At 43.4% G+C, this 57,671-nt stretch carries 43 protein-coding genes and 1 tRNA gene (1 of these 44 running past the window's edge); 17 read left to right on the top strand and 27 right to left on the bottom strand.

The features are described from left to right. The 3 genes in view from ACFQZS_RS12365 to ACFQZS_RS12355 are tightly spaced (at most 3 nt apart) and all read left to right on the top strand, a layout consistent with a single transcriptional unit that may run on beyond the window. Positions 1-2,767, top strand: the 3' portion of a protein-coding gene (locus tag ACFQZS_RS12365) for a carboxypeptidase-like regulatory domain-containing protein (protein WP_377100650.1). 104 nt of this gene lie to the left of the window's left edge; 2,767 of the gene's 2,871 nt are visible here — the last part of the coding sequence; its start codon lies off the left edge, out of view; it ends in the stop codon at positions 2,765-2,767. Between the two features lie 2 nt (positions 2,768-2,769). After that, the gene (locus ACFQZS_RS12360) at positions 2,770-5,538 is read left to right on the top strand and encodes a carboxypeptidase-like regulatory domain-containing protein (RefSeq protein WP_377100648.1); all 2,769 of its coding nucleotides are present in this window, start codon (positions 2,770-2,772) and stop codon (positions 5,536-5,538) included. Positions 5,539-5,541: 3 nt separating this feature from the next. Beyond that, complete coding sequence (locus tag ACFQZS_RS12355; RefSeq protein WP_377100646.1) at positions 5,542-8,310, top strand: hypothetical protein; 2,769 nt, start codon at positions 5,542-5,544, stop codon at positions 8,308-8,310. 41 nt (positions 8,311-8,351) lie between these two features. Here the strand turns inward: ACFQZS_RS12355 and ACFQZS_RS12350 are convergent, their stop codons facing one another. From ACFQZS_RS12350 to ACFQZS_RS12300, 11 genes are all read right to left on the bottom strand, one after another. Beyond that, positions 8,352-9,920 (bottom strand): M28 family peptidase, encoded by a 1,569-nt coding sequence (locus tag ACFQZS_RS12350; RefSeq protein WP_377100644.1) that lies wholly within the window; start codon positions 9,918-9,920, stop codon positions 8,352-8,354. A 100-nt stretch (positions 9,921-10,020) separates the two neighbouring features. Continuing rightward, positions 10,021-10,884 carry a twin-arginine translocase subunit TatC gene (tatC, locus tag ACFQZS_RS12345; RefSeq protein WP_377100643.1) on the bottom strand — a complete coding sequence of 288 codons (864 nt, stop codon included), beginning with the start codon at positions 10,882-10,884 and terminating at the stop codon, positions 10,021-10,023. Positions 10,885-10,960: 76 nt separating this feature from the next. Continuing rightward, entirely contained in the window at positions 10,961-12,295 is a 1,335-nt protein-coding gene (accC, locus tag ACFQZS_RS12340) for an acetyl-CoA carboxylase biotin carboxylase subunit (RefSeq protein WP_377100641.1), read from the bottom strand. Between the two features lie 92 nt (positions 12,296-12,387). Beyond that, the gene (gene accB, locus ACFQZS_RS12335; protein ID WP_377100639.1) at positions 12,388-12,858 is read right to left on the bottom strand and encodes an acetyl-CoA carboxylase biotin carboxyl carrier protein; all 471 of its coding nucleotides are present in this window, start codon (positions 12,856-12,858) and stop codon (positions 12,388-12,390) included. Positions 12,859-13,016: 158 nt separating this feature from the next. Beyond that, positions 13,017-14,006 (bottom strand): beta-ketoacyl-ACP synthase III, encoded by a 990-nt coding sequence (locus ACFQZS_RS12330; RefSeq protein WP_377100637.1) that lies wholly within the window; start codon positions 14,004-14,006, stop codon positions 13,017-13,019. A gap of 8 nt (positions 14,007-14,014) precedes the next feature. Continuing rightward, a complete protein-coding gene (gene plsX / locus ACFQZS_RS12325; RefSeq protein WP_377100636.1) occupies positions 14,015-14,950 on the bottom strand; it encodes a phosphate acyltransferase PlsX in 936 nt (311 codons plus the stop codon). A 16-nt stretch (positions 14,951-14,966) separates the two neighbouring features. Beyond that, positions 14,967-15,158, bottom strand: a complete 192-nt coding sequence (rpmF, locus tag ACFQZS_RS12320) for a 50S ribosomal protein L32 (protein WP_294796132.1) — start codon at positions 15,156-15,158, stop codon at positions 14,967-14,969. Positions 15,159-15,168: 10 nt separating this feature from the next. Continuing rightward, on the bottom strand, positions 15,169-15,693 hold the full coding sequence (locus ACFQZS_RS12315) for a YceD family protein (RefSeq protein ID WP_377100633.1): 525 nt from the start codon (positions 15,691-15,693) through the stop codon (positions 15,169-15,171). Between the two features lie 223 nt (positions 15,694-15,916). Beyond that, positions 15,917-17,098 (bottom strand): DUF5009 domain-containing protein, encoded by a 1,182-nt coding sequence (locus tag ACFQZS_RS12310; RefSeq protein ID WP_377100632.1) that lies wholly within the window; start codon positions 17,096-17,098, stop codon positions 15,917-15,919. An 85-nt stretch (positions 17,099-17,183) separates the two neighbouring features. After that, on the bottom strand, positions 17,184-18,368 hold the full coding sequence (locus ACFQZS_RS12305) for a heparan-alpha-glucosaminide N-acetyltransferase domain-containing protein (protein ID WP_377100630.1): 1,185 nt from the start codon (positions 18,366-18,368) through the stop codon (positions 17,184-17,186). 160 nt (positions 18,369-18,528) lie between these two features. After that, a complete protein-coding gene (locus ACFQZS_RS12300) occupies positions 18,529-19,278 on the bottom strand; it encodes a YdcF family protein (protein WP_377100628.1) in 750 nt (249 codons plus the stop codon). Positions 19,279-19,447: 169 nt separating this feature from the next. Here ACFQZS_RS12300 and ACFQZS_RS12295 point away from each other — a divergent pair, with 169 nt between their 5' ends. Beyond that, positions 19,448-20,041, top strand: a complete 594-nt coding sequence (locus ACFQZS_RS12295) for a cupin domain-containing protein (RefSeq protein ID WP_377100626.1) — start codon at positions 19,448-19,450, stop codon at positions 20,039-20,041. 3 nt (positions 20,042-20,044) lie between these two features. On the opposite strand, the gene ACFQZS_RS12290 is transcribed toward ACFQZS_RS12295, so the two are convergent. The 4 genes from ACFQZS_RS12290 to bla form a co-directional block, all read right to left on the bottom strand. Next, positions 20,045-21,247, bottom strand: coding sequence for a hypothetical protein (locus tag ACFQZS_RS12290; RefSeq protein WP_377100624.1), 1,203 nt, complete (start codon positions 21,245-21,247; stop codon positions 20,045-20,047). A gap of 270 nt (positions 21,248-21,517) precedes the next feature. Further along, positions 21,518-22,267 carry a hypothetical protein gene (locus ACFQZS_RS12285; protein WP_377100622.1) on the bottom strand — a complete coding sequence of 250 codons (750 nt, stop codon included), beginning with the start codon at positions 22,265-22,267 and terminating at the stop codon, positions 21,518-21,520. A gap of 97 nt (positions 22,268-22,364) precedes the next feature. Continuing rightward, the gene (locus ACFQZS_RS12280; protein WP_377100620.1) at positions 22,365-23,459 is read right to left on the bottom strand and encodes a beta-propeller domain-containing protein; all 1,095 of its coding nucleotides are present in this window, start codon (positions 23,457-23,459) and stop codon (positions 22,365-22,367) included. A gap of 16 nt (positions 23,460-23,475) precedes the next feature. Then, positions 23,476-24,354 carry a subclass B3 metallo-beta-lactamase gene (gene bla / locus ACFQZS_RS12275; protein ID WP_377100618.1) on the bottom strand — a complete coding sequence of 293 codons (879 nt, stop codon included), beginning with the start codon at positions 24,352-24,354 and terminating at the stop codon, positions 23,476-23,478. 114 nt (positions 24,355-24,468) lie between these two features. Here bla and ACFQZS_RS12270 point away from each other — a divergent pair, with 114 nt between their 5' ends. Beyond that, positions 24,469-25,230 (top strand): hypothetical protein, encoded by a 762-nt coding sequence (locus ACFQZS_RS12270; RefSeq protein ID WP_377100617.1) that lies wholly within the window; start codon positions 24,469-24,471, stop codon positions 25,228-25,230. Between the two features lie 26 nt (positions 25,231-25,256). Here the strand turns inward: ACFQZS_RS12270 and ACFQZS_RS12265 are convergent, their stop codons facing one another. Next, positions 25,257-26,270, bottom strand: a complete 1,014-nt coding sequence (locus tag ACFQZS_RS12265) for an SMP-30/gluconolactonase/LRE family protein (RefSeq protein ID WP_377100616.1) — start codon at positions 26,268-26,270, stop codon at positions 25,257-25,259. Positions 26,271-26,283: 13 nt separating this feature from the next. Further along, positions 26,284-27,288, bottom strand: a complete 1,005-nt coding sequence (locus ACFQZS_RS12260) for an SMP-30/gluconolactonase/LRE family protein (protein ID WP_377100614.1) — start codon at positions 27,286-27,288, stop codon at positions 26,284-26,286. Between the two features lie 140 nt (positions 27,289-27,428). Here ACFQZS_RS12260 and ACFQZS_RS12255 point away from each other — a divergent pair, with 140 nt between their 5' ends. From ACFQZS_RS12255 to ACFQZS_RS12235, 5 genes are all read left to right on the top strand, one after another. After that, positions 27,429-27,815, top strand: a complete 387-nt coding sequence (locus ACFQZS_RS12255) for a hypothetical protein (protein WP_377100612.1) — start codon at positions 27,429-27,431, stop codon at positions 27,813-27,815. Between the two features lie 103 nt (positions 27,816-27,918). Continuing rightward, on the top strand, positions 27,919-32,271 hold the full coding sequence (locus tag ACFQZS_RS12250) for a CusA/CzcA family heavy metal efflux RND transporter (RefSeq protein ID WP_377100611.1): 4,353 nt from the start codon (positions 27,919-27,921) through the stop codon (positions 32,269-32,271). A gap of 2 nt (positions 32,272-32,273) precedes the next feature. Continuing rightward, positions 32,274-33,407, top strand: a complete 1,134-nt coding sequence (locus tag ACFQZS_RS12245; RefSeq protein ID WP_377100609.1) for an efflux RND transporter periplasmic adaptor subunit — start codon at positions 32,274-32,276, stop codon at positions 33,405-33,407. A 207-nt stretch (positions 33,408-33,614) separates the two neighbouring features. Then, complete coding sequence (locus ACFQZS_RS12240; RefSeq protein WP_377100607.1) at positions 33,615-33,995, top strand: hypothetical protein; 381 nt, start codon at positions 33,615-33,617, stop codon at positions 33,993-33,995. A 288-nt stretch (positions 33,996-34,283) separates the two neighbouring features. After that, complete coding sequence (locus tag ACFQZS_RS12235; RefSeq protein WP_377100606.1) at positions 34,284-34,880, top strand: YceI family protein; 597 nt, start codon at positions 34,284-34,286, stop codon at positions 34,878-34,880. Between the two features lie 66 nt (positions 34,881-34,946). Here ACFQZS_RS12235 and ACFQZS_RS12230 read toward each other — a convergent pair whose 3' ends face one another. The 3 genes from ACFQZS_RS12230 to ACFQZS_RS12220 all read right to left on the bottom strand — a co-directional run bounded on the left by ACFQZS_RS12230 (position 34,947) and on the right by ACFQZS_RS12220 (position 39,043). Further along, positions 34,947-35,750 carry an AraC family transcriptional regulator gene (locus tag ACFQZS_RS12230; protein ID WP_377100604.1) on the bottom strand — a complete coding sequence of 268 codons (804 nt, stop codon included), beginning with the start codon at positions 35,748-35,750 and terminating at the stop codon, positions 34,947-34,949. A gap of 54 nt (positions 35,751-35,804) precedes the next feature. Further along, entirely contained in the window at positions 35,805-36,614 is an 810-nt protein-coding gene (locus ACFQZS_RS12225) for an SDR family oxidoreductase (protein ID WP_377100602.1), read from the bottom strand. 119 nt (positions 36,615-36,733) lie between these two features. Beyond that, entirely contained in the window at positions 36,734-39,043 is a 2,310-nt protein-coding gene (locus ACFQZS_RS12220) for a glycoside hydrolase family 31 protein (protein ID WP_377100601.1), read from the bottom strand. 200 nt (positions 39,044-39,243) lie between these two features. On the opposite strand from ACFQZS_RS12220, the gene ACFQZS_RS12215 reads away from it, so the two are divergent. Continuing rightward, entirely contained in the window at positions 39,244-39,543 is a 300-nt protein-coding gene (locus tag ACFQZS_RS12215) for a putative quinol monooxygenase (protein ID WP_377100599.1), read from the top strand. A gap of 2 nt (positions 39,544-39,545) precedes the next feature. Here the strand turns inward: ACFQZS_RS12215 and ACFQZS_RS12210 are convergent, their stop codons facing one another. From ACFQZS_RS12210 to metG, 4 genes are all read right to left on the bottom strand, one after another. Next, positions 39,546-39,953: a VOC family protein gene (locus ACFQZS_RS12210; protein WP_377100597.1), complete on the bottom strand. Its 408-nt coding sequence runs from the start codon at positions 39,951-39,953 to the stop codon at positions 39,546-39,548. A gap of 15 nt (positions 39,954-39,968) precedes the next feature. Then, positions 39,969-40,508, bottom strand: coding sequence for a DUF4199 domain-containing protein (locus ACFQZS_RS12205; RefSeq protein WP_377100595.1), 540 nt, complete (start codon positions 40,506-40,508; stop codon positions 39,969-39,971). 184 nt (positions 40,509-40,692) lie between these two features. Further along, positions 40,693-40,764, bottom strand: a tRNA-Arg gene (locus ACFQZS_RS12200). Positions 40,765-40,871: 107 nt separating this feature from the next. Then, on the bottom strand, positions 40,872-42,932 hold the full coding sequence (gene metG, locus ACFQZS_RS12195; protein ID WP_377100593.1) for a methionine--tRNA ligase: 2,061 nt from the start codon (positions 42,930-42,932) through the stop codon (positions 40,872-40,874). A 333-nt stretch (positions 42,933-43,265) separates the two neighbouring features. Between metG and ACFQZS_RS12190 the strand changes: the two genes are divergently transcribed. Beyond that, positions 43,266-44,189: a S66 peptidase family protein gene (locus ACFQZS_RS12190; protein WP_377100591.1), complete on the top strand. Its 924-nt coding sequence runs from the start codon at positions 43,266-43,268 to the stop codon at positions 44,187-44,189. Between the two features lie 110 nt (positions 44,190-44,299). Here the strand turns inward: ACFQZS_RS12190 and ACFQZS_RS12185 are convergent, their stop codons facing one another. Both ACFQZS_RS12185 and ACFQZS_RS12180 read right to left on the bottom strand, forming a co-directional pair. After that, on the bottom strand, positions 44,300-45,841 hold the full coding sequence (locus ACFQZS_RS12185; protein ID WP_377100589.1) for a SusD/RagB family nutrient-binding outer membrane lipoprotein: 1,542 nt from the start codon (positions 45,839-45,841) through the stop codon (positions 44,300-44,302). A gap of 10 nt (positions 45,842-45,851) precedes the next feature. Further along, positions 45,852-49,085: a SusC/RagA family TonB-linked outer membrane protein gene (locus ACFQZS_RS12180; RefSeq protein ID WP_377100587.1), complete on the bottom strand. Its 3,234-nt coding sequence runs from the start codon at positions 49,083-49,085 to the stop codon at positions 45,852-45,854. Positions 49,086-49,269: 184 nt separating this feature from the next. On the opposite strand from ACFQZS_RS12180, the gene ACFQZS_RS12175 reads away from it, so the two are divergent. The 4 genes from ACFQZS_RS12175 to ACFQZS_RS12160 all read left to right on the top strand — a co-directional run bounded on the left by ACFQZS_RS12175 (position 49,270) and on the right by ACFQZS_RS12160 (position 54,254). Further along, positions 49,270-49,602, top strand: coding sequence for a PadR family transcriptional regulator (locus ACFQZS_RS12175; RefSeq protein WP_377100585.1), 333 nt, complete (start codon positions 49,270-49,272; stop codon positions 49,600-49,602). Between the two features lie 19 nt (positions 49,603-49,621). Then, positions 49,622-51,250, top strand: coding sequence for a PspC domain-containing protein (locus tag ACFQZS_RS12170; RefSeq protein WP_377100583.1), 1,629 nt, complete (start codon positions 49,622-49,624; stop codon positions 51,248-51,250). 7 nt (positions 51,251-51,257) lie between these two features. Further along, positions 51,258-51,485: a hypothetical protein gene (locus tag ACFQZS_RS12165; RefSeq protein ID WP_377100582.1), complete on the top strand. Its 228-nt coding sequence runs from the start codon at positions 51,258-51,260 to the stop codon at positions 51,483-51,485. Positions 51,486-51,662: 177 nt separating this feature from the next. Further along, entirely contained in the window at positions 51,663-54,254 is a 2,592-nt protein-coding gene (locus ACFQZS_RS12160; protein ID WP_377100580.1) for a TonB-dependent receptor domain-containing protein, read from the top strand. An 84-nt stretch (positions 54,255-54,338) separates the two neighbouring features. Here ACFQZS_RS12160 and ACFQZS_RS12155 read toward each other — a convergent pair whose 3' ends face one another. Next, positions 54,339-56,831, bottom strand: a complete 2,493-nt coding sequence (locus ACFQZS_RS12155) for a M14 metallopeptidase family protein (protein ID WP_377100578.1) — start codon at positions 56,829-56,831, stop codon at positions 54,339-54,341. 310 nt (positions 56,832-57,141) lie between these two features. Here ACFQZS_RS12155 and ACFQZS_RS12150 point away from each other — a divergent pair, with 310 nt between their 5' ends. Beyond that, positions 57,142-57,513 carry a VOC family protein gene (locus ACFQZS_RS12150; protein ID WP_377100576.1) on the top strand — a complete coding sequence of 124 codons (372 nt, stop codon included), beginning with the start codon at positions 57,142-57,144 and terminating at the stop codon, positions 57,511-57,513. Positions 57,514-57,671: the final 158 nt, after the last annotated feature.

The raw sequence follows: 57,671 nt of genomic DNA, 5'->3' as shown, positions 1-57,671 counted from the left end.
CTATACCGATGCCTTAACCGCCATTCGTGAGCTTAAACCTATTGAAAAACTATACCTGCAAACTGATAAGCCTTACTACAGCGAAGGCGATACTTTGCGCTTTAAAGGCTATTTGCTCAATGCCGATTATTTTACGCCTTCAGCCACCAGCGGTTTACTTTATGTTGAATTAGATAATGAGCTGGGTAAAAACGTAAAACGGATAATGGTGCCGGTTGAAAGCGGGCTTACATGGGGAGACATAGCCCTGGATAGCGCCGATATACCCAACGGCACTTACACCTTGCGCGCCTACACCAACTGGATGCGCAATTTTGACGAGGACTATATTTTTAAGAAAAACATTGTTGTATCAAAAACCGCAGGTAACCCCTTGTTGGTTAACGCCAATTTTAAACAAACGGGCAGTAAAGTGGAAGCCCAATTAGTATTCAGCCTGCTTGAGGGCAGCATACAGGCGTTTAAGGATGTTGATCTGAAAGTGGTTAGCGGCAAACGCAATCTATCAAAAGACAAAGTGGTTACCGGTGCCGACGGATCCGCAATAGTAAATTTTACCCCGCCCGAAGGAACGGCGGCGCTGAGCATACAGGCTACAACAGCCGGGAGCAGTTTGTTAAGTATTCCGGTAAACATCAATCGCAAAGAGAATACGGATGTGCAATTTATGCCCGAAGGCGGTGCTTTGGTGGCGGGTCTGGCCGCAAAAGTTGGCTTTAAGGCCGTTGGGGAGGATGGCAAGGGCGTTGCCGTAACAGGTAACGTGCTGGATAGCAAAGGGAATAAAGTGGCTGCCTTCGCTTCGGCGTATGCAGGTATGGGTAGTTTTACATTTACCCCCACGGCAGGCGAAGTGTATTCGGCTACAATTGATGGTATTGCCAAAACGTATATTTTACCCACTGTTAAACCGGGCGGTACATCCTTATTGGTAAACACAACAAATACCGACTCTTTGCAGCTACTGATTACAGCAACTGCAGACATAAAGGGCCCTTACTACTTAATTGCGCATGCAAGGGGGGTGGTGTGTTATGCGCAGAGCGTTTACAATTTCCCGGTAAATAAAAAAATAGCTAAAAGTCTGTTTCCCAGCGGCATTATTCGTTTTAGCTTGATTAGCCCGGCCAATCTGCCTGTTAACGAACGTATTGTATTTATCAATCATCACGATGAGTTGCGCGTTTCAGCAATTCCTCATCAAGCCTCGTATGGTATTCGTGATAGCATCGCGTTAGCCATAAAAGTAACTGATAAGTATGGCGCGCCAATAACGGGAAGTTTTTCTGTGGCGGTTACAGATAACGACCAGGTTAAACCTGATAGTTTGGGCAGCAATATCCTAACCAGCCTGTTGCTTACTTCTGATCTAAAAGGCAATATTGAAGATCCGGGCTACTATTTTACAGGTAATAACGTAGATAACCTGGACAACCTGATGCTTACACAGGGCTGGGTAGGTTACAATTGGGAAGAGGCGTTTCAACCTAAACTGCCCTTTGCCTTTAAGCCCGAAAAAGAGTTTGTTGTTGCAGGCAGGGTTACCAACGCCTTCGGGAAGCCGATAGAAAAATCTAATGTGCTGCTATTGAGCGGACACCCTGTTATTATTAGAGACACGCTGACGGATAACACGGGGCGCTTTGCTTTTAAAGGTTTGTTCCCGGTTGATACGGCAATTTTTAAACTACAGGCCAGGAATAAAAAAGGCAAAGAGTTTAACGTGGGGATTGAGATGGATCTGATAAAACTGCCCACTTTTGCGCCTGCTCAAATGATTAGTCCCTGGTATTTAAACTCAGACAGCATTGTGTTAAATAACTCGCGTACCAGAACGGCGGGGTCAAAAGCGCTGTCAGAATACAAAGGTGAAGGCACAGTGCTGAATGAAGCAAATATTAAGGCAAAAAAATCTGTAAAGGAATCAAAAAACCTAAACGGAGCAGGAGAAGCGGATGAAATAATTGATGAGGAAGAGTTGAAAAAGGCGGATAAAATGACGCTTGCCGAACTGTTGCAACAAAGGTTTCCGGGCTTTGGCGTAACAGCTTTTACACCACCCAGACGGGAATATCCTGAATCATTCCAAAGAGCACAAAACATAGCACGAGACCTTGCACTGATACCGGATCAAAGAGAGCGGGACTTAATAACCAGCCTTATCTTAAAAAACCAGCATAAACCCTGGAGGCAAAGCTACACCCTGCGCAACCAGGAAGTACACTTTATAATAGATGGGATAGATCTGGATAGATTTTATCCTGATGAAATGATGGAAAAGCCACTGGATACTAAGCGGTACAACTATATAAAAACCTACCTGGATTATTTTACAACCGAAGACATTACGGGTATTGAGCTTATGGTAAACCCTAAATACACCAACGCTTACAACTCAGCATTTGAGCTGGACAGGGAACGCATGGGGAGGTTTGGCGCATTTGCTTACTTTGAAATAACCACACGAGCAAAAAAAGGCCCATTTTTGGAGATTACGCCGGGCACCTATTTACATAAAACGCTTCCGTTTACCTTACCTAAACAATTTTATAGCCCAAAGTATACCGTAAAGAATAAAACGGCGGGATTGGGTACAGACCTGCGCTCTACCATTTTTTGGGAACCCAACATAATCACAGACAAAGAAGGTAAAGCCTCGCTATCTTTTTACAGTGCAGACAAGGCAGCAAATTATACAGTTATTGTTGAAGGGACAAACCTTGATGGGGCTTTGGGTTTTGGCAAACAACAGATCAAAATAAAATAGCAATGAACAGATCGGTTTTCTTTAGCGTTCTGTTTATGGCTATCGCCGGGCTGCATGGGCAACACACGTATGCGCAGCAGAGTCCCGGCGTTAAACTCCGAAGTTTGTCATCAGCATTGAATGATTTGCGCGAGAAAAAGCCTGTTGAGAAACTGTACCTGCAAACAGATAAGCCTTATTACAATGCAGGCGATACGTTGAGGTTTAAAGGCTATTTGCTCAATGCCGATTATTTTACGCCATCAACCAACAGCGGTTTACTTTATGTTGAATTAGATAATGAGCTGGGTAAAAACGTAAAACGGATAATGGTGCCGGTTGAAAACGGGCTTACATGGGGAGACATAGCCCTGGATAGCGCCGATGTACCCAACGGCACTTATACATTGCGCGCCTACACCAACTGGATGCGCAATTTTGGTAACGATTATATTTTTGAAAAAATAATTACCGTATTGCAGCCATCTAACAATCCGTTACTTGCAAAGGCCAATTTTATACAGGCAGGAAACAAAGTAGAGGGGCGGCTACAGTTCAGTTTTCTCGATGGCGGAACGTTCAGTTTCAAAGACCTTGAAATAAAGGTGATGCGCGGTAAACGCAACCTGTCAAAAAACAAAATAATCACCGGCCCTGATGGCGGCGTTGGTTTTAATTTCACTGTTCCCGAGGGCGAGGATGCATTACTAATTCGTGCAGCCACAGCCACCAACGGTGTGCTAAGTATACCCGTTACCGTTAACAGAAAAGAGAACACCGATCTTCAGTTTATGCCCGAGGGCGGGCACCTGGTAGCTGGCTTAAGTTGTAAAGTTGGTTTTAAAGCCATAGGGGAAGACGGGAAAGGCGTAGCGGTAAGCGGCAATATTGTTGACAGCAAGGGGAACCAGGTAATTAATTTCAAGTCGGCCCATGCTGGTATGGGGAGCATTTCATTTACACCCGCACCCGGCGAAAAGTACACAGCCATAATTGATGGTGTTAATAAGCCTTACGTTTTGCCTGCAGTTAAACCGGCAGGAACAACGCTGGCTGTAAAAAACGCGGGGGCAGATTCTTTGCAGTTTATTATCAACTCAACGCCCGGCATAAAACACCCTTTTTATCTTATAGCACACGCCAGAGGTGTGGTGTGCTATGCGCAAACTATCAGCTCGGTAAATGTAAAAGCATCAGTAGCCAAGCGTTTATTTCCAACAGGCATAGTGCGTTTCAGCTTACTTAATGATGCGGGTGAGCCGGTTAACGAACGGCTGGCTTTTATTGATCATCATGATGATTTGCACATCTCTGTAACCCCGCATTTGCCCGCTTATGGCATTCGTGATAGTATAGGGCTCAATATTACCGTAACTGATAAGGACAATAAGCCCGCTACAGGGAGTTTTTCTATAGCGGTTACAGATGCCGGGCAGGTAAAACCGGATAGTTTAGGCAGTAATATATTAAACAACATGCTGTTCACTTCAGATTTGAAGGGCATTGTAGAAGAGCCGGGGTACTATTTTGCAGGCAACAATGATACTGACCTGGATAATTTACTCCTAACCCAGGGTTGGGTGGGATATGACTGGAAGGAAGCCATTGCTCCCGCATCTTCTTTTGAATATCAGCCAGAAAAGGAATTTATAGTCAGCGGCACTGTGGTTAGCGCCTTTGGTAAACCGATAGAAAAATCCAGCATTTTTTTGGCATCTAATCGCCCGATAATAGTTAGAGATACCATTACAGGAAAAGATGGCCGCTTTGTCTTTAAGGGCCTTTTCCCGGTTGATACCGCTATTTTTAAACTGCAGGCCCGAAATAAAAACAATAGGGAGTTTAATGTAGCTATAAAAGTAGATGAAAATGTTGCACCGGCCTTTAATAAGGCGTTGCCTGTTAAACCCTGGTATGTTGATACGGATAGCATCCTGCTCAATAACTCGCGAAGCAAAGTAATTGAATCAATTGCTTTATCAGGCCTGGGGGGCAATATGCTTAAGGAGGTAAACATCCGATCAAAAAAAACGATAAAAGACTCTAAAAACCTGAACGGACCAGGGGAGGCTGACTATATTATTGATGAGGACGAGTTAAAGCAAAAACCTTCAAAAACAACCCTTGAAGAAATGCTGATTGAGAAGTTTCCTAATTTCAAGCCAATTGGGGGCTTATGGGGTGGACGTATATTAGGCGGGGGATTCTTTACCAGGCCGTTACCTTACCTTATAGGAACAAAAAAAATACGACTTATTTTTGACGGTATCCCGCTTGACCGCCTGCATCCAACCCCGGAGCTTGGCGGTAAAGATCGCTACAATATTATTAGATCCGTCTTAAACTATTTTACAGCGGAGGATGTAAGTGGTATTGAAATAATGGAAAGCACTAAATACCTTAATGCTTACCATGGCAGCATAGAAGGGGGTAGTTATGAGTATTTGAATATTTCTGCAGACAGTTACGTTTACATAGAAATTACTACCCGTACCAAGCAAGGCCCCTGGATGAAAGTTACGCCCGGAACGTATCTGCACAGACCTGTGCCATTTACCCTCCCTAAACAATTTTATAGCCCAAAATACACTGCAAAAACCAAAACAACTGCTATTGGTACTGATCTGCGCTCTACTATTTTCTGGGAGCCTAATGTTATTACGGATAAGGACGGTAAAGCCAAGCTATCTTTTTACAGTGCAGACAAGGCGGCAAATTATACAGTTATTGTTGAAGGGGCAAATCTTGATGGGGCTTTGGGTTTTGGCAAACAACAGATCAAAATAAAATAGGTTATGAAACGGTTAGCTTTAAGTGTTTTAGTTTGGGCAGTACTGTCAGGCTGCCTCGCTCCGAACTGCTCTGCGCAGATTATCGCCGGCAAGATTAAAAACTTTTCTACCGCGTTAAATAACATCCGCCAACTTAAGCCAATTGAAAAGCTACACTTACAAACTGATAAGCCTTATTACAGTACCGGCGACACACTGCGCTTTAAAGCGTACCTGCTTAATGCAGATTATCTGACACCCGCGCTTCAGAGCGGCTTGCTTTACGTAGAACTGGATAACGCCCAGGGCATAAGCACCAAGCGTATTATGGTACCGGTAGCCAACGGCCTGGCATGGGGAGACATAGCCCTGGATAGCGCTGAGGTGCCCCACGGTAGTTATAGTTTGCGCGCCTACACTAACTGGATGCGCAATTTTGGCGACGACTATATCTTTAAAAAAACCCTTACCATAGCAAAAAGCGCAAATAACCCACTACTGGTAAAGGCAAACTTTAAACAGGTTGGCAATAAGGTAGAAGTCGAACTCCTGTTTACAGCGCTTGACGGTAGTATCCAGGCTTTTAAAGACGTGGAACTGAAGATAATGAATGGCAGGAAGAACTTGTCAAAAGACAAGGTTATGACAAGTGCCGACGGCTCTGTTAAAGCGAATTTTACTATGCCTGAGGGAACAGGAGCTTTAAGTATTCAGGCCACAACTGCGGGTAGCGGCGTACTAACCATCCCGGTTAGCATAAACCGTAAAGAAAATACGGATTTGCAGTTTATGCCCGAGGGGGGGCAATTAGTGGCGGGCCTTACCGCAAAAGTTGGTTTCAAGGCCATTGGCGAGGACGGCAAGGGTGTTGCTGTAAAAGGTAATATACTGGATAGCAAAGGGAATAAAGTGGCCACTTTTTCTTCGGCTTACGCGGGCATGGGTAATTTTACTTTTACTCCGGCCGCCGGCGAAACTTATTTGACCAAGGTTGATGGTATTGCAAAAACCTATCCATTACCATCTGTAAAACCCGGCGGAACAGCTTTGTCGGTTACGCAAACCGAAGGTGATTCCCTGCAGATCCAACTTTTGTGCACGCCCAACGCAAACGCCAGCTATACTATTGTTGGGCAGGCTAAGGGTGTGCTATGCTTCGCTAAAACAGTCAATCTAAACGGAGCCAGCCGTTTCAAGGTAGCCAAAGCGCTTTTTCCCAGCGGTATTACAAGGTTTACACTACTACAGGGTTATCAGCCCATTAATGAGCGTATTGTTTTTATTAATCAACATGATGGGCTGAAAGTTTCTGTTAAACCTCATAAGCTTTCCTATAACCTGCGCGACAGCGTTACTTTAGACATAACGGTAAAAGATAATGACGGCGAACCGGTGGAGGGGAATTTCTCTTTAGCAGTAACAGACAACAGCCAGATAAAACAGGACAGTCTTGGAAGTAATATACTCAACCGCTTTTTGCTTACTTCTGACCTTAAAGGAGACATTGAGGATCCCGCCTACTATTTTATGCCGAACAAAGAGGTCGATTTGGATAATTTAATGCTTACCCAGGGTTGGATAGGTTACGACTGGAAGGAGGTGTTTCATACCATGCTACCTTACGCGTTTAAACCCGAAAAAGAGTTTGTTGTTACAGGCAAGGTAAGTACCGCTTTTGGTAAACCTATTGAAAATTCAAACGTGGTATTGTTTGCTAATAACCCGCCCGCCATAAAAGACACTTTGACAGATAACACCGGGCAATTTATTTTTAAAGGTTTGTTCCCGGTTGATACAGTGGCTGTTTTTAAATTACAGGCACGAAACAAAAGAGGCAAAGAAATGAATGTAAAGATAGATATGGATGAGTTACATCCACCTGTATTTGCTCCGCTGCCGTTAATTGCACCATGGTATTTTAATGCAGATAGTACGCTGCTTAACAACACCAGAACAAAAATAGCCGAAGAAAATGCCTTATCGGCATTTAAGGGCGAGGGTAATGTGCTTAAGATGGTTAACATCAAATCAAAAAAAGTTATAAAAGGATCAAAAAACCTCAACGGACCAGGCGAAGCGGATTTTTTTATAGATGAAGAAGAGTTAAAAAAAATGCCGTCAAAAAAATCACTGGGAGACATGCTTAGCGAGAAATTTCCCTCTTTTATTGCTCAGGGCGGTTTTTGGCATTGGCGGTCTATGGTTGGTGGAGAGGGTTCAGATCCGCTATCGTATGTTTGGAACGGAAAAAAGGTGCGCTTTGTGTTTGATGGAATTGATCTGGACTTCTTTTTTACTCCAATGGCAAACGTTGTAGACCCCAGGTATCATAATATCAAGCCTATATTGGACTATTTTACTGCAGAAGACATTTCGGGAATTGAGATTATGCAACAGACAAAATACACCAGCGAATATCACGCTTCGCTGGGGTTAAATAAAAACAACACCATGACAGCCGACAGTTATGTTTTTATAGAAATAACAACGCGTGCCAAACAAGGCCCTTTTATGAAAGTAACGCCGGGCACCGCCCTATATAAGGCCATTCCCTACACGTTGGCTAAGCAATTTTACAGTCCTAAATACAATGTTTCCAATAAAGGCACCGCGTTAGGTACCGACCTGCGCTCTACCATTTTTTGGGAGCCAAATGTTATTACAGATGAGAATGGCAAAGCCACTGTATCTTTTTACAGCGCTGACAAGGCCGCCAATTATACGGTAATAGTTGAAGGTACAGATATGGACGGCGGTTTAGGTTTTGGCAAACAACAAATAACTGTTAAATAAGAAAGCCACCCTTTGCAAGGTGGCTTATGGTTGATTATTGCTTATCTATTGCTCTTACTGTCAACTACCGGTCGCTTATCGGCATTGGACAGCTCCCATGCTGTAAAATAAACCAGTTGGGCGCGTTTGGCTAATAAAGGGAAGTTGATCTTACTTACGTCGTCGCCAAGCCCATGGTAATCTTTATGCACCCCATTAAAATAGAATATAATAGGTACGTTATGCTTGGCAAAGTTATAGTGATCTGAACGGTAGTAGAATCTGTTAGGATCGTTCGGGTCATCATACTTATAGTCTAAGTTTAGTTTGGTGTAAGTGTTGTTAGCTTTCTCGCCTGCTTTGTGGAGATCAGAACTCAACATAGACGAGCCAATTACATAGACGGTATTGGCAGAATCGGGCTTGCCAATGTACTCTTCGCCCACACGGCCAATCATATCAATATTCAAATCGGCAATAGTATTGGCCATAGGCACAACGGGATGCTCTGAATAATATTCAGAACCCAGCAGTCCTTTTTCCTCGCCCACATTACCCAAAAACAAAATGCTTCTGCGCGGGCCCTTGCCTGCCTTTTTAGCCTGCGAAAAAGCCCTTGCTATCTCAAGCATAGCGGTGGTGCCAGAACCGTCATCGTCAGCTCCATTGTTTATACGGTCGCCCTTTGTACCCTCGGGCAACATGCCTATGTGGTCATAATGCGCCGATACTACCAAATATTCGTTCTTAAGTTTCGGATCACGGCCCGGCAGCACCCCTACTACGTCAACCGCTTTTACCGGTGTTTCTACACCTGCGAATGTGGTAGCAAAATCAGCCTTTATAGTTTGCGTTTGTGGCGTGCCGTTGGCATCAATTTCTTGCTTAAGCTGAGCTATGGTTTTGCCTGCAGGTTTAAGCAGATCATTAGCTATAGCAGGGGTTATAGTATAAACCGGGGCGGTAATAACGTTACTTTTAAGTGTCATTCTTGCCCCTGCAGCGCGTCTAACAGCAGCACCGGCCGGGTTTACCGCCAAAATTACAGCAGGCTTTTTACTTTGAATAAATTGAATACGACGGCTACGGTCTGTGCTCCAGTTAGAGGTTTTATCAGTACCGGTAACTTTAAATATTCCGTTGCTTACGGGCTCGCCGGTGTTAATGTACAGCACCACCTTGCCTGCTATGTCCGTGTTTTTCAAATCATCATAGGTGTCAGCGCCAATGCCATATCCAATAAATACAATATCTGTTGCGGCTACCGTTTTGGTACCGGTGCTTCCCGTTGCCGAAAAATCTGTGCCTATGGTATATGCTTTACCGTTAATGGTTAACGCGTTTACTGTAAAGGAGGGTTCCACTATTTCAACATCCAGAAAATAAGAGCCATTTACGGGAGCTTTTAATCCTAAAGCTTTAAATTCATCGGCTATGTATTTCGCGGCTTTTGCCGCGCCGGGTTTACCTGTTTCGCGGCCTTCAAACTCGTCAGACGCAATGATGGTAAGATGTTTCCTGGCTAATTCGGCACTTACAATTTTTGAATATTTTACGGCCGCTGCATTTTGCTGCGCGCACGCTACGGTAGTTAATCCGGCAAAGGCCAGTATTATGAGTGTTTTTTTCATAAGATCAGTTAATTAACGCTAAGGTAGATTTTTTGTTATAAAAAAGAAACAGCGATGGGTTTGATGACCGATCGCTGTTGCTTTGATAATGTATTTTATATTAAGAGCTCATTACCTCTTCATTTTTCTTATCTCTACGCTTTCCGACACCCGCCGCCACCCATATGCCTACCTCATAAAGAAACAGTAAAGGTACCGCTACTACGCTCATGGTCATCATATCGGGTGTAGGGGTTATAATAGCCGCTATTATTAAAATAATAAGTATGGCATAACGCCTTGTACGGCGCATTAAGCCCGCGTTCAATACGCCTAAACTGGCCAGCAGGTAAATCAATATAGGCAGCTCAAATACCAACCCCGAACCGAGTGTAAGCGTGGTTACTGTTGACATGTAGGATGAGGTATCGATCATTGTTTGAATGGTATCACTTACATCAAAACCTACTAAAAACTGAACAGATAAAGGTGTAATGACAAAATAACCGAATAAAACTCCTAAAAAAAACAAGCTTGAGGCATAAAAAACAAAACCCGAAGCAGCTTTCTTTTCTTTCTCGTGCAGAGCCGGACTAATAAATTTCCATACCTCATACAAAAAATACGGAATGCCCAATACCATACCGGCGGTTAAGCAGGCATTCATCATTAAATTGAACTGGCCCGCCATTTGGGTGTTTATCAGTTTAGTTGTACTACCCTGAAAGCACCATCCATCAAGATGGAGCGCGGTGCCCACTTTACACATTACGCCATAGGTCCAAAAATCCTTGTGCCATGGACCTAAAATGACGGTGTCTATCAGAAAATGTTGAAAATAAAAAGCCAGTAAGGTAAATATAACTATGGCTATGGCGGCCCGTATTAAATGCCAGCGCAAGGCCTCCAGGTGTTCGAAAAATGACATTTCGGACTCCAGGCTCTTGCCTTTATCTTTTATAGCACTAAATAGTTTGTTGGCCATTATTATCTGTCAATATTACGCATAAACGTTATACTGCTGTTTGTAGTTTTATTTTGTACGGTAATAATCCCTTTACTTAGTATTCAAAGGTTTCCATAAACTTGGTTGTAAAGTTACCCGCGCGGAAATTAGGGTCTTGTAACAACTTTAAATGGAATGGGATAGTAGTTTTAATACCTTCAATAACAAACTCGCTTAAAGCGCGCTCCATGGTACTAAGGGCTTCGTCGCGGGTTTGGGCCACGCAAATAACCTTAGCAATCATTGAATCGTAATTAGGCGGAATGCTATAGCCGGCATACACATGCGTATCTATACGTACACCATGGCCGCCCGGCGAATGGAAGTTAGTTATTTTACCCGGTGAAGGGCGGAAGTTGTTAAACGGATCCTCGGCATTAATGCGGCACTCTATGGCATGCATAGTTGGCTCGTAATTTTTACCGGAGATAGGTATACCTGATGCTACTTTTATCTGCTCCTTTATCAAATCAAAATTGATAACTTCTTCTGTTACCGGATGCTCTACCTGGATACGGGTGTTCATTTCCATAAAGTAGAAGTTGCGGTCCTTATCTACCAAAAATTCTACCGTACCGGCACCTTCGTATTTAACAGCTTTGGCACCTTTAATAGCAGCCTCGCCCATTTTACGGCGAAGCTTGTCTGTCATAAATGGTGACGGAGCCTCTTCAACTAATTTTTGATGACGGCGCTGAATAGAGCAATCGCGCTCTGATAAATGGCAAACTTTGCCGTATTGATCGCCTACTATCTGAATTTCAATGTGGCGCGGATCCTGCACATATTTTTCAAGATACATGCCATCGTTACCAAACGCAGCTCCCGATTCTGCACGGGCAGAATCCCAGGCCGCTTCAAACTCTTCATCTTTCCAAACCACACGCATACCACGGCCACCACCACCGGCAGTAGCTTTTAATATTACAGGGTAACCAATTTTTTTAGAGATAGCTATACCTTGCTTAACATCGGTCAACAAACCTTCAGAGCCTGGTATAGTGGGTACCCCCGCCTTTTTCATGGTTTCTTTAGCCGAGGCTTTATCGCCCATGGCGTTGATCTGATCTGCGGTGGCACCAATAAATTTAATACCATACTCTGCGCAGATGGCAGAGAACTTAGCGTTCTCTGATAAGAACCCATAGCCCGGATGAATAGCATCAGCATTGGTTAGTTCTGCTGCTGATATAAGGTTGGGTATATTAAGGTACGAATCTTTACTTGGCGGCGGGCCAATACAAACAGCCTCATCAGCAAAACGAACGTGAAGGCTGTCACGATCAGCAGTAGAATATACAGCTACGGTTTTAATACCCATTTCCTTACAGGTGCGGATAATTCGCAGGGCTATTTCGCCACGGTTAGCTATAAGTATTTTTTTAAACATGATTTTTTAATGTGCAAATGTGTGGATATGCAAATGTGCAGATGTATAAATATGCGTCATCTGCATATTTGCACATCTGCACATCAATAAATCTACACCGGTTCTACCAAAAACAATGGTTGGTCGTACTCAACAGGCGATGCATTATCAACCAGTATTTTAACTATACGGCCTGATACCTCTGATTCAATTTCATTAAACAGTTTCATCGCCTCTATAATGCAAACTACCGTTCCGGCTTTTATTTCGTCGCCAACGTTAACAAACAATGGTTTATCCGGAGATGAAGACCTATAGAACGTGCCAATCATAGGCGATTTGATAGTGATATAGTTTGAAGTGTCTTCAGCAGCTGCGGCTACAGGTTGTGCAACGGGTTGAGCTTGCGGTGCCGCAACTGCTGCAACCGGCGCTTGTTGTACCTGCGGCACAGTAGCGTTAACTATAGTTTGAACCTGGTTTGTTTTAATGGTGATCTTAAAGTCCTGCTGTTCTATAGCCACTTCGTTAACGCCCGATTTTGAAACGAAGCGTATAAGTTCTTGTATTTGTTTAATATCCATATTTTCAATTGATGTGCAGATATGCGGATGTGCAAATATGCAGATGAATTTTTTATTTTAGGTTATTGATAATTAACAACTTTTGTTTTATAAAGTTTAAGCGGCATCAGTATATTCAGGCATTTGCACATCTGCATATCCCCTCGTCTGCACATTTATTAATACGCCCACTTTAAATAAAGCGATCCCCAGGTAAAGCCACCACCAAAGGCAGCCATTATAATGTTATCGCCTTTTTTAAACTTATCCTCCCACTCCCAAAGGCAAAGCGGTATGGTAGCATTGGTAGTGTTACCGTAACGCTCTATGTTTATTACTACCTTATCCTCGCCAATATTCATACGCGAAGCAGTAGCATCAATAATACGTTTATTAGCCTGATGCGGCACCAGCCAGGCAATATCATCGCCTATAAGGTTATTGCGCTCCATAATTTCGGCAGAAACATCGGCCATATTAGTTACCGCAAATTTAAATACAGATTTACCTTCCTGATAAGCGTAATGCTCGCGCGCGTCAATTGTTTCGTGGCTGGCAGGCTTTACTGACCCGCCTGCTTTCATGTGCAGAAAAGGTATGCCTGCGCCGTCGCTTTTCATGATAGAATCAATCACACCTAAACCTTCGTAATTTGGCTCAAGTAAAGCCGCACCGCAGCCATCGCCAAAAATAATACAGGTAGCACGGTCCTGGTAGTCAACAATTGATGACATTTTATCAGAGCCAACAACCAATACTTTTTTGTGTTTACCGGTTTCAATAAACTGAGCCCCTGTAGCCAGGCCAAAAACAAAGCCGGAGCAAGCGGCCTGCAGGTCAAAACCCCAAGCATTGATGGCTCCAATTTTATGCGCGAAAAGATTTGCAGTTGCCGGGAAAGGCATATCGGGCGTAGTGGTACAAAAAATAATGAGATCTATCTCATCAGCTCCTATTCCACGTTTTTTTAACAAGGCATTAACAGCCGGAACAGCCAGATCAGATGATCCTAATCCTTCGCCTTTTAAAATGCGGCGTTCTTTAATGCCTGTACGGGTAGTTATCCACTCATCGTTGGTATCAACCATTTGAGATAACTCCTCGTTAGTGAGTACATAATCAGGCGCGTAGCCGTGCACAGCTGTAATTGCTGCAGTAATTTTACTCATAATATATTTTATTGGAAAGCTCCGGCTATTTTATTAACCAGATCACTCTCAACCATATCTTTTGATAACAGGATCATGTTTTTTATAGCCTCGTCATTTGAAATGCCGTGGCCCACAACTACCGGGGCGTTAACGCCCAAAATAGGGCTGCCACCGTATTGCTCATAATTAAACCGGTCAAAAAATTCATCTTGCACGCCCTTTTTGCGGGTTATGCCATAAAACGATTCGGCCAGTTTTAAAATAATGTTGCCCGTAAAGCCATCGCAAACATACACATCAGCATGGTCACCAAACAAATCGCGCCCTTCGGCATTGCCAACAAAATTAAACAGGTTGGTTTGTTTCATTAACGGATAGGTGGCCTGGCAAAGCAAATTGCCTTTTTCCTCCTCCTCGCCAATATTCATCAATGCAACTCTCGGGCTGTCTATCTTATAAACGTTTTGGGCCATCAGGCTTCCTAAAACACCAAATTGTACCAATACGTCGGGCTTGCAATCTGCATTGGCACCTACATCTAACAAAATACCCAAACCGTTTTTCAGTTTGGGTACAATAGTAGTTATAGCAGGCCTGATAACGCCCGGGATTGCCTTAACGCTAAACATAGCGCCAACCAACATTGCCCCGGTATTACCTGCTGATGAAAATGCGTGTATGGCCCCTTGCTTAAGCAAGTTAAAACCAACGCTTATGCTTGAATCGGGCTTTTGAACAATTGCCTTTGTAGGATGCTCGCCCATGCCTATCACTTCGGTAGTATGTACAAACTCGAAATGATCCGGACTAACGTCATTGTCGGCAAGGATGCTTAATGCGGCTTCCTTATCGCCAATAAGTACCAGCGTATGACCAGTTAAGACCTTATATGCTTTGATTGCTCCTAAAACCGCAGCCTTTGGAGCGAAATCACCGCCCATAATATCTAATCCAATTTTCATACGTGGAAAACGGGGATTAAGCTACTGCGGTTTTCTCTATCAGCAATTTGCCGTTGTAGTAAACATTACCATCAACAGTATAAGCTCTGTGCGATAAATGCACTGCACCTGTTGTTTTGCAAGTAGTTAATGTTGGAGCGACAGCTTTATCATGAGTTCTACGCTTGTCTCTTCTTGATTTGGATATTTTACGTTTTGGATGTGGCATAACTTCCTTGTTATTTATTTAATTTTTTGAGCGCGTCCCACCGTGGGTCCGGATTCTCATTTTGTTCATTACTTGCCGATAAGTTATTCAACTTATCCAGCATATCTTTATCACAGTATGAGGTGTTACCCTCATCGTCGCAAACCGTTACAAACGGCACAGCTACGGTAACATATTCATAGATCAGGCCCGCAAGCGCAATCTCGTGTTCGTTTTTTCCTAATGTGATGATGTCTTCATCATCTCCAAGCTCTTCGTCTGTGAACTTGGCAATTTGCTGTTCTTCCACATCAATAACCTGCGGATATTGAGACAGGCATCTATCACACGTCGCGCCAATGGTTCCTGCGATATGAAAATTCAGGATCAGCATTGTTTCCTGCTTATCCAGTTCCACCTCACATTTCAGATCGGCTGTTTTTACCAGCGAATACTCAAATTCGCTAAAAAAAGCGTCATCAACAGCATACTCAAAATTATGCTTTCCTAAAGCCAGACCGGTATACGGGATGGAATATTTTTTAAGCGATTTCAATGAGCAACAATTAGCCTGCAAATGTAGATAAAAATTATAATACAGGAAAAGGTTTTTTGAAAATGGCAAAAAGGCAGAAAAAGTACGCCCGAAGCAACACCGTTAAACCGGATCAAGCCCTACCAATGGCCATATAATTAGCCTGATGAAGTGATGCGGAAATAAAAATCAGACAGGCGCTACAAGCCAAAAAAGCAACCAAACTTTAGCAAACAGCCTGGTGCTATATTTTTAGCCGCACCCTTATTTTTAAAAGCAACGCTGTTGCCCAGACTATAAGAAAGGTGAAGATAACTCCTCTGATAACGCCGCCTGTGCCGTTTTTTACCAGATCAGGGTAATCAAGATCAGTTGTTTCAAACCATGAATAAAATACGTCAGGCAACATAAAGCACATAAGGGTAGCTAATCCGGCTGCTTCAATGGGTTTTACCCAATTGTATCGTTGTTTTATATCAACCATCCAGATAAAAAGCAGATAACTCAAAGCGCAGATGCCCGTACATACCGCAACCCATGCTGGTGTTTCAAATGCCTTTGATAAGCCTCCTGTGCTATCGCCTAAAATAAAACCAAACGTTATGGCCAATAATGAAGCAACGCTTATGGTTATCCAAAACGCGCGCATGTGGCCTCCGTTTATTGCATATCTGTAAAACCCTGCCATAACAAGTCCCGCCATGCTAAAGGCTTGCATTGATCCATTACCAGCCAACCATATATAGGGGTACGACGGCGAAAGAAAATCCATTAAACCCAAATGAGCGAAGAGGTTGCCTATCGCAAAAAGAACCCATGCAAATACCTGTATCCACAACTTTCCGCCCGAAAAATAAAATATCAATGCGCTATACAGGTAAGCCCAGCCTATTAAGCCTAAAATGCCCCACCAGGTAAAATGCAGCCACGGGTGGTCGGCATCATTGCTTTTGTATATGGCTAATAAAAACAACAGCAGGAGCACACCTATTCCTTGCAAAGCATATTTTAACCACACATGCTTCAAAAGACTGTAATCTGTAAAAATGAAAAACATGCTAAAAATGGCGAGGTATTGCCAGGTGCCTTGCTGAATTAGGGTATCCTCTGAATTATACGTTTCAATATTGGTAAAAAGGAAGCCCCAGAAAATTAAGATGGCGGACCGTTTAATAATATGCAGCGGTATACTGTAATTGTTGTGAGGGCGATTTTTAAACGCGGCGGGGATTGATAAGCCCACTATAAACAGAAAAGCAGGGAATATGGCATCGGCCAGGCCCATACCGTCAACATCATCGGCTACGTGGTGTATCCATTGTGGCGTATTGGGGATATCCTCAATGTCATTTACAAAGATCATCAGCCACATGGTAACCGCCCTGAATGCATCAATTGAACGTAAACGAGTCAAGGGTTTTATCATGGGGTAATTGGCTTTCTGATATGCCGGTTGGCGAAAATTAGATAAAAAGAACAGATTAGCGAAACCCTTGCCGGTAACAATAAGATTATATTTTTAGCCGGATATTGATTCGCTGCAACAGTCCGGTAAATCCTATCATGGCTAAAGCAAACAGAATACATTTTATTATGCCGCCTGTTCCCTGGCTTAACAGATCGGGGTATTCTATGTCCATCATTTCATATATGGGATAAAACAGACCGGGTACTATATAAGCAGTAAAGGTGGCAACGCCAGCCGGTTCAATGGGTTTAAACCAATGGTATTTCTTTTTAAAATCAACAATAAAAATAAACAGGGCATATACTACCAAACTTATGGCAGTGCATATTAAAACCCAGGCGGGGGTATCGCGTATTTTTGATATGCCGCCGCTCACAAACCTTACAATAAAACCCAGGTTAAACAGGATCACCGACATTAGCAGCATCCCTATCCAAAGCAGTTTAAGTTCGTTACGCTCGGCAAGCCGCATGTAAAGTACAGCCACAAATACCCCGGCCATGGTAAAGGCCTGCATGGCACCATTACCTGCTATCCAGACATAGTTTTGCAGCGGTGTTAAAAACTCAAACCAGCCAAAGTGAAAATCGATATTAAAGAACATAAAGAACAGCCACGCCGCGGCCTGGATCCACAACTGCCCGCCAGAATAATAGTAAATAAGCGCGCAAACCAGATACGCCCAGCCAATTAGCCCCAATATTCCCCACCAGGTAAAATGCAGCCAGGGATGCGCAGGATCTGTACTTTTGTAAGACCAGGATAATACTATCAATAATAATATCCCTAAACCCCGCAGCGTATATCTGCGCCATGCGGCCTTTGTGTGGTCGTAATCTAAAAAAATTAAAAATATACTTAAGGTGCCCATGCTTTCCCAAACGGGGCGCGGCAACAGCGCGGCCTCTTCATTGTAGGTTTCTACATTGGTAAAGAAAACGCCGATAAATATCATAGCGGCGGAACGCGTAACAATGCGCCATGGAATGCGGTAATTGCCTTGCCTTAACCGGTTTTGAAAAGCAAACGGTATAGACAGCCCCACTATGAATAAAAAAGCGGGAAATATTGTATCGGCTAACCCGAGCGCATCAGCGCTTTCTTTGGCGTGTTGTATCCATTGTGGGGTATTGGGCATTCCGTCAATATCATTAACAAATATCATCAGGAACATGGTAACGGCACGAAATGCATCAATTGACCGAACCCGGTGCAACGTTGTACTCATAAGCGTGATTAATGTTTTTCAGGGGCGAAATGTTTTATTGAAACGCCTTTTTTTAAAAAATCATATAAAAAAGTTGCTTTAGGTGGCAAACACACCTATGATTAAGCTAAAGAAAAGGTAAAATGGGGTTAGGCGCAGGGCGTTATAAGCGCCTAAAACATTATTTAGAAAAGTAGTTCACCACGTAGCCAACTACTTCTTTCAGGTAGATCTCCCAGCTTGAAAGCACGTCTGCCTGTGGCACAACATCAATCAAACCAAACCGGCGGTTATCAGTTAAATAATTGCAGGATTGCGGAATTACATCCATCCCTTGCTTTTTAAATATCATAACAGATCTGCGCATGTGAAAGGCGGATGTAACCAATAAGTAAGGAGGTTTTAAATTATTGGCCAACAATATCTTTTTTGAGAACCGGGCATTTTCTAACGTATTGCGCGAGTTTCCTTCAACAAGAATCAGACTATCTGCAATACCAAGTTTTTCTAATTGTTCTTTTACCCACGGGCCCTCTCTAAATGTACCAGGCACCAAATTACCATTGCCGCCTGTTATCAGTATTCTGCTTGCTTTTCCGGTTGTTAAAATCCGCGTGCCTGTTATAAATCTGTCTGAAGCACGGTTGAACTGGCCGCCGTCTACTGTGCCTACTCCGGCAAATCCACCTAAAACTATTACGCATGAATACTTTACACTGTCTGTTTTTTCCGGAGGTGATTTAACATCCCATATAAGGGTAAATCCTTTAAATAATAACGGGGTACTAAAAATATACAATACTATAAGCCCTGCTATTAAGTACCGCCGACGAACCTGGTTACGTTTAAAAACAGCAATTATAAGCAAAGCCAACGCCCAGTAAAAGGGAACCAGTAAGAACAACAGCACTTTTGATAAGATGAAATACATTTGTGTTAAATGCTATAAATTAAAATATTACGCTGATATGCCCGGGATAGCTAAAAGCCGTAAATATATTATATATTTGTTGCAACACGATTATTCCTTATCCCCGAAGGTATTTTTCTGCGCAGGTTTATAATGCTTTGTGCTTTAACTAATTGATTGCATCCTTTAAATGAATTTACAGGATTACATAGACAGCGGTATATTAGAACAATATTGTTTGGGCTTGTTAAACAGCGCCGAGGCTGAACAGGTTGCAAGCTATTGTTTGCAGTACCCTGAGCTGCGGGAGGAGTTAAAAAGCATTGAGGCAGCCATTGAGAAAATGTCTGCCGAAAAAGCGGTAGAGACTCCTGAAAAACTCAAAGACAAAATTTTAGCGCGACTTGGTTTTACAGGCAACCAAGTGTTGGATATTAACAACCTACCGCCAACCGATGCCTACTCTAACTATTTAAGCTGGCTGCAAGCCGTTGAGCACCTGTTACCAACAGAGCCGTTTGAAGGTTTAAACATTCAGGTGCTACAGCAAAATGATAAAATAGCTCAAATGCTGGTGGTAGCCAAGGTGGATGTTCCCGACGAATCGCACGATAATTATACTGAAAGCTTTTTTATACTCGAAGGCAAATGCTCTTGCGCTATTGACGGCGAAGAGGTTTTTTTAAATGCCGGCGACTTTTTGGAGATCCCCCTCTATGCTGAGCACAATATAACAATGCTTACCCCTACTGTAACTGCCATACTTCAATACAGGTTTGTATAGACCCTACTGGGCCGGTACGTATTGATAAACTACCTTATAAGGCTCATTCTTTAGCTTTGCTGATAGCTGCCCTATGTTCAGATCTTCCTTTTGGGGGGTAGGCTCGCAAATAGAATAAGCAACGCCCTTGTACATAACAGAGGTACCAACGGGCTTATCAAACTGCACACCAATAGTTATGTGGGTAGGATATAAAAGGGCTATCATAGGCAGGTTGTAGATCTCTTTTACCAGGTAGAAGAACAATGCGGCGCGGTCGTCACAATCGCTGTATTTTGCAAAAAGGGTTTCTTCGGGAGCCAGGCGCTTTTCTCTGCCAAAATTGTCCTCATCCTTTTCATACAAAAAGGCGTAGCGGGTAAAGCGCATCAGGTAGTCTATGCCCTTTTTCTGGCTCATTTTTTTGGTGTTATCCTTTAGCGCAGGTATCAGCGAGCCGTAGGTTTCTTTACTAAGCGGGATGTTAAAATAGCTCGAAAAATCAACTATGGGGTAGTTGGTAAAAATGGCATCTACCTCCTTACTCAACTTTATGTTAAAATAGTAAACCTTGTGCTTGTAGGTAAACTGCAGCTCCTTATCAAAATATTCAGAGCGGCGCAGATCGGGCATTTTATCTATTTTGTAGGAGAAGGCCTTATCCGCCTCAGGTATGGATACATTTACCGGTACGGGTGGGTCATCATTTAAATTTACGCGGGCATAATCATGCCAGTTAAGGCAAACGTATTTTTTACCATCCACCATAAAAAATGGTAGATCCTCTACATCCTCGCGGTTATACACGTAAAATATCACCTTATCGCGGGTAAGAGCCAGGCGGGCATCATAACCCGACTTAGTTAACAGGAACCATTTGTATAAAGTGTAACTGCTGTAGTTGTCGGCCTTGGCGCTTAGCTGCTGTGCTGTTTTACGGATAAGCTGGTAGTACAACCAGTCGTTAAGCTGGTAGCGTTTTTTAAAGGACAGCAATGAATCAACCAGCGGGTGGTAATTGCCGGCGTTCAAATCAGCATAAAATGACCTTACGGTTTGTTGCGTTAGCTGCTGCGGAACAGCAACCAAAAGCGAGGTGTTGATCTGGCTGTTAAATGTGCCTTCGTAAAACTCAAAGCATAGCCGCCTGTCATTACTTTGGCCAAATGCTGAGGGAAAAGTAATGATCAGCAACAACACCAAAAGCCTGCCTGCACGCCCGATCATCTTTGTTTAAAATTGATTGTAATATTAAACCTACGCATAAAACCGATAAGTTGTATATTATTATTTTAACACGTTGATAATATTGAGTTAACATTAAATTAACACAAAGTGTAGCCGTATAAAACGATATAAGCATGCCATAGGTATGCCACCTTAGTATCGTACCTACGGCGCGGCAATCAATACATCTTTCTTTTCTACCGACCTTTAACTCCTACGGAGTTCCTTAAGTTAATGGCATTTAGGAGACCCTGCGGAGACGGGAAGGGTTTATTCAAAAACTAATTCAATATAGGTATCATTTAACCATTTTGCCCTTTCCTTTACCTGTTCCGGAGACCGGGCTATATATCCGGTTATGCCGGCTTCTTGCCATTTTTTTAATAGTCGTTCAGATATATAGGTTCTCGGGCTTAAAAACTGAGTGCCAAAAACATCCAGTTCGCTATTAAACGTGGTGTTAAAAAAAAGTATTTTAGGTTGCGGTGCTTTGCCGGTTTTGTAAAATACATTCATATAGTCTTCATAGGAGCTAATAGAAAATGACCCCTGATATTCCGTTCCAAATGCTTCTAAAGCAAATTCACTTTTCTTAAAATTTACGGTCTGTGCTCCAGTATCCATATCAAAAGCAAACCAGTAATATCCATTAATCGATTGACCGGTTTTTTTTGACGTAATTGCTGTGGGATGAAATACATGAGGCGGTATACAAGCTTCTTCCAAAATTTTCTTTAGCTTATCACTTACGTAAAAACCGCGCAAATTAAATTCCATATAATCTGTTAGCTTGCCTTTTTTTTCAAGAACGATACCATCTATCGGTCTTTTTGCAAAGTCTTTATGGTGAACCCATTTTTCCCACCAAGATCTGTTGTTTCCTTTAAAACCAGCTTGAAATACCTCTCTGTACCACCCATTACTTTCAGTATATAATTCAGATCCATTCAACTGACCTGTACCATCGGTCACTCCTACTATCTTAGGTTCGGTTTCCCGGTGTATCGTGAAATAAGTCATATAAAAAATATTCAAAGCTATGCTAACTGTCTTTCCTTCCCTCAGGATTTTTGGTAGAGTACCCGTTGTGTTTACTGAGGGGCGTGACGTACCACAATCAATGTCCCGACTCCCCAGGCACTTCCGGCACACCCGGATCATCCAATATCTGCACAGCACTGGCATCGCCAACGTTTTTCCAATCGTTTAGCACCCAAACTATCTTTTTGTCTGGGCTCACCTCAATCAGTTGAGGCCCTTTACCCCGTTGCCCCCGTGATGTAAAAATGGTATTGCCGTTGGCTAACCTTGTGCTGGTTTGCGGGGCAGATAAAAACTGGTACTCGGCAGGCAGGTCTGTTTTAAAATTAAACTCCCAAACGGTTTCGCTTTTAGAATTCACCTCACGGGCAAGCCAATCTTTCTCGTCGTTAATAAGGGTATTGCCGTTCTTCAGCCTGATAGCCGCCCAGGGCGATGGAATATTGTATATCCATTTCTCATTAAAATCCTTATCGTACTCAATAACCAGGTTCAGATTAAGGAAAGACACCAGATAAGTGCCCTGCGCGGTAACCCGCGCGCGCCTAAACTGCGCGTGAATATCATTGGCGCTTGGCGGCATTTTGTTGGGCAGTTCGTGCTCCACCTCCACTTTTCCGGTTTTGGTGTTTACGATCATCAGTTTGGGCGGCAAACCGTTTATCACAAACATCACCTTATCCAGCCCAATGGGTTGACAGGTGTGTATTTCGGTCGTGGCTAAGCCAGTAGCGGGTTTACAATCATATCGCCACAATACTTTCTTATCGGGACTTATCAACGCAACGTACTGCATTCTGCTAAACAAAATGTTGCCGTTAGAGAGCATCCACACATCATCGTATTCAGGCCCCTTACCGGTTTGGTAGGTCCATATTACCTTTCCATTATTAATAACCGCCATTTTGTTATTGTTCTCGCCAATGTAAAGCATAGTGTGCTGCGCCAAACCTTTACCCGGCAAATTTTCCGGAGCCTCTCCCGGTGTCGTAATTGGGGATATTGCCTCTTCCTCGGGTGCCAAAGCAGGAACGCCGGCCGCGGTAAAAAGGTTAAGCACATCTAAACAGGGTGTTGCCTTTGAGGCGGTGGTGGCCTTTTTTTGCGCTACTATAACTCCTGATGATGCCGTTAAAAGCAACATCAGCAAAAGGCCCTTTATGGCGTTCATAATAATGAGGTTTAAATTATTGTTGTTTTAATTTCCTTTGATAAGCAGCATCAAACCCGGCTATAATAGCATCATACCCCGCCCTGTCTGCAAATGCTGATGGGTTATAAGGGTCATCGGGCTTGCGCTTGCTGTGCATTTTCATCTGGTCGGCGTGCGATGCCAGCCAAAGGTCAAAGGTTTGCGCTTTCAACGCGGCTAACGTATGCGCATAATCTGCGGATATATTGGCGTAGCCCGGCACCGCGTTAAAAGGCTGGTTGGCAATAATGGTAGGCATATTGGCAATAAACACTTTCCAGGTTTTGGTTTCGTCTTTAACATTCAATAAAAAGCTGTTTGCCCCCTTGCTGTGCCCGTAGGTATTTATAACTGTGATCTCCGTGCCGCCCAGTTTCACCTTGTCACCATCCTTTAACAAAACATCTGGCTTTACCGGTGCAAAGCTGGGGAACTCGCCGCCATAGGCATAGTCAGACACGCCGCCGTCTGCCAGCACACTTGCATCGGCTTCGTTGATCATCATTTTGGCGCCGGTTAGTTTTTTAATTTCGGCCATAGCACCCACATGGTCATAATGCGCGTGGGTGGTTAACAGTATTTTTGTATCTGAGAGCTTAAAGCCAAGTTCTTCAATATTGGCTTTTATAACCGGCGTTGAAGCTGCCAGCCCGGTATTGATCAGAATGTTCCCCTGTGGTGTTACTATCAGATAACAGGCCAGATCATACGTACCTACGTAATATAGATTACCTACAATACGGAAGGGCTTATACAATTTTACCCAGTTAGGCGTAAGCGTGGCTCGCTCTTTTACTACCTGAGCCGATGTAACAAGGCTTGCACAGCACAGGGTGATGAGCAGTATTGCTTTTTTAAGGAATTGCAAGGTCATAATGAGTAATTGGTTGATAAAGATAATAGTTATAATTTTATAGGCGGGTTACATCCACAGTAAATTTTCTTAACTTTATTACTAACCTAAGCATAAGCACATTAATAAAATTGCATGAAATATTTCTTAATAGGATTAGTGATTTGCTGTTTTACTGAAGCGCGCGCGCAATTGTTCCATCCAAAAGAGCTTTACCCGAATACACGAATAGTAAAGGGTAAATATTATAATGGATCAGGCACCGGATTTTGGAGCCTGTATAAAGTGGACGCGTTAGGGAGAGTGGTTACAGAAGAACGCTACAGAAAGAATAAGTTATTATCAAGAACGCACAATGTTTACAACGAGCATAATGACAAAATAAAGGTCTTATATGTGTTCGACAGCAATAATCCCGACAGGGTGGATTCAACCCGGTATATTTACAAATATTCCGGGGATGTAATTGCCTATGAAAATGAGATTTCCGCTAACGGCGACTCAACAGTGGCCCGGCTTATGGAAAGAAAAGCCGACTCCATCTTAGTTTATAATCAAAAATCTTATTACCGCAATCGTGAAAAAGGAAATACGCGGATAGTTGAGTACATATATAAACTCACTTACAGCAAGGGGCTAAATGTTGTATTTGAAATATTTGATCCAATAGAAAAATCAACAGAAACCAAAACCTTCCAGTATTTTACCAACGGCAGACTTAAACGGCAGATAATAACCAGAATACCTGAACCTACAGGAAAAATTGTTTACGCCGGTGCTCCCGGGAGTGATGACATGGCATTTAATTATACATTAGACGGTAAGGGAAGGTTAAAGAAAACCTTTGTTGTAGTTGAAGGTGTAACGTACAAAAGAGCACGTTACACTTATAAATAATAATGAAAATTACAGCCCTATTTTGGCTACCGCAACGCTATTTTAAGCACCCTGTTGGTGTTGGTTACATATAGCGTTTTCTGATCGGCAGAAAAAACACAGTTTGATGTAAGCATATCCAGCATTATGCGCCCCAACAGTTTTCCGGTTTTATTGAATATCCAGACACCGCCCGGGCCTGTTGCAAAAACATTACCCTGTTTATCTATCTTCAAACCATCCGGCGAACCAAACCCTTGCCCTGTAGGTTTGTAAAACACACGTTGGTTAGCCAGCAGGCCATCTTTATCCAGATCATAAATATACCAAAGCGGGTTGGCAGGATCAGAGTTGGCTATCAGTATTTGCTTTCCTCCGGGGAAAATGCCTATCCCGTTGGGGCGGGTAACCTCTGTGGTAAGCAAAGTAACCTTTCCGTCCTTTTTAGCTATACGGTAAACACCCTGGTACTTAGCCTCCTTAAGCGGATCACCAACATTTCCTTCCAAACCGTATGGGGGGTCTGTAAAATAAATATCGCCGTTGTCTAAAAACGTAACATCATTAGGGCTGTCAAATTTTAAGCCGTTATAGTTGTTGGCCAGTACCTTATACTTAGGCTGGGGTTTATCTAATGGGGCGTCCATTACCGCCATCTGCCTGTTACCATTCTGACAGATCACCAATTCGCCTGCCGGACTTAACCCTAAACCATTTGAACCCATTTCGCCACCACGGGGAATAGTACCTGTATAACCGGACGGCTCAAGATAAACCTCTTTGCCTTTCTCCTGCGTCCATTTGTAAATGATGTTTTTCCGTACGTCAGAAAAAACCAGCATTTTATGTTTTTCTATCCACACGGGGCCTTCGCACCACATAAAACCATCGGCCAAAACTTCGGCTTTGGCATCTTTGCTTACCAGGGCATCAAAAGCCGGATCACTTGATTGCAGCTTTATTAAGGGTCCTTGCTGGGGCTGAAATTGAAATTGTGCCTGAGCCGATAGCCCGGCAAGCGTTATAATTAAGGCAGTTACTGCCCATTTACGGAAACTCATAAGTATATTAATTCTACCGCAACGTTATTTTTATCACCCTGTGGTTATTGGTAACATACAGCGATTTCTGATCGGCAGAGAAACTGCAGTTTGATGCCAGGTCATCTACCGATATTTTGCCCAATAATTTACCTGCGCTGTTCAGCACAAATATGCCGCCCGGGCCGGTGGCAAAAACATTGCCCTGCTTGTCTATCTTTAAACCATCGGGCACACCATTATACTCTTTAGGCATTTTGGCGGTATAAAATGTTTTTTTGTTGATCAGTAAACCGTCTTTATCCAGATCATAAACATACCAATCAGGCTTAAGCGGGTCTGAATTGGCTATCAGCACTCTTTTCTGACCCGGGAAAAACGCGATACCGTTGGGCCGGGTAATCTCTGTGGTAAGCAAAGTAACTTTACCGTCCTTTTTTGCAATGCGATAAACGCCCTGGTATTTAGCCTCTTTAAGCGGATCATCAACATTTTTCTCCAACCCATAAGGCGGATCGGTAAAATAAATATCGCCGTTATCTAAAAAATCAAGATCATTAGGGCTATCAAATTTTAGCCCATTGTATTTAGACGCCAATATTTTATACTTTGGCTTATACTTGTCTAACGGCGCATCCATTGTAACCACGGCCCGGTTACCGTCCTGGCATATTATCAACTTTCCCTCCGGACTCAGGCCCAAGCCGTTAGAGCCCAGCTCGCCGCCACGGATTTTCTTTCCAGTATATCCTGAAGGGTACAAATAAACTTGTTTACCTTTTTCTCTGGTCCATTTGTAAATCTTATTCTTTTTAACGTCAGAGAACAATAGCATTTGGTCGCTTTCTATCCATAGCGGCCCCTCGCTCCAAACAAAGCCTTCGGCCAAAATTTCGGCTTTAGCGTTTTTACTTACCAGTTTATTAAACGCCGGGTCAATTGCCTTTACGGTTATTAAAGGCTTTTTAGGCTGCGCCTGGATTGAAAAGCCACCAAGTGTTAAAATGAGTGCAGCAAGTGCGGTCCTGCGGTAATTCATAAGATTGATTGATAAATGGTTTACAGCACTAAGGTAATGATTTGTTTAAATATTTTGGCGCTGTAACTATTTAGTGGCGGTTGAATAAATCTTACATTTATTTAGCGTTATTCATCAACGTTATTTAACTTTAGGGTCAATTGAAAAAATTTACCGTCATATTAATTCTAACAGCCTACCTGTTTTCAACAACGGAGTTACATCAGTTGCTGAAATTGCCGGTCGTTTTTGAGCATTATTATGAGCACAAACAGTTAAACAGAGACATTTCCTTTCTTGGTTTTCTGGATATGCATTACCTGCACGGCAGCCCCCTTTCTAACGACTATGCGGAGGATATGCAGCTCCCGTTTAAAACAATTGATAAATGTGTTAGCACCACTATACCGGTAATTGTTCCGCAGCACATCAATATACCTTTACATCTGCCGGTTCAGATAAAAAAAGTCCAGCGTTTTATTATGAAGGACGAATTTATCCCTTCGTCTTACCTTTCCACTATCTGGCAGCCGCCTAAATTCTGTTAATAATTTTCTTGTTCAAATTTTCTTAAACCATTGCTTTGGCTTGGCTTACGCTGTGCCGCGCTCCGGCTTTTTTGAATTGCAAATTATTCAACATTAAATTTTTATGCTAGATCATATAATAGCTTTTTCTGTAAAGAACAAGCTTATTGTAGGGCTTTTTACTATTGCCCTTATAAGCTACGGCCTTTACCAGTTTACGCGGCTCCCCATTGATGCCGTACCCGATATCACTAACAACCAGGTGCAGGTAATAACTGTGGCCCCCTCGTTTGGTGCTACTGATATTGAACGCCTGGTTACTTACCCCATTGAGCAAGTCAATAACAATATTCCGGGCCTCAAAGAGATCAGGAGCTTTTCAAGGTTCGGCCTGTCATTAGTTACCATTGTGTTTGATGACGCTACAGACGTTTACTGGGCCCGCCAGCAGGTGGCCGAACGTTTGCAGCAGGTGCAAACGCAAATACCCGCAGGCATTGGCACACCCGAACTGGGCCCGGTTAGCACCGGCTTGGGCGAAATTTACCAGTACGTGGTTAAACCCAAAAAAGGATTTGAGGATAAGTACGATGAAACCGAGCTGCGCACCATACAGGATTGGATCGTTCGGCGGCAGTTGCTGGGCGTTAAGGGCGTTGCCGAGGTAAGCAGCTTTGGCGGTAAACTTAAACAGTATTCCATAGAGGTTGATCCCGGTAAACTGCTGTCGCATAATATTACCATCAACGATGTTTTTAACGCGCTGCAGAATAATAACCAAAACACCGGAGGTGCCTATATTGAAAAAGGACCCACCGTGCTGTATATCCGCAGCGAAGGTTTGATAGGTAACATAAGCGACATTAACAATACGTTGATCCGTAATAACGGCGATGGCTCGCCCCTTTTTATAAAAGATGTGGCCGATGTTAAAACCGGTTACGCCACACGCTACGGTGCCATGTGCTACAATGATGAAGGCGAGGTTGCAGGGGCCGTTGTAATGATGTTGAAAGGCGCCAACAGCAGCGAGGTGATAAAAAATGTGAAGGAGCGCATCGCCCAGATCCAAAAAACGCTTCCACAGGGGGTGGTTGTTGAGCCATTTTTAGACCGCACCAAGATGGTGAATAACGCCATAAGCACTGTTGAACGCAATTTACTGGAAGGTGCGCTCATTGTAGTACTTGTACTGGTATTGTTCCTGGGGAATTTAAGAGCAGGGTTATTGGTTTCGTCGGTAATACCGCTGGCCATGCTGTTCGCTATTATCATGATGAACATATTCGGCGTTAGCGGAAACCTGATGAGCCTGGGCGCGCTTGATTTCGGGTTGATAGTGGATGGCGCTGTAATTATTGTTGAAGCTGTGATGCACCGGCTTAGTCACAGTAAACAGTTCAGCAATAGCGATAAGATAGATCAAACCATTATGGACCGCGAAGTAAAAGATTCGGCAGGCAAGATGATGAACAGCGCCGTGTTTGCCCAGATCATTATTCTGGTGGTTTACTTACCCATCTTCGCGCTGGAAGGCATTGAAGGGAAAATGTTTAAACCCATGGCGCAAACCGTGGCATTTGCTTTATTGGGCGCGTTTATTTTATCGCTCACCTATATCCCAATGATGAGCTCTGTGTTTCTCAGCAAAAAAATAAAACATAAACCAAATTTTTCTGAAAGGCTGATGGAAAGGCTAACGCACTCCTATCGCAACGCGCTTGAGCGGGTAATTGCTATCCCTAAAACCTTGCTGTTGGTGGTTATCAGTCTGTTTGCTGTTTCGGTGTTCGTGCTCACAACCCTGGGCGGTGAGTTTATTCCGGCGCTTGAGGAAGGCGACTTTGCGGTTGATACCCGCGTACTTACCGGCAGCAACCTTAACACCACCATTGCCAACACGCAAAAGGCAGCTCATATTTTAAAAACACAATTCCCCGAGGTGGAAAAGGTGGTAACTAAAATTGGCAGCGGCGAAGTACCTACCGACCCAATGCCGATGGATGCAAGTGATATGATGGTAATTTTAAAACCCAAAAAAGAATGGACATCCGCCAAAACCTTTGATGAGCTGGCCGGAAAAATGGGCGACGCCCTGAAGGCTGTTCCCGGCGTAACCGCCGGCTTTCAGTTTCCGGTGCAAATGCGTTTTAATGAGCTGATGACCGGCGCAAGGCAGGATGTAGTGTGTAAAATATTTGGCGAGGACCTGGATACATTGGCGGCTTATGCTGCCAGGTTGGGGCACATAGCCAACACTGTTTATGGCACACAAAATTTATATGTTGAAGCTGTGGCCGGTTTGCCACAGGTTACTATTAACTATAACCGCAACGCCATTGCCCAGTATGGCCTTAACATAGCCGATATTAATAAAGTGGTTAACACCGCCCTGGCGGGCCAAAGCACCGGTACTTTATTTGAGGGCGAAAAACGCTTTGAAATTGTGGTTAGGATAAGCGGCGATCAAAAAAAGGATCTGAAGGATATACAAAACCTGTTGGTACCCACCCCGCAGGGAACGCAAATACCCTTGTACCAGCTGGCTGATGTGCAGATAAAAGACGGCCCCAACCAGATACAGCGCGAAGATGCCAAACGGCGCATAATTGTTGGCTTCAATGTGCGTGGCCGCGATGTGGAGACCATTGTAAACGAGTTACAGGCCAAAGTTGATAAGCAGCTGAAGTTGCCTGCCGGATATTATGTTACCTACGGCGGCGCTTTTGAAAACCTCAATGCCGCCAAACAACGCCTGCTGGTGGCGGTGCCTGTATCGCTGGCGCTTATTTTTCTGCTGTTGTATTTCGCTTTCAATTCTGTAAAGCAGGGTTTGCTTATCTATTCGGCTATTCCGTTATCTGCAATTGGAGGCATTTTGTTTCTGGCGCTGCGCGGCATGCCCTTTAGCATTAGCGCGGGTGTTGGTTTTATAGCGCTGTTTGGTGTGGCGGTGCTTAATGGCATAGTGTTGATATCTGAATTTAACAGCATTAAAAAACAAGGAATAACTGACATGAAAACCATCGTATTAACGGGCACGCAGCTACGGTTAAGGCCGGTGTTAATGACAGCCTTTGTAGCGTCCTTAGGATTTTTGCCTATGGCGCTAAGCAATGGCGCAGGGGCCGAAGTGCAGCGGCCACTGGCTACGGTTGTAATAGGCGGCTTACTCATAGCTACGTTTTTAACCTTATTTGTATTACCTGTATTGTATATCATCAGCGAAAAAGGCGTTAAGAACACCATAGGCAGATCAACCGGTGCATTGGTTATTCTTTTATTCTTAATAACCGCAACGCAAAAAGCCAATGCACAGCAACCTATTAGCCTTAACGCAGCTATTGATACCGCTTTAAAAAACAACCTGCGGGTAAAGCAAGATCAATTGAAGGCAAAATACCAGCAGGCGCTAATCGGCACATCTGCTGCCATACCGCAGGCAAATGCCTATGGCGAATTCGGGAAGTTTAACAGTAGTTATGCTGATACCAAATTTGGCATCTCGCAATCATTTAGCTTTCCAACAGTTTACAGCAGGCAAAAAGAACTGTTAAAGCAGGATTGGAAAACCAGCGTGCTCAATGTTTCGGTGCAGGAAGCCCTTTTAAAGAGACAGGTAACACAGGTATTTTATTCCATAACGCTTTTAGAGCAAAAGCGACAATTACTGTTGTACACCGATAGCCTTTACCGTAATTTTTATAAAAAAGCAGCTTTAAGGTTGGAAAAAGGCGAGGCCAACATCCTGGAAAAAACCAGCGCCGAAATTCTGCTGGGCCAGATAGAGCAGCAACTCCATCCGCTTAAACAAGACTCGGCAGTATTGCAGCTGCAGTTTCAATTGCTATTAAATTCAGCGCAGGCATTTACCCCTGCTCCCGAAGTATTTAAACCGGGATTGGCCGCCATAACAGATACAGCATCTATAAAGCAACACCCTCAACTGATGCTGTCGGCACAACAAGTGCAAACAGCCAACGCAGCCATAGCGGTTGAAAGGAGCAAGCTGTTGCCCGATCTGTCTATCGGGTATAACAATACCAGCATAAGAGGCATAGGTGCAGATAATGTTTTTTACAACGGCTCAAACCGCTTTAACTCCGTACAAATAGGTGTGGGCGTGCCCATTTTCGCGGGTTCGCAAAAAGCGCGGGTAAAAAGCGCACAGCTGAATAAACAGGTTGCCGAAGGCAATTATGCCGCGGATGTGCAAAATATTAACGCCGCTTACAACGAGGCCGTGTTACAGCAGGAAAAATATGCAAAAGCAGTAAAGTATTTTGAAGCCACCGCCTTAAAAAACGCGGCTTTGATAACTACCGCCGCTAACCAGCAATTGGCCGCGGGTAATATTAATTACCTGGAGTGGGTTCAGTTGATCAACCAGGCAACCTCGGTAAAAAATGATTACTTAGATGCCGTACATAACCTTATGGAAGCAATTATTCAAGTTAACTATTTCAACAGTAAATAACCATGAAACCTATTATATATTTAGCAAGCCTTGCGTTGTTTTTATCTGCCTGCGGCGATAAACAAAAACCGACAGACGATGCCGCTACAACAAACAACAACAGCATTGTAATCTTAACAGATGCGCAGTTTAAAAACGCCGCCATCACAACCGGCAAAATTGAACAGAAAGACATATCATCCGTTTTAAAACTTAACGGGCAAATTGATGTGCCGCCTCAAAATATGGTTTCCATAAGCGTTCCGCTGGGCGGCTATCTAAAGTCGACCAAATTATTGCCGGGTATGCATGTAAACCAAGGCGAGGCGATAGCTACGGTTGAAGACCAGCAATACATACAGCTGCAACAGGATTACTTAACCGCGAAGGCGCGTATTGGCTATTTAGAGAACGAATACAAACGCCAAAAAGACCTTAATCAAAGTAAGGCGGCAAGCGATAAGGTTTTTCAACAGGCCGAGGCTGACTATCATACCCAATTAGTGTTGATCACATCGCTGGCGCAAAAGCTTCAGTTAGCAGGCATTAATGTGCGCAATATCAACGAGTCCAGCATCGCGCGCAGCGTAAACATTTATTCGCCTATAAATGGGTTTGTGTCAAAGGTTAACGTAAACATCGGCAAGTACGTATCACCAACCGAGGTGCTTTTTGAATTGGTTAACCCTACCGATATACATCTGGCGCTTAAGGTTTATGAGAAGGACCTGGATAAGCTTTACATCGGGCAAAAGGTGATCTCGTACACCAACAACAATCCCGAGAAGAAACATGAGGGTGAAATACTGCTGATTGGCCGCGATTTATCCACCGACCGTAATACGGCCGTACATTGCCACTTTGAAGATTACGATAAAAGCCTGGTGCCCGGTACTTTTATGAATGCTGAAGTGCAGGTTAAAAACATAAAAGCCGCGGCTATTCCAACAGAAGCTTTGGTTGAGTTTGAAGGGAAGCAATACCTATATAAAGTGATTGGCAAAAACAGCTATGAAATGACCGAAGTAAACACCGGTGAAACTGAAAATGGATATACACAAATATTGAATCCTTCAAGCAACCTAAATAATGCCACACTTGTTATTAAAGGCGCTTATTCTTTATTAATGATGATGAAAAACAAAGCGGATGAATAGGTTTATCAATTTTTTGCAAAATCACACCAACGGTTTTCGGTTGGTGTGAATCAAGTTCAGGTGAGTAATTTTTTTGATAGATTACTTACCGATAAGTCGGTTTTAAAAAAACCAGTTAGTTTTTTATTTAATAGTGTTTTACTTTTAGTTAACCGATACCAAAACTAAGCCCAATAGTTTCAAACAATCATTAACCTAAAAAGCATTATGAAAAAGGCATTTATCTTACTATCTATTTTTTGCTTATCACTGTCTCCGTACATTGGCAGCGCAAACTGTTCCTCCAGTGGTAACAACGCAAGCTGCAATGCTTACGACACTGATTATCAGAGCGACCAGTACTACATTGATCCAACAGACGGATTAACATTTTATTTAATAGCAACTGTGGACTATACAGGCCCACAATATTCTGCTTATTCTTCTATTAGTTGGTCAAGCAGCGGGCCGGTAAATTTTTATGAATATTACCCCGGCGCTTCCTACTCTCCATACTACTACGATGCTTACGCCCAAGCTGATTACATGACTTTAGTGGCAGATTCAAAAGGAGCAGGGTCGCATGCATACGTAACCGCTTCGTGGTAATTAAATAATTAATTGGGTTAGTTATTTTGTTATTGGCCAGCAAGGCATGTAAACTATACATGCCTTGTTTTAGTATTTTAACGTCTTTTAAAGCTGCGGCACTGCAACCCGCATTTAATTACAGCTCCGCTATAGATATGTTTACCGGCAACCTTTAACATTGCCTTACAGTAAGGCGTTAAACCATTTAGCCGTCCAATTGTCAAAAGTTTGCAATTAAGTTAATTACATGTTTAAACATGTAATATTTAACTCTATCTTTGATTCATAATCATTTAAAACAAAAACATGAAAAAGATATCACTCTTAACAATTGGCCTGGCGGTAACGGCGTTACTGGCATTCAGAGCAGCAAAAACAGAAACTTTTAAAATAGACACTCAAAAGAGTAATATTGAGTGGACCGGTAAAAAGGTATTAGGCGAGCACCACGGCGATATAAAACTGGCATCGGGCACCATTATAACAGAAGATAATGTTCCGGCAAAAGGCAGCTTCGCCATTAACATGTCTTCTATCAGTAACCGCGACCTTACAGATGCAGATTCAAAAGGCAAACTTTTAGGTCACTTAAAATCTGATGATTTTTTTGGTGTAGCAAAATTCCCTGAGGCTCAGTTTGCAATAACTAAGGTTACAAAATCTGGCAATGGCACCATTGTAGTAGCCGGTAATATTACCATTAAAGGTTTAACCAGCGCTATTTCTTTCCCGGCTACTTATTCAGTTAACGGTAATACTTTAACAGCTAAAGCCGCAAATGTAAAGGTTGATCGTACTAAACACGATATAAAATACAACTCAAAAACTATTTTTAGCAGCATTGGCGATAAAGCCATTGATGATGAGTTTATTCTTGATATCAGCCTGGTTGCTACCAAATAATATTAAATACCTGTGAAAAACGAAGCCTCCTGATAATATCCGGAGGCTTTTTTGTTTAACTGCTTTTTAAATCATTGACGGCGATAGGCCAAACAGCTTTTTAAATGCTACAAAAAAGTGGGCATAATCTTTAAAGCCAACTTCAATATAAACATCCGTTGCTCTCAGCTTTTTTTCTTTTAAAAGATAATGGGCGTCTTCCAGTTTTTTTTGCAGCAGCCAGCGACTTGGTGTAGTATGAAAGATCTTTTCAAAGTCACGCTTAAATGTCGAGAGGCTTCTGCCCGTTAAATAAGCAAAGTGCTGCAAGTCGCCATTGTAATGATAGTGTTCATTCATATATGCCTCAAGGTCAATTTTGCCCGGCTCGCTAAAATCAAAGAGCAGTTCTTTTAACCCGGGATTGGTTGTCAGAAAAACCAGTACAGCTTCTTTAACCTTGGCCTTAACCAATTCTTCATTCAAATATTCGCTGTGTTCTAAATAAGGCAGTAAGGAGTCTATATAATTATTAAAAATAAGATTGGGGTTTAACAGAAATACGTTGCCAAAATGCTCACCGTTAGGTCTGCCGGCTTTAAACTGATCTTTTAATTGCAGCAAGGTATCGTGGTCAATACAAACAGAAACAGAGCGGTACTCGCCTCCCTGCGGTGGCTGCTTCACAAATTTACTCAACCGGTTCTTTACTGCAAATCTAAAATCGCCGGCTTTAAAGGTGTGTTCCTTACCGCCGAAGTAAACTTCGGACGTGCCCGATATAATGTAATCTATTACGTGTTGCCTGATGAAGATCTCGGCCTCCACCGTTCGTTTAGAAACACAGGAGTAAACTATCTGGGGCTTGTTGGGATATGTTGCAGCTGACATTTTATCAAATATAATTAACAGAGCCGCATAAGCACACGGCTCTGCCCGGATTTGTTACTTTCCTAAAAACAAACCCGACATTTCTTTTCTCGATGCTTCGGCGCCTATTTGTAACCTTCGCTCATACATTTGCGCAGAATCGGCCCCGGCTGTGTAATGTACCCTGTCTTCACCATCGGTTGCAGCAGTATATATTACCCCGGCAATTTGAGCAGCGGTTGAGCCTTGTGTGGCAGGGTCCATCATTTTCTTTATTGCACCCATGCAATGATCCATCATCTCCTGGTAAGGTTCAGAACTGATAAACGCTATATTCTCGCCAAACGCTGTGCGGATATAGCCAGGTGCTACTGTTTTTATACCGATGTTAAAAGGAGCCAGTTCATAACTCATCCCTTCGCTCCAACCTTCTACCCCCCATTTCACCGCGTGGTACAAGCTGTTGAACGGAAAAGTAGTTAAACCGGCAATAGAAGTTACGTTAATAAATAAGCCACCCCCATTCTCTCTGAAATGAGGAACGAACGCTTTGGTAACTCTTATAGCCCCCAACAAGTTAGTATTAACCTGTTTTAACAACTGGTCATCGCTCACGCTTTCCAATGGGCCAACAGCCCCATAAGCGGCGTTATTAAGCACTACGTCTATCTTAAAATTGCTGATAATGGTGTCAACCGCGGCTTCTATCTGTTCATAGTTGGTTATATCCAGCGGTAAAACTGTAACCCTTTCTAGGCTTGCAAAATCCTTTGCTTTTTTAACGTCGCGCATGGTGGCAATTACGTTCCAGCCTTTGCTATGAAATAATTCTACTGCGGCTTTACCTAAGCCACTTGATGTTCCGGTGATGAATATTGTTTTCATGTTTTCTTTGTTTTAATTATATCACAAAGAAACATGTTACGCCAGGCCGCTACCTTGTTATAACGGTCAAACTACATTGCTTAAAAGGTCACGCAAATCTCGGTTTGCCGTAGTACTATTTACATACTAACGCTTAGTTCTTTTCCACTAAACGTTACTTTTTTGCTTGCGCTACCCGGTACAAGTTTAATAGTAAACTTTTGTGGCGCGGCATTTACATTGCCCGCATTTACGGCTCGTATGGTTATTTTTCTTTTGGCATTGTTCCACAAAATTTGTGTCTGAGTACCTTTTTCTTTTAAATAATCCTGGCTTATCCCGTCGTCGTTATAAAGGGTATAGTTACCATCGGCACCTGTAAATATTTTAAGCGTGGTGGGTTCATCCACTTTCTGCGCGGTGTATTGCCGTATCGGGTCCAGGGGAATAATGGCCCCGGCACGCACATAAATAGGCAAAACAGAGAGGTCCACTTGGCGAATTATGGTTTGCGCTCCTGTGCTTTTAATGTCGGTCCACCAATCATACCACAGCCCCTTTGGCAAATAAACCTGCCGGGATGTGACACCTTTTTTATATACCGGTGCAATCAGCATATCGCGGCCCCATAAAAACTGGTCTGCAGCGCTTCTGCATTTTTCGTCGTCAGGATAGTGCAGCCACATTGCCCGCATTAACGGCAACCCTGTTTTATAAGCCTGCCATGCCAATGTATAGTTATAGGGCAGCAACTGATAGCGCAGCTCATCATACTTTTTTACAACGGGTTCAATTTCGGGGTTATTTAGTTCTGATGCTAAAGGATGTACCCTTCCTTCAGGAGGCCCCAGGTTATTATCCCCCCATCCCCAGGGAAGCCGTGTTCGCCAGGTAACCCCATGGCTGCGGAATAATGGGTTAAAAGCCCCAAACTGGAACCAGCGGGCGTACAGTTCGCCGGTTAGTTCCGCGTTCGGAAAAAAGCCGCCAATATCTGTACCCCAATAGGGCCCAATGCTAATAGCATAATTTAATCCTACTGCTATCTGCGTTTCAAGCGTTTTCCATGACGATTCTGTATCGCCAGACCATACCCAGCCACCCCATTGCGCTATCCCGGGATAGCCGTTTCTTTGCAGGCTCCAGGGGCGAATATTGGGGGCGTACGATAATTGCCCCTGATAATAAAGCTGATGGCGTTTAATCCGCTCAAATAAGTTAAACCAATCACCTTCGTCCGGCCAAAAGGCATCGGCACCGGCCTTCATTACAGGCACATGCTCATTCCAGTAGCTTTGTATATGAGATCCATCAACCGTTTCGCCCTGTTTCGCCGGGATATTACCGTGCAGGTTGGGTAGTTTATCCCTGTCCCAGGGCACCATGTGCAGTACAACTTTAACATTGCGCGCGTGCATGTCGTCCAGAACTTCTGCAGGCGCGCGCTTAAATACTGCCGGGTTAAATTCAAATGACGGCTGTTGTTTGTTCCAGCCGCGCGGGGTAAAGCCTGTACCCAGGTAGATAACAGCGTCAACCGGTATTTTTTTTGTGCGGAAGGTATCAACTATACCCACCATCTGTTTATCGTCCTGCAAAGTGCGGTGCGATTGCATGTAACCCAGCGTCCATTTAGGCGGCAGCACAGCAGGACCGGTAATGGTTGAAAAGTTCTTTACAAAAACCGCCGGATCATGCGCGTCAAATACAAATACATCATACAAACCCGGTATAATTTTATCAATAGGCGGCAGGCCCTTACCCAAATTTAAACCCTGGTTACTTAATGTTTGCGGCTGGCCCTCTTTTCCACTTGGCTTCCACGGAATAAAAACACCTTTATCTGCCGCTGTCAAATCAACCTCAACCCAAGGCGTAGCGGCAAATATGGCCCAGTTACCCGGACTAACCAGCAACGCCACCGGATTACGCGAGCCATAGGCATCGCGCTGCCAGCGGGGCTGCATTTTATAGTATCTCCGCCTCCTGTCATACTGAACAGGGAGTGCGCGCCAGTCAGCTCCTTTTTCGGGTTCCTGTCCTCCTTCGCCCAACCCAAACACCGGCCCATTGTTTAAATTGAACGACAGATTACCGTTTGTTGCAAAGTTTATTTTTTGAACAAGGGCACCCTTGCTATTAAAAATGGTAACTGTTAATGGTGATGCAGTAACAGTTACTTTTAAATTGCCCACCATTTTACTTATCGGAGCGGTAATATTTGTAATGCTTAGTGCAGGTTCGCCGTAAGCACGATCAACAATAGAAGGGTTATCCGGAAAGCGCTGTTTATAGGATACGGGCTTTAAAGTTATTCGGATACTGCTTTTACCCGCTGATCTTATTTCCAGGCGGCCGGGCTGACTGTTAACTTGTATTTGCTGGGCAACTACCTCGCAACAGCAGCATACTATACCTATAAAGCATATAAAAGCGCTCACTTGTTTCATAATTGATTGGCGTATAATGCAGTCACCAAATTACACAATATTTCATTTAATTCTACAATGTTTACTGCTGAGCCTTATGTGTTGTTCTGTAAATCAGTTCCGGACATCCAAACTGAGGAGTTTGGAACATTTGCTTAATAAACGTAACGATGTTGTAACTATATTGCGCCCTTATTAAGCAGCATAATAATCCAATATAAATGGAACAAAAACCTATAACAGTATTTGCCCGGTGGCAGGTAAAAGAAGGCCACCTTGATAAGGTATTAAACCTGTTTACAGAATTAGTAGAACAAACCCGCCAGGAAGAAGGCAACCTGTTTTATACCGTACACCAATGCAATACAGAGCCCCATACATTTATGTTGTATGAGGCTTATACAAATGAAGCAGCCGTTGCCGCGCACCGCGCGTCTGCACATTTTCAGGCTATTGCTCTTGGTCAAATAATCCCGGTGTTAGAAAACCGTGAGGTGATTTTGGCAACACAGTTGTTTTAGACTTAGCCTGCTGCGCCGTCCTGATCAAAACCTTCATCAACAGGTTCCCAAAGCTCTATAACATTGCCTTCCGGGTCCAATATGTGTACAAACTTGCCATAATCATAGGCTGATATTTCATCAACGATGGTTACACCGTCTTTTTTAAGCTCCCCCACCAGTGCCGCCAGATCTTCTACCCGGTAATTGATCATAAAAGGCTTTTCTGATGGATTGAAATATTTGGTGTTAGCCGGAAACGTGCACCACGCTGTAGTTCCTTTTTTTGATGGGTCATCTTCCTGCCGCCACTCAAACGTAGCGCCATAGTCGCCGGCGGCTATTCCCAGGTTTTTGCTGTACCACTCGTTCATACCTTTAGGGTCATCGCATTTAAAGAATATGCCACCCAGGCCTGTTACTTTTTTCATGTTTTGATTTGTTACTTATTGAGCTGAACCAGCCGTTTTGGTTTTCTTTTTAAGGATAAGCGCCGCTAACAGCGACATCAGTATGCCTACGGGAGCCACCTCCGCGTAGGTGAACATTGCCCGGTAAGCCGTGTTTGTTTTATATGTCTGCATCATCTCCGTCATCTCGGCCGACTGCTTTTGTATTTCTGCCGCGCTAACTCCGCTTTGTTTCATTTCGGCTATGGCTTGCGCCTGGTATTTATCGCCAAAATCTGGCACAAAATATCTAAAGTCAATCTCCCAAACCACCACATACAGTGTTGAAGCAATAAGTGCTATCAATAGCCCAATACCCAGCGCCTTGCCAAATGTGATCTGACCGTTGCCCTGCGTATCACGATAGTTTTTAACAGCAACAAAGATCAATGAGAATGCCACTATCATGGTAGCATAGCCCAATATCATCCGGGTGTTCAGGCTTAAACTATTGCTAAACACACTCTCGCTAAGCACACCCCACGATACGCTTATCGCACCTGCTATTAATCCGTAGATCCAAACTATCTTTTTCATTTTTTGGTTTTAAATATGCCTCAAAATTGAATTAATAACGGCTAATTTCAGTCATACTTTTGGGTGATTTTGTATGAAATATTAGCATTGGGTAATTATTGTTGAGTCTAATATACTAAATATCGATGTCATTAATTACAAAACAAAAAAGCCTTTAGATTTCCATCCAAAGGCTTCAATTTTGTGGTCCCGACGGGAATCGAACCCATATCTAGAGTTTAGGAAACTCCTATTCTATCCGTTGAACTACGGGACCATACGATGTGCAGATTTGCGAATGTGCAGATATGCAGATTAACGCTGCAAATGTGCAAATTATAGCCGGATAACCAAAAAACATTTGCACATCCGCATATTTGAACATCAGCGTACCACCGATCCGTTGCTGAAATCATTCACTGGGGCAACAAATGTTAATTTGCCTTCGGCGTTCTCGGCCATCAGTATCATGCCTTGCGATGTGATACCTTTTATATCGCGCGGCTCCAGGTTTACCAGTATGCTTACCTTTTGGCCAATGATGGCTTCAGGTTCAAAATACTCCGCAATGCCTGATACTACCGTACGCTGGTCAATACCCGTATCAATGGTTAGCTTAAGCAGCTTCTTGGTTTTGGCCACCTTTTCGGCGGTTAGTATGGTGCCGGTGCGTATATCCATAGCGGCAAAGCTTTCGTAGTTGATGTTTTCTTTAGCCGGGGCTACCGGTACTTCTTCTACCACTACAGCTGCTTCCTTTTTGTTATTTAACTTTTCTATCTGCTTATCAATCACATCATCTTCTACCTTTTCAAACAACAATGCTGCGGCGTTAAGCTGATGTCCATTGCTGAATACCAGTTCCTCATCAAAAGTAAATTGCTCCGGCAGGTTCAGCATGCCAAATATTTTTTTGGCGGTTGCGGGTAAAAATGGTTGCAGGCAAGTGGCCAAATGCCCTATAATAAACAGGCAGTTGTGCAGGGCATCGCGTGCATCGTCCGGGTTGGTTTTAATGGTTTTCCAGGGCTCTTTATCGGTTAGGTATTTGTTGCCTAAACGCGCTATATCCATAACCGACTGCAAGCCCTGCCTAAAGCGATAGTTCTTAAGGCTGCTATCCAAAGCATCATAAAATATCCCTATCTCGTCATTTAAATAGCCATCTGTCAGTTTAATATCACCCTCTACCTTGCCCCCGTAAAACTTGTGCATCAGTATCATTACACGATTTACAAAGTTGCCCAGTATGGCCACCAGTTCGTTATTTACGCGGGCCTGGTAATCTTTCCAGGTAAACTCGCTATCACTGGTTTCTGGTAAAATAGAGGTAAGCACATAACGCAGCTCGTCCTGCTTACCCGGAAACTCCTCCAGGTACTCGTGCAGCCAAACCGCGTGGTTGCGTGAGGTGGATAGCTTATCGCCTTCCAGATTCAAAAACTCATTAGCGGGTACATTTTGCGGCAACACGTAATCGCCATGGGCATGCAGTATGGATGGGAAAATAATACAATGAAAAACAATGTTATCCTTACCTATAAAATGGATCAGGCAGGTGTCGTCAGCTTCGTTCTCTTGCTTCTTCCAGTACAGCTGCCAGTCTTTGCCTTTATCAATTGCCCATTGCTTGGTGGCAGATATATAGCCTATAGGCGCGTCCATCCAAACGTAAAGCTTTTTACCTTTCGCTTCTTCTAATGGCACATCTATACCCCAATCCAGGTCGCGGGTCATTGAGCGGGGTTGCAGGCCCGATTTAAGCCATGATTTGCACTGCCCGAAAACATTCACTTTCCACTCGCCTTCCTTTTGGTCTATCCATTGCTCCAGCCAGGGCTGGTACTTATCTAAAGGCAGGTACCAATGCTTGGTAGCCTTTAAAACGGGTGGCTTGCCGCTCAGGGTTGATATGGGGTTGATCAGATCTGTTGGATTTAGCGATGTTCCGCAGCGTTCGCACTGATCGCCGTAGGCGTTATCGTTATGGCAGTTGGGGCAGGTACCTATAATATACCTATCCGCTAAAAACTGCTGGAAATCTTCATCAAAATACTGCTCAGAAAACTGCTCTACAAACTCGCCCTTCTCATATAAATTCAAAAAGAACTCCTGCGACAAGTCGTGATGTATAGGGGCCGACGTGCGGTGGTAAATATCAAAACCTATCCCAAAATCCTCAAAGCTTTGCTTTATCTGCTGGTGATACTTATCAATAATGGCCTGCGGTGTAGTGCCTTCCTTTTTTGCTTTTATAGTGATGGCCGCTCCATGCTCGTCAGACCCGCAGATGTATACTACATCTTTCTTTTTAAGGCGAAGAAAGCGCACAAAGATATCAGCCGGCAAATACGCGCCTGCCAGGTGCCCTATGTGCAAGGGGCCGTTGGCGTAGGGTAGTGCCGAAGTAATTGTATAGCGTTTAAAATTATCTAATTGCGACATAAGCTGCAAAGATAACTATTTTACCTCCAAACGCTACCCCAAACTATCGCAGGTGGTAGCAGCAAACACGGCCGCATGCGGCCGTGTTTGTCCCGCGTGTGTGTGAGACAAAATGAGACAAGGTGGGACAAGATTTTCAGTAATCAGTTGGCAGTTAGTAGTTTGCAGTTTTGGGTTGGGACAAAGTGAGACTACTTATTCGTCAGGAAAATTAGCTGTAAATATTGCTTAAATTGCTGACTATCAGCTATACTATAAAAGTCGGTTTTTTTGTCCCACCGGGATGGAGCGACGGCTACTATTTTTAATGCCAAAGTTTTATTAATATTGAACATGCACAAAACAGGTATTGCCGCTATACAGCCACCCTATTTAAAAAAAGGCGATAAAATTGCCATTACCTGCCCCGCTAAGAAGTTGCCTGCACCCATGACGGATGCTGTAAGCCTGCTACAATCGTGGGGTTTAGAGGTGGTTTTGGGCGATACAGTTACGGCATCGTATCACCAGTTTGCGGGTGATGATGACTTGCGGGCCGCAGATATGCAGCGCTTTATTGATGATGACAGCATTAAGGCCATAATAGCCGCGCGTGGGGGCTACGGCACCATCCGCATGATTGATAAGGTTGATTTTAGTGCTTTGCAGCAAAACCCTAAATGGCTGGTTGGCTTTAGCGATATCACGCTCTTGCACTCGCATTTGCTTACCAATTACAACTTGCAAACCATACACGGGCAAATGCCCATGAATATTCCCGATGCTTCTGCCCGCTCATTGCAAACCTTGCATAAAGCCTTATTTGGCGGCGAACTTAAATATGAGTTTAAGCAAAATACCCCCGGCATAAACGGAAAAGCCAAAGGTACCTTAACCGGCGGCAATTTAAGCTTGCTGATAGCGGCGCTTGGCTCAGCATCAGATGTTGACTATGCCGGCAAAATACTTTTTATTGAAGATGTAGGCGAATACCTGTACAGTGTAGACCGTATGATGCATACACTTAAACGCGCCGGAAAATTGAAAAACCTTGCCGGCCTTATAGTGGGTGGTTTTACTGGCGTAAAAGATAATGACATTCCCTTTGGGCAAACCGTGCCCCAGATTGTTATGGATGTTGTTGCCGGATATAATTACCCGGTTTGCTTTGATTTTCCGGCAGGGCACATACCTGATAATTGCGCGTTAGTAATGGGAGCAACATTAAATCTATCTGTTAACCAGGATCAGGTTACGGCAACTTACTTTACTAAATAATCTTCCCTTCATCGGCTTTAAATAGCACATTTACGCGCTTTCTAAAAATATACCGCATAAAAAAACCCGCCCGAATATTCGGGCGGGTTTTTGTTTTAAAAAAGCTTATACTATAACAAAGGGTGTTTAGTATCCCACCAAACCGGTGCGTAAATAACTTTTAACCCTGGGTAGTTTGTATTTGTTGTAGACTCAGTAGCCGGGTATAACATACGCAATGGCATTCTAACACCGCCTATTACAGATGCTGCTGATTTTACAAAGAAGGTTGGGTAACCTGTTCTGCGCCATTCTGTCCATGCTTCAAAGCCCTGGAAACCACACATAGCAAAATACTTTTGAGTGATGATAGATTTAATCTTATCCTCTTCGGTACCGATTGTCAAAGGCGTCACAAACTGGGTAACGTTTCCAGCAACACCAAGATAGGTATCAGCGTCGCCTGCTGTTAAACCTACCGAAGTAAAGCTTGCTCTAACGCCGTTGGTGTATAAAGTTGCAAGAACCTGGCCTGCAGGAGCCCAATTTCTGGCTACGGCTTCTGCCTGAAGGAACCAGCTTTCTGCCGCGGAGATAAATTTAACCGGCGCTGTAGCTGATGCGGAGTTGCTTGCACGACCACCTACTAATGGAGAAGGCGGAGACACAGTTTTACCGTTGTTAGCACCTGCTGCATAAGTACCCTGCGCAATTGAACGGTCTGTTTTAGCAGTCGCGTCAACCGGAAGCAGATCGTAAAACTTAGCAACACGAGGGTCAGAGTTAGCATCAAACTGAGCAACAGCAGTTGTACTGGCCACAATGTTTTGTACCCTGTTCAAACCTACCATTTCGTTATACAACGGGTTTTCATTTCCACCTGTGCTTAGGTATTTGATTGAAGCGTCAACCGTAAGAAACGAATAAGTTGTAACGCCTCCTGTGGTTACAGCAGCCGCAGTATAAGCAGCTTGCACTTGGGCTTTAGCTTTTACAGCATCAATGTAAGCCAGCCTTAAGCCAGCCTTTAATCTAAGTGTATTGGCAAATGCTTTCCAGTTGGCAACGCTTCCTGAAAATACAAGGTCCTGCGCACCCGGAGATGCAGAAGCGCTGGCATTCATTAAAGCCAAACCTCTGTCAATATTGTAAAACACACTATCGTATACTACGCTTTGCGCATCATAATGGGGGTTTCTAAAAAGCTCTGACTGCAACGCTTCTTTAACAGGCACATCGCCAAAAGCATCAGTAGTTACCTGCAACGTGTATGCTTTCATTAAGTGAGCAATACCCCTGGTATAAGCAATACCCGCATCGTTACTCTTGGTAATCAAATCTGCGTTTACCAACGCGCCACGGTATAGAATATTCCAGGCTCTGTCTGAAGCGGTAGCAGCAGGGTTGTATTGATCTACTGTACGATACTGAGAAGACGTTGGATTTTGCGTCCAGTATTGGGCCCAGATATTTCCGTTGATCTGGAAAAAGTTGCCCATAATTTGTCCTGTAGCAGCTTGCGATGCCGGCAAAAGTAAATTTGGTGCAGCACTATCAGGGCTGTTTGGATTGGTATTTACATCCAAAAACTTTTTACAACCTGATAAAGACACGGCCGCGATAACTACCGTTAACAGGACCTGCTTTGTATTAAATAAATATTTTCTTTTCATGATGTTTAAATTAGAATGTTACTCTTACGTTAAAGCCATAGTTACGTACAGATGGCTGTGCGGTAAAATCTAAACCTTGCTCGTTAGTAGCACCACCTGAGTTAATTTCAGGGTCAATGTACGCGTTTGATTTTGGTGTCCACATAAACAAGTTGTTACCGAATACACCTACTGATACGCTATTAAACGGCAGCGATTTAAAGTCCGATTTAGCGAACGTATATGATATACCCGCGCTACGTAATTTAACATATGATGCGTCGATAATGTTCTGACCAGGAGCAAGAGCAGAAAAATAATCCTGCTTGCTATAATTTACAGCATTAGCACCTGTGTTTACCACAGTGTTGCCACCAGAAATGTACACTGAATTAGGGAAAGGCTGGCCGTATCTTACACCACCGGTTTCTTTAGATACACCCACGAAAGCAAGGATATCCTTAGTTCTTGAGTACATTTTACCACCTTGTTTGGTATCAAATAAGAAGTTAACATTCAACTTTCTTTTGAAAGTTATGCTACCACCAAATGATCCCTGGTATTTAGGGTTATAGCTACCTAAATATTGAGCAACGGTAGTTTTTAAAGGTATACCGGTTGTAGCAGAAACAATTGTACGTCCCTGTGCATCGGTTTGATTAGTTATACCGTAGAACTGACCATTAAGTCTGTTTTTGGCAGCAACAATACCCATACCACCAAATCCACCAATAGTGATCTGGTCAACGCCATCAGGCAAATCCATAACTATGTTACGGTTTTGAGTGTAAGTAGCAAATAATTCAACATTAATATTGCTTGATCTAACAACCGTACCGGTTAAAGCTAACTCTACACCGTGGTTTTTAACCCGGCCGGCGTTTACTATAGCAGCGCCATAACCTGTTGAGTTAGGAATTGGAACTGACAGGATCTGGTTTTTTGAATCAGCTTCATAATAGGTAAAATTAATACCAAATCTGCTGTCAAAGAAAGACAAATCGGTACCAATTTCCATTGCTGTGGTAATTTCAGGTTTCAGGTTAGGGTTACCAATTGTGGCACCTGCCTGTAAAGCGGCAACGTTACCAAACGGAAACAATGTACTACCAAAGTTACTTGTAACAGTACCTTTTGCAAAGGTAGTTAGCAACCTGTAAGGGTCGGTATCATTACCAACCTGCGCCCAGCTTGCACGTACTTTACCTGAACTTAAGATGCTATTGGTGCCAATTAATTCGCTAAACGCAAATGAAGTATTCACACTTGGGTAAAAGAATGAATTGTTTGCTTTTGGCAAAGTTGATGACCAGTCGTTACGACCTGTAGCCTCTAAGAATAAGAAATTTTTGTATGACAAGTTTAAGTCGGCATATAAACCTACAATTCTTCTAACGGTCCATGAATCGCCTGTAGCAACAGGGCCATTACTGTTAGCCAGGTTGTACCAGTTTGGAACAACTAAACCAGCGCTGGCATTTGTTTGCGCAATAAGAGTATATGTATTACGCTGACGAATGTTATTACCTACTAATAATGATCCTTTAAAATCGCTGCTGAACGAATGTTTAGCAGTAACCATGAAATCGTTATTTAACTCAGTAACACCGTATTGATCAATTTCATAACCACCGTTACTAACCTGAGTGCTACCGTTACTAACGGCATCAACCGGGGTGAAAGAGTATTTAGGTGTGATAACTCTTCTGCGTTCGCTGTAAGTATCAATACCTAAACGGTCTGTAACGTTTAACCACGTTGTTGGTTTGTATTCAAGGTTAACGTTACCGGTTATCCTGTTAAGCTCATCATCGTTGCTGAATTTATCCAGTACGAAATAAGGGTTTAAGGTGTATGAACCATAATAACCATATTTATTAGCCTGTACAACACCTTTATAATCTGTAAAGCCAAAAGCGTTATACGGATTGGTAAGGTCTTTTAACTGAGGCAAAGGAATATCTCTTGGCGTTTGCAGCACCATGTCAAATACAGAGTTGTCATTTTGACCACCCGCAACCTGACGTGAGCTTATTTTATTGTAATTGAAAGATATACCGGCGGTAAATTTATCGCTAAAATCAGTTTTGCCGTTAAACCTTACACCATATTTGTTATAAACGTCTTGATTGCCTGGATAAACACCGTCTGAATTCAGGGTATTTAAAGCCATGAAGAAGGTAGATTTATCGTTACCACCAGAGAAGTTAACGTTGTTGTCGGTTGCAAAACCACCAACAAAGAAATCTCTCACGTTGTTCTTTTGTGCTTCCCAGTTTTTAATACGCTTAACAGGTGTGCCACTGCCAACGTCAATTGCCTGGCCCCAGGCTTGTGGCTTACCATCAAATGGCCTGCCCCAGCTCCAGTTTTCTTGCGTGTCAGTACCATAATCCGGTACACCATTGGCATCAAATTCGTTTATGTAACCCTGTCCGTATTCGTTTTGAAACTCAGGTAATCTAAGTATAGAAGAGAATACGTTTGAAGTGTTGAAAGAAACTGTTGTTTTACCTTTTTTACCGCTTTTAGTTACGATCTGGATAGCGCCGTTTGCCGCTCTTGAACCGTAAAGTGCAGCTGCACCAGGGCCTAATAACGGCGTAATGCTTTCAATGTCATCAGGGTCAATATCATTCGCGCGGTTACCAAAGTCAACGCTTGAGCGGCTATCGGCACCACCTGTAACGCTTGAGTTATCTACCGGCACACCGTCAACAACTATTAAAGCCTGGTTATTACCGGCAACTGATGTACCACCACGGAAAACGATACGGGTTGAACTACCCGGAGTGTTTGAAGTAGAGGTAATGTTGGCGCCTGGTATACGACCGGTTAAAGATGTAAGCGCGCTTGCGTTTCCGCCTTGCACCAATACATCGCCGCTAATTGTAGGGGCAGAGTAGCCCAGTGATCTTCTTTCGCGGGCAATGCCTTGTGATGTTACAACAACTTCGCTTAACTGCTGGTAATTTTGAGTCAGAGTAACGTTAACAACGCTTTTACCGGCTACAGACACCTCTTGCGGTGTATAAGCTACAAAAGAAATTGTTAGTACTGCATTATCTGGTGCAGAAAGGGAGAATTTACCACTGGCATCGGTGGCTACACCAATATCAGTACCCTTGATTTTTACTGTTGCTCCCGGGATGGGTAGGCCGTCGTCTTTGGCCGTAACCGTACCAGTAACTGTACGGTTTTGTGCAAATACTTGTGTTACACATAACACCAGCACACACAAACTTACTAGTAGAAGTTTTTTCATGTGTTAAATAATAAGATCAGTTAATAGTTAATTAATCATAAAAGTAGTGTTACATTATTGAATTCACAAATAATTTAGTAAAAACAGCAAAAAAAAATCCGATTTATTCAGTTAATTAAAAATATTTTAATTATTTCAGTACTATGTATTGCATAATACATTTTAAAACATATATCTTTGTATCATGATCGCAGAGAACACACAAACACAAATGCGTAAGGGTATATTGGAATATTGTATACTCTCTATCATCGCCCGCGATGAAACCTACGCCTCTGATATAATTGCCGAACTAAAGAAAGCCCAGTTGCTTGTAGTTGAAGGCACCTTATATCCGCTATTAACGCGCCTTAAAAACAACGGGCTGCTAACTTATAACTGGGTTGAATCCACTTCAGGGCCGCCGCGAAAGTACTACGCACTGAGCGACGAGGGGCGAAAAGTGCTTGAACAGTTAGATACTACCTGGAACGAACTGGTTTTTGCCGTACAAACCGCTGTTGGAAAAAATATTTAAACCCTGAAAAAATTGCATCATGAATAAAACTATCATAATAAACATAAACGGCATTGTCTTTCATATTGAGGAGGATGCTTACGAGGTGCTTAAAAGCTACATGACAGATGTTAAGCGCCATTTTTTAAACTCGGCGGATAGCCTGGAGATCACCACGGACATTGAGAACCGCATTGCTGAAATGTTCTCTGAAATGCTTAGCCGCGAAAACAGGCAGGTTATTGTAGAGGCCGACATTAAAGCCGTTATTAACCAGATGGGAACCGTTGAAGATTTTGAACATGCCGATGAGGAAGACGCTGTTCCAAACCCGCGCCGGGATACCTATGACCATACCGGCACACGCGCGCTGTTTCGCGATCCTGACGATCATCTGGTTGCAGGGGTTTGCGCCGGGCTGGGCAACTACTTTAATATCTCGGCCATCTGGATCAGACTACTATTTGCGCTAACCGCGTTTTTTGGCGGCCTGGGTATAGTGTTATATCTAATTTTATGGATAGTAGTACCTAAAGCTACCAGCCGCGCAGACCGCATGGCCATGAAAGGCGAAAAACTTACGTTACAGGGCTTTAAAAACAACCTGGAAGAGGAAATGAGCTCCGTAAAAGGCCGCATGGACAGCTTTAGAAACGAGGCCAAACCTTTCATTTATAAGCTAAGAGATTTTATAGAGGAATTCTTTTTCCTGCTGGGTCGTTTTTTCAGAACCACGGGTAAACTCCTCATAAAAATATTGGGCATATTTATTTTGCTTGATCTTTTTGCCATGGCCATTGCCATGATAGTTGTACTGGCCATGGTATTGATATGGAACACCGGCCAGTTTGAAATATTTCCGTTTACTATAGTTGATAATGAGTACGCTAACTGGATCTATATTTCCGTATTCCTGGTGGCGTTCATCCCCGTGCTTGCTATTATATTGCTTATTTTAAAGGCTATATTCAATACACAATCCATCAGCCGTTCATCTGCAATGGTAATGTTAACGGTATGGCTTTTTGCAATTGGCACGGGCTTGTACTATGGCACCAAGGTTGCCAAAGGTTTTCGCTCTTCGGCAAGTTTTACGCAAACATCGCCCTTGCTTAAATCATCAAACAACACCTACTATCTAAAATTAAACAACATTAAATACCTTACCGGCGAAGACAGCACGCGTTTAGATATCAAACCCGGCTTTAACGGTACTATTAACGTTGGCGATGATGACTTTGAACGTAATGAACCGAACAACATTTCCATCAACATAGAAAAAAGCGATGTTGCGCAACCTGTGTTAGTGCAAACTTACAGTTCAAAAGGCAGCAGCTATGAAAGTGCATTAGTTAACGCCCGCGGAACACGCTACCAGTTTAATCAACAGGATTCTGTATTGACATTTGACAGACGCTTACAACGCGTGCACGGCACTTCATGGCATGACCAGGATGTACACCTTACATTAAAAGTACCGTTAAACGCGGTAGTTGTTATTGATAACGAAATAGACCAATATATATGGGGTGTTGATTTGTATAAATGCAAAGAAGACAATAATAAACCAGACGCCGAGCGCGCCGCATTTACCATGACCCTTAATGGCCTGGAATGCAAGATTGATACCCTTGTTACCCTACCTGATAACCTGAAACGCGTAAAATAATTCAAAAATGTTTACCGCATATTTTAAATATATAAGCCTGCTGTTAATCAGCGGGCTTATATTAACCTTTTACCGCGCTACTTTGCCGGCAATCCATATCGGCCTTAAAAGCCTCAATGCGGTTAGCATTATTAAAGCAGGCGAGAAGCATCACTTTTCGCTGCTTAATGACGTTATATTGCCTTTTTTCCCTGTATTAAACAAAGGCGAATTGCTCTCCGGCAATAAAAAGTGAAATTCTTTGTAACCTGCCCCCCTGTTTTTGCATCTTAATGTAAAATGCGCGTAAATGCGCAACGATAACTAACAGCCACCGGCTTGTACGGCGGTTTAATCAACTTAATACATTAACAATAGCTTAAAAAAGAAAGCAATTTCTTTTACAGGAACTTTTTTGCCAAAACTCAGGGAAATGAAAAAACTTTTTACTTCAATATATACAATCGCTATCCTTACGTTTATATGCACGGGCATGGCGCATGCGCAAACATCAAAAATAACGGGCGCGGTTAAAGACGCGGCCGCCAAACCGGTTGAATTTGCAACAGTTAGTTTATTACGGGCAACCGACTCGGTAATTGTAAAAGGCACTTTAACCGATGATAAAGGTGCTTACTTTTTTGATAACGTAGCTAAAGGCAGCTATGTAATTAAAACCACATCGGTTGGCTATGCCAACGGATTAAGCAAAGCGTTTACTTCCGAAGGTTCTGAACAGATAACCGCGCCACTTATAACCATGACCGAAGCCGCCCGAAACCTGGGCGCGGTTAACGTAACCGCCGCAAAACCTTTAATAGAACGCAAGGTTGACCGCACCGTAATGAATGTGGAGAACAGTATTCTGGCGGCCGGCAATACGGCCATGGAGATACTGGAACGTGCGCCGGGCGTTACCGTTGATAAAGATGACAATATTAGTTTGCGGGGCAAGCAGGGCGTTACGGTAATGATCAATGATAAGCTTACTTATCTTTCGGCGGCACAATTGGCTACGCTATTGCGTTCTACGGATGGTAATACTATTTCAACCATCGAGATCATAACCAATCCATCAGCCAAATACGATGCTGCGGGTAACTCGGGCATCATCAATATCAAGCTTAAAAAGAACAAGCAAAAAGGCACTAATGGCAGTCTTTCAGCCGGTGTTTCGCGCGGAAGAGGCAACCGCGATGCTACCAGCCTTAACATTAACCATAAAAACGGTCCGCTTAATATTTTTGGAACGATAAGCCGTGGCGACAATAACCGCTACCGGGATATGACCATAAGCAGGGTTGTTGCTAATCCTGATACCCCATTTTTTGATCAGTCGACAAAAATGCCTTCGTTTAGTTATTACAACAACTTTAACATAGGTGCCGATTTAGAAACAAGCGCCAACCACACAATTGGCGTAGTTGCCAGCGGCTACAGTAACGGCGGGCGCGACATTAACGATAACCGGACAGACAGAAACTCGCCTTCACGCCAGTTATTAGCTTATTTAACCACAGGATCTGTTATTGACAACCGTTATAAAAACCTGGCTTTTAACGTTAACGACAGACTTAAGTTAGACACATTGGGCCAGGAACTGGCTATGGATCTGGATTATTCTAAATTTACCAATAACTCTGTTGCAGAATATAATACATTCTATTTTAAACCCAATGGCAGCGCAGATCCTACTAAACCAGGCGCGAAAGTACTGCGTAATCAATCCCCGTCAAGCATAGAGATTTACTCCGGGAAAGCAGATTACAGCAAACCCCTTAGTAAATTATGGAAAATGGAAGCCGGCCTAAAATTCAGCAGCGTTAAAACTGATAACGACCTGCGGGCACAGATATTAAAAAGCGGCAGCTTTATTAATGATGTAACCCGCACTAACCGTTTTGTTTATACCGAACAAATTGCAGCGGCTTACACCAATGTTAACTATCAATTTAAAAATGGCTCGGTACAGGTTGGTTTACGTGCAGAGAATACAGAATCAGACGCAGACCTGGTAAGTACAAACCAGCGTATTAAACGCAGCTACCTCAACTTTTTCCCAAGTGTGTTTATAAACCATTCCTTAGGTAAAAAGAATGATCTTGGGGTTTCATACAGCCGCCGCATTGATCGCCCCAACTACGGCGACCTGAATCCTTTTGATTATTATCTGGACGATTATACTTTTATGAAAGGCAACTCGTTCCTGAAGCCCCAGTATACCAACAATTACGAGTTAACTTATACGTATAACAAAACCATCAATGTAAGCCTGAATTATAGCCTCACCACTGATGTAATTACGCAGCTTATATTGACAGATGGAAACAAAACCTATCAAACCAATGAGAATTTGCGTACGCAGGAAAGCTATGGCATAAACATATACTCGCCATTTACCATTACCAAATGGTGGACAGGCAACGCCAACTTTAACGGGTTTTATCTTGGTTTTAAAGCCAACGGTTTGATAGGCGGCAATGTTGATAACGGGCAGCGTGCCTTTACGTTCCGCTCAACACAAAACTTTACTGTAGCTAAGTTCCGGGCGGAAATATCAGGTAATTATCGCTCAGCCTTAACCTATGGGATATACCACTTATTTCCTCAATATTCTATTGATGCAGGGGTTAGCCGCCAATTTGCTAATAAAAAGCTAAACGTAAAGGTTTCTTTGAGCGACATATTTAATACCCTAAGGAATGACCTCAACAGCACAGAGCTAGGTAATGATTTCAAGATCAGACAAAAAGCCGATACGCGCGTTTTCCGTATTAACTTAACCTACAACTTCGGCAGCACCAACATAAAAGCAAGGCAACACCGCAGCGGTGCCGAAGCCGAGAAAGGACGTGTTAGCAGCGGGAATTANCAGTGGGCAGTGGGCAGTGGGCAGTGGGCAGTGGGCAGTGGGCAGTGGGCAGTGGGCAGTGGGCAGTGGGCAGTGGGCAGTGGGCAGTGGGCAGTGGGCAGTGGGCAGTGGGCAGTGGGCAGTGGGCAGTGGGCAGTGGGCAGTGGGCAGTAAAAAATGCGCTTTAACAAAAGTTGTTTGCATTGTTAAAAAAACACTGCAAACAACTAACTGAAACCTGCCAACTGCCAACTGAAATCACTGGCCCACCATAAACACAGCATTGCTAAACAGCAGTTTGCCATTCTCCCAAAAACCGCGGAACAAGGGGTCGTCAACCATATACACTACCGAGCCCCGGCCCATGTTTTGTACGCCAAACAGCAAGCCGCCTTTGTTTAGTTTTTGCTTGCTCTTATTGCCCACCAGGCCGGCCACATAGGCGTCCTTTTTTATGGTGGCAACGTTCCAGCCATCGTCAAGCAGGCCGTATAGGCTGTCATCCAGCTTTAGGGTGTAATAAAAATCGGGATATCCAAAAGCCAGCGGGTGGGTATTATCCAGATCAACCTTATAAATTGCACCTGCTACATTGGTGTTAAACGCGTCGCGCTGCCGGTCTTCGTACAGTTTCACTTCTGGTTTATCCTTCTTTTTGCCGGCATCAAGGCTATCCACATCTTTAATAGCAAAGCCCTGTTTTTCTGTAAGCTGTTTTATAGCGCTGCCCATGGCTATTAGCTTGCCGCCCTCCTTCACCCAATCTGCTATTCGCTCCGACTTAAAATCTTCATACTGCCCATCCGGAAGGATGATCACATTAAAATCGGCCAGCTTAACCTTTCCTATATCATCATGCCGTACTATGGTGATCGGGAAACCTATCTGCTGATCAAAAAAGTGCCATACCTCGCCCATATTCTCCGCGGCCACCCCATTACCTGCAATTACCATTATTTTAGGCGGTTTAATATACCGCACCACGTTAGAGCCAAGGTCGGCGCCCTTCTCCACAAATCCCGAAGAAAGCGGCATAGGTTTCCGGCCAAACTTAGCGGCTGTGCGCTTTATCAATTCGTCCAGGTCGGGGCGGTCATTTCCTGCCTTTGCTATTATTAAGGATCCGGCGGCACACTGCTGCCCGTTTACAGCGAATGACCGCTCAGAGAACCGGATCTTTATTTTTTCGTTGAGCAGCGCTGCCAGGAATTTTACATCCTCAACAGATCTCCACGGACTTATATAAGCATACGCCCCTGTGCCGGTTTGTTCTTTAGCGGGTTTAACCGCATTGGGGGCCGCGATGGGTAAAGCATCTTTTATACCATAAGTGTGCAAACCATAAACATAGGGTAATGACCATGCGGTAATATCGTAAGTGTTTGAATCGGCCACCAGGGTTTTAGGCTCAAACAACACATTTAGCAATACAGATTTAGGCTGATAGGCGCTGATCACCATATCTTTGGCACCTATGCTTCCCTGCGCGTTCTTCCCTGTAAAATAATCAAACCCTGTAAAGTTTCCCTTGCCTCCTATACGATACCGGATACCGTTGTTGTTAAGCAGTTTGCCCAGGGCAGCAAAATTGTCTTCGTTATCGTTTTTAATAACATAGGTCTTAAAATCATCCGTTGGCGCAGCAGCAGCACTGTCAAAGTATTTTTTAAACTCCTGTACCACTTTAGGCGCGTTTTCTGCCGCGGTTTCAATAGTGCTTAAACTATTGGAATGGTGATGGGTGATGCGTTCGGTAAGGGTAAGCACATCGCCGGTGCGTGTTGTAACCGCTAAACCGGCACCTATACCGCCCTGCTCATAGGTTAAGCCTATAGAACCGTTATAAATGGGATAGGTATCGCCGTAGGATGGATAAAGCAGGTCAAACTCTTCTTTGGTAAAATAAAGCCACCCTGCCTGGTCAAAATACCGGGCATTATTTTTACCAATGGTTATTTGAAACTCCTTCTGCCAATCGGTTATTACCCGGTGAAAAGGTTGCGCGGCCGGGGCAAAATAATAGGGCGAGTTATAACCCTGCTCATGAAAATCTACATGTATTTGCGGCAGCCATTTGTTATACAAGGCCATACGTTCCTGCGTCTCCTTCTGTATCTGCCATGCCCAGTCGCGGTTAAGGTCAAAGTAATAGTGGTTAACTCTTCCACCCGGCCATACTTCATTATGCTCGCGCGATGTTGGGTCGGTATTCGGTGTTACTCCTTTTACCGAATTATAGTAGTTAACATAGCGCTCGCGCCCATCAGGGTTTAGGCAGGGGTCAATTACCACTACCGCGTTTTTAAGCCAGGCCTGTGTGCGCTGGTTGGCGGGGTTAGCCATATCATACAAAGTTTGCATGGCCGCCTCGCTTGATGATGGCTCGTTGCCGTGTACATTATAACTAAACCAGATTATAACCGGGGTGTTGGCGCTTGCCGTTTCGCTTTTATCCAATCCGGCCAATCGCAGGTTATTTGCCCTTATGCTTTCCAGCTTGCCAATATTTTCGGCAGATGCAATAAACATCGCAATAAGCGGCCGCCCCTCGTTGGTTGTGCCGTACTGCACCAGCTTAACCTGCTTTGAGGCGCTGGCCACGTATCTGAAATAATCAGTAATACGGTGATGGCTGGTAAACTGCGCGCCCAGCTTATACCCCAAAAACTCATCGGGCGATTGCAATTTTTGAGCTTGTAACGCTGTGAAACAGAATGCGCAAAGCAGAAAGCAGATTATTTTTTTTAACATAGGCGGGACTTGGCAGAAACTAATTTAGAGATAAAAAACGGGAAGAAAAAACGGGGGTTAGCGATAGTATGACGGCAATAGCTTCTTTACGCTATATAAGTTGCAATCTTTATTACCCGAAAGAAAGGTTTGTCATGTTGAGCGATAGCGAAACATCTTATACGCTTTACTAAACTTGCGGCCGGGCAACCCGTTACCTATCCGTTTTATAAGATCCTTCGCTATCGCTCAGGATGACAACGTTTCTGTATGTCTGAAACCCGTCGCTATATGATGCAATGAATTCACTAAGTTTGCTCAACCAATTATCATGCAGCACAACGCCATCTCCCTCCGCCCGTTCATCGGCTCAAAAGATTTTGAAGTATCACGCGCATTTTACCGCGACCTGGGTTTTGAAGAAACGGTGATAGACAATGGTATGTCGGTATTTAAAACGGGAGGGCTTGCTTTTTATTTGCAGCGTTACTATGCTAAAGACTGGATAGAAAACACCATGTTGTTTTTAGAGGTTGATGATGTTGACCGGTATTATAACGAATTGGAAGCGCTGGATTTGCCCGGCAAATACCCTGGTGTAAAACTCACTGCCATACGTAATGAAGTTTGGGGGCGTGAATGTTTTTTGCATGACCCATCAGGTGTATTATGGCACTTTGGGGAGTTTAATAAGGAACGATAGTAGATATTGTAATTGCGAGGAACGAAGCAATCGCGAACTTAGCATAGAGGACTTTCTCCGTGCGATTGCTTCGTTCCTCGCAATTGTAAAGGTCAGATAATTCGGTAACAGATTAGCTTTACAAACCAAAGCTAAGAGTTATGCGCATTAACACGAAT

This window comes from Mucilaginibacter calamicampi, from assembly GCF_042676765.1.
Classification (GTDB): Bacteria; Bacteroidota; Bacteroidia; order Sphingobacteriales; family Sphingobacteriaceae; genus Mucilaginibacter; species Mucilaginibacter calamicampi.
Note: the sequence above shows the minus strand (reverse complement) of the source record. Positions and strands in the feature narration are given on the sequence as shown.

Excerpts from the sequence above, each read along its gene's own strand:
- ACFQZS_RS12360 (WP_377100648.1), top strand. The coding sequence starts at position 2,770 with ATGAACAGATCGGTTTTCTTTAGCGTTCTGTTTATGGCTATCGCCGGG.
- ACFQZS_RS12355 (WP_377100646.1), top strand. The coding sequence starts at position 5,542 with ATGAAACGGTTAGCTTTAAGTGTTTTAGTTTGGGCAGTACTGTCAGGC.
- ACFQZS_RS12350 (WP_377100644.1), bottom strand. The coding sequence starts at position 9,920 with ATGAAAAAAACACTCATAATACTGGCCTTTGCCGGATTAACTACCGTA.
- tatC (WP_377100643.1), bottom strand. The coding sequence starts at position 10,884 with ATGGCCAACAAACTATTTAGTGCTATAAAAGATAAAGGCAAGAGCCTG.
- accC (WP_377100641.1), bottom strand. The coding sequence starts at position 12,295 with ATGTTTAAAAAAATACTTATAGCTAACCGTGGCGAAATAGCCCTGCGA.
- accB (WP_377100639.1), bottom strand. The coding sequence starts at position 12,858 with ATGGATATTAAACAAATACAAGAACTTATACGCTTCGTTTCAAAATCG.
- ACFQZS_RS12330 (WP_377100637.1), bottom strand. The coding sequence starts at position 14,006 with ATGAGTAAAATTACTGCAGCAATTACAGCTGTGCACGGCTACGCGCCT.
- plsX (WP_377100636.1), bottom strand. The coding sequence starts at position 14,950 with ATGAAAATTGGATTAGATATTATGGGCGGTGATTTCGCTCCAAAGGCT.
- rpmF (WP_294796132.1), bottom strand. The coding sequence starts at position 15,158 with ATGCCACATCCAAAACGTAAAATATCCAAATCAAGAAGAGACAAGCGT.
- ACFQZS_RS12310 (WP_377100632.1), bottom strand. The coding sequence starts at position 17,098 with ATGATAAAACCCTTGACTCGTTTACGTTCAATTGATGCATTCAGGGCG.
- ACFQZS_RS12305 (WP_377100630.1), bottom strand. The coding sequence starts at position 18,368 with ATGAGTACAACGTTGCACCGGGTTCGGTCAATTGATGCATTTCGTGCC.
- ACFQZS_RS12300 (WP_377100628.1), bottom strand. The coding sequence starts at position 19,278 with ATGTATTTCATCTTATCAAAAGTGCTGTTGTTCTTACTGGTTCCCTTT.
- ACFQZS_RS12295 (WP_377100626.1), top strand. The coding sequence starts at position 19,448 with ATGAATTTACAGGATTACATAGACAGCGGTATATTAGAACAATATTGT.
- ACFQZS_RS12290 (WP_377100624.1), bottom strand. The coding sequence starts at position 21,247 with ATGATCGGGCGTGCAGGCAGGCTTTTGGTGTTGTTGCTGATCATTACT.
- ACFQZS_RS12285 (WP_377100622.1), bottom strand. The coding sequence starts at position 22,267 with ATGACTTATTTCACGATACACCGGGAAACCGAACCTAAGATAGTAGGA.
- ACFQZS_RS12280 (WP_377100620.1), bottom strand. The coding sequence starts at position 23,459 with ATGAACGCCATAAAGGGCCTTTTGCTGATGTTGCTTTTAACGGCATCA.
- bla (WP_377100618.1), bottom strand. The coding sequence starts at position 24,354 with ATGACCTTGCAATTCCTTAAAAAAGCAATACTGCTCATCACCCTGTGC.
- ACFQZS_RS12270 (WP_377100617.1), top strand. The coding sequence starts at position 24,469 with ATGAAATATTTCTTAATAGGATTAGTGATTTGCTGTTTTACTGAAGCG.
- ACFQZS_RS12265 (WP_377100616.1), bottom strand. The coding sequence starts at position 26,270 with ATGAGTTTCCGTAAATGGGCAGTAACTGCCTTAATTATAACGCTTGCC.
- ACFQZS_RS12260 (WP_377100614.1), bottom strand. The coding sequence starts at position 27,288 with ATGAATTACCGCAGGACCGCACTTGCTGCACTCATTTTAACACTTGGT.
- ACFQZS_RS12250 (WP_377100611.1), top strand. The coding sequence starts at position 27,919 with ATGCTAGATCATATAATAGCTTTTTCTGTAAAGAACAAGCTTATTGTA.
- ACFQZS_RS12245 (WP_377100609.1), top strand. The coding sequence starts at position 32,274 with ATGAAACCTATTATATATTTAGCAAGCCTTGCGTTGTTTTTATCTGCC.
- ACFQZS_RS12240 (WP_377100607.1), top strand. The coding sequence starts at position 33,615 with ATGAAAAAGGCATTTATCTTACTATCTATTTTTTGCTTATCACTGTCT.
- ACFQZS_RS12235 (WP_377100606.1), top strand. The coding sequence starts at position 34,284 with ATGAAAAAGATATCACTCTTAACAATTGGCCTGGCGGTAACGGCGTTA.
- ACFQZS_RS12230 (WP_377100604.1), bottom strand. The coding sequence starts at position 35,750 with ATGTCAGCTGCAACATATCCCAACAAGCCCCAGATAGTTTACTCCTGT.
- ACFQZS_RS12225 (WP_377100602.1), bottom strand. The coding sequence starts at position 36,614 with ATGAAAACAATATTCATCACCGGAACATCAAGTGGCTTAGGTAAAGCC.
- ACFQZS_RS12220 (WP_377100601.1), bottom strand. The coding sequence starts at position 39,043 with ATGAAACAAGTGAGCGCTTTTATATGCTTTATAGGTATAGTATGCTGC.
- ACFQZS_RS12215 (WP_377100599.1), top strand. The coding sequence starts at position 39,244 with ATGGAACAAAAACCTATAACAGTATTTGCCCGGTGGCAGGTAAAAGAA.
- ACFQZS_RS12210 (WP_377100597.1), bottom strand. The coding sequence starts at position 39,953 with ATGAAAAAAGTAACAGGCCTGGGTGGCATATTCTTTAAATGCGATGAC.
- ACFQZS_RS12205 (WP_377100595.1), bottom strand. The coding sequence starts at position 40,508 with ATGAAAAAGATAGTTTGGATCTACGGATTAATAGCAGGTGCGATAAGC.
- metG (WP_377100593.1), bottom strand. The coding sequence starts at position 42,932 with ATGTCGCAATTAGATAATTTTAAACGCTATACAATTACTTCGGCACTA.
- ACFQZS_RS12190 (WP_377100591.1), top strand. The coding sequence starts at position 43,266 with ATGCACAAAACAGGTATTGCCGCTATACAGCCACCCTATTTAAAAAAA.
- ACFQZS_RS12185 (WP_377100589.1), bottom strand. The coding sequence starts at position 45,841 with ATGAAAAGAAAATATTTATTTAATACAAAGCAGGTCCTGTTAACGGTA.
- ACFQZS_RS12180 (WP_377100587.1), bottom strand. The coding sequence starts at position 49,085 with ATGAAAAAACTTCTACTAGTAAGTTTGTGTGTGCTGGTGTTATGTGTA.
- ACFQZS_RS12175 (WP_377100585.1), top strand. The coding sequence starts at position 49,270 with ATGATCGCAGAGAACACACAAACACAAATGCGTAAGGGTATATTGGAA.
- ACFQZS_RS12170 (WP_377100583.1), top strand. The coding sequence starts at position 49,622 with ATGAATAAAACTATCATAATAAACATAAACGGCATTGTCTTTCATATT.
- ACFQZS_RS12165 (WP_377100582.1), top strand. The coding sequence starts at position 51,258 with ATGTTTACCGCATATTTTAAATATATAAGCCTGCTGTTAATCAGCGGG.
- ACFQZS_RS12155 (WP_377100578.1), bottom strand. The coding sequence starts at position 56,831 with ATGTTAAAAAAAATAATCTGCTTTCTGCTTTGCGCATTCTGTTTCACA.
- ACFQZS_RS12150 (WP_377100576.1), top strand. The coding sequence starts at position 57,142 with ATGCAGCACAACGCCATCTCCCTCCGCCCGTTCATCGGCTCAAAAGAT.